Origin of the sequence: Nannocystis pusilla (assembly GCF_020073745.1) — a bacterium.
Classification (GTDB): domain Bacteria; phylum Myxococcota_A; class Polyangia; order Nannocystales; family Nannocystaceae; genus Nannocystis; species Nannocystis radixulma.
On the sequence record NZ_JAIRAU010000015.1, the window covers coordinates 56,691 to 113,160 of the forward strand.

General features: G+C 71.9%; 52 protein-coding genes (1 of these 52 running past the window's edge). 23 read left to right on the forward strand and 29 right to left on the reverse strand.

Annotated elements, in window-relative coordinates; all coding sequences use genetic code 11:
* Positions 1–257 carry the 5' portion of a DciA family protein gene (locus K7C98_RS13565; protein WP_224192055.1) on the reverse strand. The gene continues 229 nt to the left of window position 1, outside the view, so 257 of the gene's 486 nt are visible here — the first part of the coding sequence; its start codon is at positions 255–257; its stop codon lies beyond the left edge, outside the window.
* Between the two features lie 129 nt (positions 258–386).
* On the opposite strand from K7C98_RS13565, the gene K7C98_RS13570 reads away from it, so the two are divergent.
* The gene (locus K7C98_RS13570; protein WP_224192056.1) at positions 387–653 is read left to right on the forward strand and encodes a hypothetical protein; all 267 of its coding nucleotides are present in this window, start codon (positions 387–389) and stop codon (positions 651–653) included.
* Positions 654–1,115: 462 nt separating this feature from the next.
* Here the strand turns inward: K7C98_RS13570 and K7C98_RS13575 are convergent, their stop codons facing one another.
* The 3 genes from K7C98_RS13575 to K7C98_RS13585 all read right to left on the reverse strand — a co-directional run bounded on the left by K7C98_RS13575 (position 1,116) and on the right by K7C98_RS13585 (position 3,949).
* Positions 1,116–1,502: a DUF2493 domain-containing protein gene (locus tag K7C98_RS13575; protein ID WP_224192057.1), complete on the reverse strand. Its 387-nt coding sequence runs from the start codon at positions 1,500–1,502 to the stop codon at positions 1,116–1,118.
* Between the two features lie 777 nt (positions 1,503–2,279).
* The gene (locus tag K7C98_RS13580) at positions 2,280–3,149 is read right to left on the reverse strand and encodes an aminotransferase class IV (RefSeq protein ID WP_224192058.1); all 870 of its coding nucleotides are present in this window, start codon (positions 3,147–3,149) and stop codon (positions 2,280–2,282) included.
* Between the two features lie 62 nt (positions 3,150–3,211).
* The gene (locus tag K7C98_RS13585) at positions 3,212–3,949 is read right to left on the reverse strand and encodes a polyprenol monophosphomannose synthase (protein ID WP_224192059.1); all 738 of its coding nucleotides are present in this window, start codon (positions 3,947–3,949) and stop codon (positions 3,212–3,214) included.
* 95 nt (positions 3,950–4,044) lie between these two features.
* Between K7C98_RS13585 and K7C98_RS44760 the strand changes: the two genes are divergently transcribed.
* Positions 4,045–4,665 carry a PilZ domain-containing protein gene (locus K7C98_RS44760; protein ID WP_224192060.1) on the forward strand — a complete coding sequence of 207 codons (621 nt, stop codon included), beginning with the start codon at positions 4,045–4,047 and terminating at the stop codon, positions 4,663–4,665.
* A 38-nt stretch (positions 4,666–4,703) separates the two neighbouring features.
* Positions 4,704–6,188 (forward strand): hypothetical protein, encoded by a 1,485-nt coding sequence (locus K7C98_RS13595; RefSeq protein WP_224192061.1) that lies wholly within the window; start codon positions 4,704–4,706, stop codon positions 6,186–6,188.
* Between the two features lie 413 nt (positions 6,189–6,601).
* Here the strand turns inward: K7C98_RS13595 and K7C98_RS13600 are convergent, their stop codons facing one another.
* On the reverse strand, positions 6,602–9,052 hold the full coding sequence (locus K7C98_RS13600; protein WP_224192062.1) for a serine/threonine-protein kinase: 2,451 nt from the start codon (positions 9,050–9,052) through the stop codon (positions 6,602–6,604).
* A gap of 162 nt (positions 9,053–9,214) precedes the next feature.
* Positions 9,215–10,822, reverse strand: a complete 1,608-nt coding sequence (locus K7C98_RS44765) for a rhomboid family intramembrane serine protease (protein ID WP_224192063.1) — start codon at positions 10,820–10,822, stop codon at positions 9,215–9,217.
* Between the two features lie 99 nt (positions 10,823–10,921).
* Between K7C98_RS44765 and K7C98_RS13610 the strand changes: the two genes are divergently transcribed.
* Positions 10,922–11,806: a zinc-dependent peptidase gene (locus K7C98_RS13610; protein WP_224192064.1), complete on the forward strand. Its 885-nt coding sequence runs from the start codon at positions 10,922–10,924 to the stop codon at positions 11,804–11,806.
* Between the two features lie 90 nt (positions 11,807–11,896).
* Here K7C98_RS13610 and K7C98_RS13615 read toward each other — a convergent pair whose 3' ends face one another.
* Genes K7C98_RS13615 through K7C98_RS13625 form a run of 3 tightly spaced genes read right to left on the reverse strand, consistent with a single transcriptional unit; the run spans position 11,897 to position 13,847 of the window.
* The gene (locus K7C98_RS13615; RefSeq protein WP_224192065.1) at positions 11,897–12,247 is read right to left on the reverse strand and encodes a hypothetical protein; all 351 of its coding nucleotides are present in this window, start codon (positions 12,245–12,247) and stop codon (positions 11,897–11,899) included.
* Entirely contained in the window at positions 12,244–12,645 is a 402-nt protein-coding gene (locus tag K7C98_RS13620; protein WP_224192066.1) for a sirohydrochlorin chelatase, read from the reverse strand. The genes K7C98_RS13615 and K7C98_RS13620 overlap by 4 nt, the downstream gene beginning before the upstream one ends.
* Positions 12,642–13,847, reverse strand: coding sequence for an NAD(P)-dependent oxidoreductase (locus K7C98_RS13625; RefSeq protein ID WP_224192067.1), 1,206 nt, complete (start codon positions 13,845–13,847; stop codon positions 12,642–12,644). Before K7C98_RS13625 ends, K7C98_RS13620 begins: the two co-directional genes overlap by 4 nt.
* A gap of 251 nt (positions 13,848–14,098) precedes the next feature.
* Between K7C98_RS13625 and K7C98_RS13630 the strand changes: the two genes are divergently transcribed.
* On the forward strand, positions 14,099–16,075 hold the full coding sequence (locus K7C98_RS13630; protein WP_224192068.1) for a hypothetical protein: 1,977 nt from the start codon (positions 14,099–14,101) through the stop codon (positions 16,073–16,075).
* Positions 16,076–16,097: 22 nt separating this feature from the next.
* Here the strand turns inward: K7C98_RS13630 and K7C98_RS13635 are convergent, their stop codons facing one another.
* Positions 16,098–16,541: a universal stress protein gene (locus K7C98_RS13635; RefSeq protein WP_224192069.1), complete on the reverse strand. Its 444-nt coding sequence runs from the start codon at positions 16,539–16,541 to the stop codon at positions 16,098–16,100.
* 76 nt (positions 16,542–16,617) lie between these two features.
* Here K7C98_RS13635 and K7C98_RS13640 point away from each other — a divergent pair, with 76 nt between their 5' ends.
* Genes K7C98_RS13640 through K7C98_RS13650 form a run of 3 tightly spaced genes read left to right on the forward strand, consistent with a single transcriptional unit; the run spans position 16,618 to position 19,518 of the window.
* A complete protein-coding gene (locus K7C98_RS13640) occupies positions 16,618–17,043 on the forward strand; it encodes a CBS domain-containing protein (RefSeq protein WP_224192070.1) in 426 nt (141 codons plus the stop codon).
* A gap of 28 nt (positions 17,044–17,071) precedes the next feature.
* A complete protein-coding gene (locus tag K7C98_RS13645; RefSeq protein ID WP_224192071.1) occupies positions 17,072–17,785 on the forward strand; it encodes a response regulator in 714 nt (237 codons plus the stop codon).
* Complete coding sequence (locus K7C98_RS13650) at positions 17,782–19,518, forward strand: sensor histidine kinase (RefSeq protein ID WP_224192072.1); 1,737 nt, start codon at positions 17,782–17,784, stop codon at positions 19,516–19,518. Before K7C98_RS13645 ends, K7C98_RS13650 begins: the two co-directional genes overlap by 4 nt.
* 82 nt (positions 19,519–19,600) lie before the next feature.
* On the opposite strand, the gene K7C98_RS13655 is transcribed toward K7C98_RS13650, so the two are convergent.
* The 11 genes from K7C98_RS13655 to K7C98_RS13705 form a co-directional block, all read right to left on the reverse strand.
* Positions 19,601–20,929 (reverse strand): glycoside hydrolase family 18 protein, encoded by a 1,329-nt coding sequence (locus K7C98_RS13655; protein WP_224192073.1) that lies wholly within the window; start codon positions 20,927–20,929, stop codon positions 19,601–19,603.
* Positions 20,930–21,123: 194 nt separating this feature from the next.
* Complete coding sequence (locus K7C98_RS13660) at positions 21,124–22,365, reverse strand: vWA domain-containing protein (protein ID WP_224192074.1); 1,242 nt, start codon at positions 22,363–22,365, stop codon at positions 21,124–21,126.
* Positions 22,366–22,474: 109 nt separating this feature from the next.
* On the reverse strand, positions 22,475–23,683 hold the full coding sequence (locus K7C98_RS13665; protein WP_224192075.1) for a vWA domain-containing protein: 1,209 nt from the start codon (positions 23,681–23,683) through the stop codon (positions 22,475–22,477).
* A gap of 72 nt (positions 23,684–23,755) precedes the next feature.
* A complete protein-coding gene (locus K7C98_RS13670) occupies positions 23,756–24,907 on the reverse strand; it encodes a hypothetical protein (RefSeq protein WP_224192076.1) in 1,152 nt (383 codons plus the stop codon).
* Entirely contained in the window at positions 24,907–25,542 is a 636-nt protein-coding gene (locus tag K7C98_RS13675; protein ID WP_224192077.1) for a DUF882 domain-containing protein, read from the reverse strand. Before K7C98_RS13675 ends, K7C98_RS13670 begins: the two co-directional genes overlap by 1 nt.
* Positions 25,543–25,610: 68 nt before the next feature.
* A complete protein-coding gene (locus K7C98_RS13680) occupies positions 25,611–26,090 on the reverse strand; it encodes a Mov34/MPN/PAD-1 family protein (RefSeq protein ID WP_224192078.1) in 480 nt (159 codons plus the stop codon).
* A gap of 5 nt (positions 26,091–26,095) precedes the next feature.
* Positions 26,096–27,076: a PLP-dependent cysteine synthase family protein gene (locus tag K7C98_RS13685; RefSeq protein ID WP_224192079.1), complete on the reverse strand. Its 981-nt coding sequence runs from the start codon at positions 27,074–27,076 to the stop codon at positions 26,096–26,098.
* Between the two features lie 16 nt (positions 27,077–27,092).
* A complete protein-coding gene (locus K7C98_RS13690) occupies positions 27,093–27,365 on the reverse strand; it encodes a ubiquitin-like small modifier protein 1 (protein ID WP_224192080.1) in 273 nt (90 codons plus the stop codon).
* Positions 27,366–27,396: 31 nt separating this feature from the next.
* Positions 27,397–28,140, reverse strand: coding sequence for a HesA/MoeB/ThiF family protein (locus tag K7C98_RS13695; RefSeq protein ID WP_224192081.1), 744 nt, complete (start codon positions 28,138–28,140; stop codon positions 27,397–27,399).
* A gap of 6 nt (positions 28,141–28,146) precedes the next feature.
* On the reverse strand, positions 28,147–29,094 hold the full coding sequence (gene cysK, locus K7C98_RS13700; protein ID WP_224192082.1) for a cysteine synthase A: 948 nt from the start codon (positions 29,092–29,094) through the stop codon (positions 28,147–28,149).
* Positions 29,095–29,104: 10 nt separating this feature from the next.
* A complete protein-coding gene (locus tag K7C98_RS13705) occupies positions 29,105–29,566 on the reverse strand; it encodes an RrF2 family transcriptional regulator (RefSeq protein ID WP_224192083.1) in 462 nt (153 codons plus the stop codon).
* Between the two features lie 323 nt (positions 29,567–29,889).
* Here K7C98_RS13705 and efp point away from each other — a divergent pair, with 323 nt between their 5' ends.
* The 8 genes from efp to K7C98_RS13745 all read left to right on the forward strand — a co-directional run bounded on the left by efp (position 29,890) and on the right by K7C98_RS13745 (position 40,039).
* The gene (gene efp / locus K7C98_RS13710) at positions 29,890–30,450 is read left to right on the forward strand and encodes an elongation factor P (RefSeq protein ID WP_224192084.1); all 561 of its coding nucleotides are present in this window, start codon (positions 29,890–29,892) and stop codon (positions 30,448–30,450) included.
* An 8-nt stretch (positions 30,451–30,458) separates the two neighbouring features.
* A complete protein-coding gene (locus K7C98_RS13715) occupies positions 30,459–31,463 on the forward strand; it encodes an amino acid--tRNA ligase-related protein (RefSeq protein ID WP_224192085.1) in 1,005 nt (334 codons plus the stop codon).
* A 322-nt stretch (positions 31,464–31,785) separates the two neighbouring features.
* Positions 31,786–32,862: a tetratricopeptide repeat protein gene (locus K7C98_RS13720; RefSeq protein WP_224192086.1), complete on the forward strand. Its 1,077-nt coding sequence runs from the start codon at positions 31,786–31,788 to the stop codon at positions 32,860–32,862.
* Between the two features lie 50 nt (positions 32,863–32,912).
* A complete protein-coding gene (locus K7C98_RS13725; protein WP_224192087.1) occupies positions 32,913–33,719 on the forward strand; it encodes an energy transducer TonB in 807 nt (268 codons plus the stop codon).
* A gap of 229 nt (positions 33,720–33,948) precedes the next feature.
* Positions 33,949–34,683: a MotA/TolQ/ExbB proton channel family protein gene (locus K7C98_RS13730; RefSeq protein WP_224192088.1), complete on the forward strand. Its 735-nt coding sequence runs from the start codon at positions 33,949–33,951 to the stop codon at positions 34,681–34,683.
* A gap of 1 nt (position 34,684) precedes the next feature.
* Positions 34,685–35,209 (forward strand): ExbD/TolR family protein, encoded by a 525-nt coding sequence (locus K7C98_RS13735; protein WP_224192089.1) that lies wholly within the window; start codon positions 34,685–34,687, stop codon positions 35,207–35,209.
* 246 nt (positions 35,210–35,455) lie between these two features.
* Complete coding sequence (locus tag K7C98_RS13740; RefSeq protein WP_224192090.1) at positions 35,456–35,902, forward strand: ExbD/TolR family protein; 447 nt, start codon at positions 35,456–35,458, stop codon at positions 35,900–35,902.
* Between the two features lie 60 nt (positions 35,903–35,962).
* Positions 35,963–40,039, forward strand: coding sequence for a thrombospondin type 3 repeat-containing protein (locus K7C98_RS13745; RefSeq protein ID WP_224192091.1), 4,077 nt, complete (start codon positions 35,963–35,965; stop codon positions 40,037–40,039).
* 100 nt (positions 40,040–40,139) lie between these two features.
* Here K7C98_RS13745 and K7C98_RS13750 read toward each other — a convergent pair whose 3' ends face one another.
* Complete coding sequence (locus K7C98_RS13750) at positions 40,140–40,880, reverse strand: hypothetical protein (RefSeq protein WP_224192092.1); 741 nt, start codon at positions 40,878–40,880, stop codon at positions 40,140–40,142.
* 169 nt (positions 40,881–41,049) lie between these two features.
* Between K7C98_RS13750 and K7C98_RS13755 the strand changes: the two genes are divergently transcribed.
* Complete coding sequence (locus K7C98_RS13755) at positions 41,050–41,943, forward strand: hypothetical protein (RefSeq protein WP_224192093.1); 894 nt, start codon at positions 41,050–41,052, stop codon at positions 41,941–41,943.
* A gap of 10 nt (positions 41,944–41,953) precedes the next feature.
* On the opposite strand, the gene K7C98_RS13760 is transcribed toward K7C98_RS13755, so the two are convergent.
* The gene (locus tag K7C98_RS13760) at positions 41,954–43,216 is read right to left on the reverse strand and encodes a GAF domain-containing sensor histidine kinase (protein WP_224192094.1); all 1,263 of its coding nucleotides are present in this window, start codon (positions 43,214–43,216) and stop codon (positions 41,954–41,956) included.
* Between the two features lie 109 nt (positions 43,217–43,325).
* Positions 43,326–44,183, reverse strand: coding sequence for a hypothetical protein (locus tag K7C98_RS13765; protein ID WP_224192095.1), 858 nt, complete (start codon positions 44,181–44,183; stop codon positions 43,326–43,328).
* Between the two features lie 100 nt (positions 44,184–44,283).
* Between K7C98_RS13765 and K7C98_RS13770 the strand changes: the two genes are divergently transcribed.
* Positions 44,284–45,090: a hypothetical protein gene (locus tag K7C98_RS13770; RefSeq protein WP_224192096.1), complete on the forward strand. Its 807-nt coding sequence runs from the start codon at positions 44,284–44,286 to the stop codon at positions 45,088–45,090.
* A gap of 60 nt (positions 45,091–45,150) precedes the next feature.
* Here K7C98_RS13770 and sppA read toward each other — a convergent pair whose 3' ends face one another.
* Positions 45,151–47,094, reverse strand: coding sequence for a signal peptide peptidase SppA (sppA, locus tag K7C98_RS13775; RefSeq protein WP_224192097.1), 1,944 nt, complete (start codon positions 47,092–47,094; stop codon positions 45,151–45,153).
* A 103-nt stretch (positions 47,095–47,197) separates the two neighbouring features.
* On the opposite strand from sppA, the gene K7C98_RS13780 reads away from it, so the two are divergent.
* Complete coding sequence (locus tag K7C98_RS13780) at positions 47,198–48,289, forward strand: ribonuclease H-like domain-containing protein (protein WP_224192098.1); 1,092 nt, start codon at positions 47,198–47,200, stop codon at positions 48,287–48,289.
* Between the two features lie 79 nt (positions 48,290–48,368).
* Here the strand turns inward: K7C98_RS13780 and tyrS are convergent, their stop codons facing one another.
* Genes tyrS through prfA form a run of 3 tightly spaced genes read right to left on the reverse strand, consistent with a single transcriptional unit; the run spans position 48,369 to position 51,069 of the window.
* Positions 48,369–49,643 carry a tyrosine--tRNA ligase gene (tyrS, locus tag K7C98_RS13785; protein ID WP_224192099.1) on the reverse strand — a complete coding sequence of 425 codons (1,275 nt, stop codon included), beginning with the start codon at positions 49,641–49,643 and terminating at the stop codon, positions 48,369–48,371.
* A 2-nt stretch (positions 49,644–49,645) separates the two neighbouring features.
* Positions 49,646–49,993 carry a cell division protein ZapA gene (locus K7C98_RS13790; protein WP_224192100.1) on the reverse strand — a complete coding sequence of 116 codons (348 nt, stop codon included), beginning with the start codon at positions 49,991–49,993 and terminating at the stop codon, positions 49,646–49,648.
* Positions 49,990–51,069 carry a peptide chain release factor 1 gene (gene prfA, locus K7C98_RS13795; RefSeq protein ID WP_224192101.1) on the reverse strand — a complete coding sequence of 360 codons (1,080 nt, stop codon included), beginning with the start codon at positions 51,067–51,069 and terminating at the stop codon, positions 49,990–49,992. Before prfA ends, K7C98_RS13790 begins: the two co-directional genes overlap by 4 nt.
* 151 nt (positions 51,070–51,220) lie before the next feature.
* On the opposite strand from prfA, the gene K7C98_RS13800 reads away from it, so the two are divergent.
* From K7C98_RS13800 to K7C98_RS13815, 4 genes are all read left to right on the forward strand, one after another.
* Positions 51,221–52,504 carry a hypothetical protein gene (locus K7C98_RS13800; protein WP_224192102.1) on the forward strand — a complete coding sequence of 428 codons (1,284 nt, stop codon included), beginning with the start codon at positions 51,221–51,223 and terminating at the stop codon, positions 52,502–52,504.
* A gap of 212 nt (positions 52,505–52,716) precedes the next feature.
* Positions 52,717–53,364, forward strand: coding sequence for a UPF0158 family protein (locus tag K7C98_RS13805; protein WP_224192103.1), 648 nt, complete (start codon positions 52,717–52,719; stop codon positions 53,362–53,364).
* On the forward strand, positions 53,361–54,350 hold the full coding sequence (locus K7C98_RS13810) for a DUF429 domain-containing protein (RefSeq protein WP_224192104.1): 990 nt from the start codon (positions 53,361–53,363) through the stop codon (positions 54,348–54,350). The genes K7C98_RS13805 and K7C98_RS13810 overlap by 4 nt, the downstream gene beginning before the upstream one ends.
* 138 nt (positions 54,351–54,488) lie before the next feature.
* On the forward strand, positions 54,489–55,472 hold the full coding sequence (locus K7C98_RS13815; RefSeq protein ID WP_224192105.1) for a hypothetical protein: 984 nt from the start codon (positions 54,489–54,491) through the stop codon (positions 55,470–55,472).
* 216 nt (positions 55,473–55,688) lie between these two features.
* On the opposite strand, the gene K7C98_RS13820 is transcribed toward K7C98_RS13815, so the two are convergent.
* The gene (locus K7C98_RS13820) at positions 55,689–56,396 is read right to left on the reverse strand and encodes a hypothetical protein (RefSeq protein WP_224192106.1); all 708 of its coding nucleotides are present in this window, start codon (positions 56,394–56,396) and stop codon (positions 55,689–55,691) included.
* Between the last annotated feature and the right edge of the window lie 74 nt (positions 56,397–56,470).

The following is a 56,470-nucleotide window of genomic DNA, read 5'->3' on the forward strand; positions in this document are numbered from 1 at the left end:
TGCAGGAGCTCGTCCCGCGAGTACATCAACTCGTGGTGGTACTGACTGTCCTCGACCACGACGATGACCTCGTCCTTCACGACGGCGAGCGGATAGGCCCGACCCCGCAGCCACGGCATGTTGAGCCGCTCCCAGGCGGCACGCACGTGCACGAGCCGGATCAAGTGGTCGGGGACGATCGACTTGACGAGACCCCAGACGGCGTCAGCGAGCGGCTGGGGGCCGCGAGCGAACGATCGGCGAGGACGACGAGCCATCGCCCCCGAGTGTGCCACAGCGGGCTGGTCTGGGCGGCGGCGCTCCTCACGCTGGGCTGCGCGGCGCGATCCGGCTGGGAACGGACGGACGCGCGGGCCTGCCGCCCGGCGGACCCACCGCGGATCTGCGTGCTCGCCGAACCCGACCGGGCGCTGGTGCTCCGGGCCGGCGGGACAGCCCTGGTGCCGGGCGAGTGCGCGGCGGCGCCCAAACCGCGCGGCGGATCGCTGCGCATGGGCGCGGAAGACGGGCGCACCGGGGCGGCCGCGTCGCGCTGGCTGCGGACGCGCCGCGGGGCGACGACGGTGGTGACGGCGACGCCGGCGGCGAAGCCGAAGGTGGTGGCGAGAGAGCGCTGTACCGGACAGGTCGGATCGGACAGGGCTGAAGAGTAAGGTGTGTTCAGGCATGTCCTCGGGGACATGTTGGGCGGGCGCGGGCATTCCGGGGTTGGCGTGCCCGAGTCGCGTGGCGGGGATTTTCGCGAGTTCGGAGGCGCGGGGGCAGTCGTGGGGCGGGATTTTCGCGAGTTCGGGGGCGCGGGGCGCCGTGCGAGGAAGCGCGCTCGTTGTGCGCGGGGCCCCGCTCGTCGCCGTGCGGGGAAGTGAGCTCGTTGCGCGCGGGGCCCCGCTCGTCGCGGTGCGGGGAAGCGCGCTCGTTGTGCGCGGGGACCTGCTCGTCGCCGTGCCGGGGAAGCGCGCTGGTTGTACGGCGTGGCCGGCCGGACGGGTGAGCTTCGGGCTCGTCGGCGATCGGTGGCCAGCGCGATGGTCGAACTGGTTGTTCGGCGGGTGAGGCGATCGAACTCTTCGATGAGCGGACGGTGCGGGGCGCGGTCGCAGGTGGAGAGGCGCGTGTCAGCCGTCGAGCACGCGGACCGCGATGCCGGCGGCGCGGGCGAGGCCGACGAGGTGCCTGGAGCCGCGGCTGCCGGCGATGGCGGGGTGGAACACGAGGACGAGCTCGGCACCCGCGGCGAGCATGCGCTCGTTGAGGCCTTTCCATGCGCCCCGGCCGAAGCGGCGCCGGTCCTCCTGCGACTTCGCCATCGCCTGAACCGCCAGCCCGAGGGCCGCCGCGACGAAGCCGGCGAGCGCGTCGGCGCCGGGTGAGTCGCCGTGGATCACGGTGCTTCCGGCGGGTAGTTTCGAGAGCTCGCGGGCGATCGCGTCGGTGTCGGTCCAGGCGACGGCCCCACCGACGAGCACGCGCATCGGTCGACGTGAGCCGGCTTCGCGGTTCATCGCGGCATGGTTGATACGCGCTCGTGATCTCGGGGAGATCATCGCGGCGTGGCTGCGGAACCGGGCGAGCGTCGAGCGCCGCGAGATCTCGGGTCGACGATACAGGCTGAAGCAACAGGTTAGCGAGTCGCCGCGCGCCCGGCGTTGCGATTCCCAGTGCCGACGATACGGCGGCGCATGGCGTAACGGACATGTTCATACGGACATGCTCCTGCCGAACGCTGCTCCCTCGACTCTCCATCCGTCACGCATGCGATGGCCGGGGAGCAGGCTCACCCGCGCGGCGACGAGCGGGGCCACCACACTCTCCACAGGGCGGACCGGGGACGGCGCAGCGGGAAGCAGTGGGGGGCTCTGCACCTGGCGCGCAGACGCCGGGCCAATCCACGGACGCGCCCCGCTCGTCTGCGGCGTCGAGCACCTGGTGTGGAAGGACCCGCGTCGCAGGGACCCGCTGCGCCGTCCCCGGGCCGCCAGGCCCCGCGCCCGCGGGCGCGCGACCACCGGCGGCGCCGCGAGACGCGCCCTCGATGACGAGCCGCGGCGCGAGCCGGACACGCGATTGCCTGATCGGCGGCGCGACCGCCGGCACGCCATTCATCCCAAGGAAGGCTGTTCCAGGATCCACTGATCGCCAAGTTATGCAACAGCCTGCAGCGCGCGGAGCCAGCGCGACCCGGGGCACGCGATCACCCGGAGCACCCGCGACGTTCGACGAGCTCGTCGAACGTCGTGGAGGCAGGCCCCTGGTGCTAAGGCCATGTCCCGAGGGACAGGTCAGAAGGTCGCCAGGGTGTCGGCGTAGGCGCGGCGGATCCGGGCGGTCAGCGGGCCCTCGGTGCCGGCGGCGATCGGGTGGCCGTCGACGCTGGTGACGGCGATCGGCCCGCGCACGGAGGAGGTCAGGAAGACCTCGTCGGCGCAGCGGACGTCGAACGGGTGGAGCGCGGACTCCTGGGCTGAAATGCCGAGCTTGCCGGCGAGGTCGAGGACGGCGGCGCGGGTGATGCCCGGGAGGATGCCGGTGTCGACGGGAGGGGTGTAGACGACGCCCTGGAGGACGGCGAAGACGTTGCTGGTGGCGCCCTCGGCGACGACGCCGGCGGGGTTGATGAGGATCGCCTCGTCGTCGCCGGCGGCCAGAGCCTGACGCAGGGCCTGGATGTTGGGCAGGTAGTTGGCGGTCTTGAAGGCGGGGTCGAGGGCGGTGGCGGGGACGCGGGTGACGTCGACGATCCGAGCCCGCAGGCCGCGGACGTAGCCGGCCTCGTCGGGGAGGTCGAGCGGGACGGCGAGGACGGCGAGCGTCGGGGTGACGGCCCGGCGCGGGTCGAGCATCAGCGGGCCGACGCCGCGGGTGACGACGATCCGCACGAGGCTGTCGGCGTTGCCGGTGTCGGCGTGGGTGGCGTCGACGCGCGCGCGCAGCTCGGCGTCGGACCACGGCAGCTCGAGGCCGATGCCGGCGGCGCTCCGGCGCAAGCGCTCGGTGTGCGCGGTCCAGGCGACGGGCCGGCCGCCGGCGGTGCGCAGGGTCTCGAACACGGCGTCGCCGAACAAGAACCCGCGGTCGAGCACGGGTACCGCGGCGTCGGCGGGGTCGAGGGGGCGGCCGATGGTGGACAGGAAGACGCGAGATGCGGGCATGGGCGTTCAGAACATGTCGGAAGGAACAGGTTGAAAGAGACAGGGTGGAAGGGGCATGTCCGTCAGGACCGGCGGAGGCGGAGGCGCAGGCACAGGCCGACGGCCTCGAGCGCGATCTTGGGGGTCATCTTCGAGGCGCCGCGCTCGCGGTCGGGGAAGACGATCGGCAGCTCGCGCGCGCGCTGGCCGGCGCGCACGAGGCGGTACTTCATCTCGATCTGGAAGCCGTAGCCGCTGGCGGCCACGGCGCGGCGATCGAGGGCGGCCAGGGCGCCGCGGCCGTAGCAGACGTAGCCGGCGGTGGGGTCGCGGAGCCCGAAGCCGAGGATCGTGCGGGCGTAGAGGCCGCCGCCGCGCGACAGCAGGCGCCGCCCGAGGCTCCATCCGCGGGTGCCGCCGCCGGAGACGTAGCGCGAGCCGATGGAGAAGTCGGCGCCGCCCTCGCCGCCGTGGACCGCCGCGAGCAGCCCCGGGAGGTACGCGGGATCGTGCGAGAAGTCGGCGTCCATGGTGATGATGTGGGTGAAGCGCGAGGGGTGCTCGAGCGCCCAGTCGATGCCCGCGAGGTACGCGCGGCCGAGGCCCTCCTTGGCGCGGCGATGCAGGACGTGGACGCGGGCGTCGGCTGCGGCGAGGCCGTCGGCGAGCTCCCCGGTGCCGTCAGGGCTGCCGTCGTCGATGATCAGCACGCGCGCGTCGGGCAGCGCGGCGAGGATCGCCGCGGTGATCGGCTCGACGTTGTCCCGCTCGTTGTAGGTGGGCAGGAGGACGAGCGGGCGTGGGGACTCGGCGGCGCTCATGGTCCGGGCAGCCCGCGCAGATTACCTCGCCGCGGCGCAGGGTTGCGAGGCCGCGAGCCGGACTGCTATCTTCCCCGGCGCCCGAGATTTTCACGGTGCGACGGATCCGCTGCCACTACGCGTCCGGAGAGGCCTTCGCGGCGGCGCTACGCGCGGCCGGGGACGAACAGGCGCTCCAGGTGTTCACCACGGAGCGCTTCGAGCCCGGCGAGGAGGTGCTCGCCGAGGTGTTCTTCACCGGGATGAACGGCAAGATGCTGGTCCGCGCGATCGGCAAGAAATGGCACATGGCCCGCCCGCGCCTGCGCGTGCGCGCCGGCGGGGTCCTGCGCTGCGCGGGGAGCGAGTGGCGCAAGCTGCAGTTCCTCCGCGAGGTGGCGCTCGGAAAGGCGACCATGGCGCCTCGCCGCCGGCACCTGCGCCAGCCGGTCCTGGTCGAGATCCGGTGGCGACGCAGTGACGCGGGCGACCTGCTGGCGGCGACGATCTCGGAGATCTCCGAGGCCGGGGCGCTGTTGCTGACCGACGCCGGGCTGGCCCTCGGCGAGGAGATCATCATCGAGATCACGACCCCCGGGGGGGCCCGGCCGCTCGAGCTGACGTCGATCGTACGCAACACGGAGCACCCCGACGGCGTCGGCGTCGAGTTCATGCGCCGCAACTCGGGCGGGCTGACGCGGATCCGCGAGGTCATCCGCCGGCTGGTCGATCAGTGACGCGGGCAGGCTGCGCGATGCGACAGGTTCGAACGGACATGTTCCGCGGGACAGTCAGAGCGATCGCCGGCTGGGCGATCGGACAGGTCCGCAGGGGCATGTGGATCGGTACGGCCGCGCTGGCGCTCGGCTGCGGGCCGCCGGCGGTCGAGGTGCTGCCGGGGGTGAAGGCCGACCTGAGCGCGGGGGCGGCGGGCGCGGAGGGGCCGGTGGCCGCGGCTCCGGCGGGCGACTGCGCGGGGCTCGCGGCGGCCGCGGCGGCCGGATCGGGCGAGGACGCGGTGCTGCTCGTTTGGACATGCCCCGAAGTGCAGGCGAGCACGGCGGCCCTGCGCGCGGCGCTGCTGCAGGCGGCGACTCCGGCCGAGGCGGCCGCGCTGGCGCCGAAGCTGGCGGCCGCGCCCGACCTGGCGGGGCTGGCCCGGCTGGCGGCGATCGACCGCCCGAGCACAGGCTCGCTGAACCCGGCGGAGGCGCCGGATCCGGTGACGGCGCTGGTCAGCCCGATCGACGAGGCGGCGCTCGGCGGGGTGCTGCGGGCGATCGGGGCCCAGACGGCGAGCGGGATCACGCACGAGCAGCGGACCCGCGCGGCGGCGCTGCTGGCCCGGGTCTATCGCGAGGCGCTGGCGCAGCTGGGGCTGCCGCCGGGGCAGCCGCTGCCGCCGTTCGGGCGCCTGCTCGCGGGGCGCTTCCTCCACTTTGGACGCTCGTTCTGTCAGACGTACTGGCAGCGGCGCGTGGCCGGGCTCGAGAACCTGTTCGCGGCCACGGAGGACGAGTTGATGCGGGTGATGTTGGCGCTCGAGCGCACGGCCCACGCCGGCGACGACGCGCTGCTGGCGGTCGAGCGCCAGCGGGCCCGCCGGTACCTGCAGGGCCGCGGGGTGGCGGAGCGGCTGAAGTCGCGCGGGGTGACGCCGACGCCCGAGTCCCTGCTGCCGCTGCCGAACGAGCTCGACCGCCTGGTCGATCACGGGTTCATCGATCTGGCGCTGCAACGGGCGCTGTTCCTGGCTGGCGAACAACCGGCGCCGTTCGGGATGGGGCCGGTGGTCGAGTCGCTGCGGTCGATCCTCACGCAGCGCGATCTCGGCGACTTTCAGGCGCTGCTCGAGCGGCGGATCGCCGAGGCGCGCAAGCTCGAGCCGCCACCGCCCGAGCAGGGGACGCGCGAGTGGCCGGTGCGGGCGCCGTGGAGCTGGAGCGATGCGGGCGCGATCGCGGAGGCTGCCGGGCAGTGGTGCGAGGAGGCGGGGCAGGCGGAGGGGACGGCGCGGCGGCGCGGGCTGTGGCGCGCGGTGCTGGCGTTGCGCGAGCGGCCGGATGCGTGCCGCGAGCTGCTGCGGCGGGCCGATGCGGGCGGGCTGGCGGCGCAGGTGGCCCGCGCGGTGCTCGACCGGCTCGACGACGACAGCCTGGCGACGCTGCGTACCCGCACGGCGGGGGGCGAGGCCGGCGAGGCGCAGGTGCGGCGGACGTTCGCGCTGGCGAGCCGCGACGCCGGGCTGCTGCCGCGCTGAGAGCTCGTGCTCGCGCGCAGAGTCGCGTGTGCGGGGTCGCGGGGCGTGGAGAGCGTGGCGGGGGCGGCCCGGGGACGGCGCAGCGGGTCCCTGCGACGCGGGTCCTTCCTCACCAGGTGCTCGACGCCGCAGGCGGGTGGGGCGTGTGCGAGGATAGGCCCGGCGTCTGCGCGCCAGGTGCAGAGCCCCCCGCTGCTTCCCGCTGCGCCGTCCCCGGGTCGCCCCTGCGGAGAGAGGTCGTGGGCCCCGCTCGTCGCCGTGCGAGGGATGGGCGGGCTCGGCATCACGCTGAGGTGAGGGTGAACCTCGCTTTGAAATGTCTACTCGGGCATGTCTAAAAGGGCATGCTCTGAAGAGCATGTTCTTGAAGACATGCTCGCATGGACATGCGCCGGTGGGGCGGCGCGTCGGCCTTAGGGGGCGCGTCGGGCCAGCCAGGAGCCGATCTCGCGCTGGCGCTTGGCGTTGCGGACGGCGCGGGCGTCGCGCTCGGCCTGGCGCGCGAGGGTGAGGGCGCGCTCTCGCTGGGTCGGCTCGTGGTCCCACAGGGCGCGGGCGAGGGCGAAGTGGGTGACGGCGCGGAGGGCGGGCTGGCCGGAGCGCTCGGCGAGGAGGTAGCCGTGCTCGAGATCGGCGAGGGCGCGCGCGATCTCCTTGCGCCCCAGGTGCAGGGCGCCGGTGGCGGTGAAGTACTCGGCGAAGTCGGGGCGTTCGACGCCGAACACGGCGTACATCTGCGGGAGCGCCGAGTCGAGCAGCTTCGTGGCCTCGCCGAGGTCGCCGAGCTCGAGGTAGGCGAGGCCGAGGTTGGCCTGGGCGGCGCGGGCGAACGGGTGCAGCGGGCCGAGCTGGTTGCCGAGGATCTGCCAGGCCTCGCGCAGCAGCTCGGCGCTCTCCTCGGGGCGTCCGAGGGAGCGCACGGTCTCGGCGAGGCCGACCTTGGTGACGCCGATCGGCAGGAGGTCGTGGGGCGCGGTGCGCTGGCGCAGCTCGATGCCGGCGCGGTACAGCTCCTCGGCCTCGCCGAGGCTGCCGCGGGCGGCCCGGGCGTTGGCGAGGCTGTTGTACAGCTCGGCCTCGACGCCGACCTCGGAGGTGCGGGCGATGAGCGCGCCGGCGATCGCGGCGTTGCGCTCGGCGGTGGCGTAGTCCTGCATGCCGTAGCCGCGCACGTGCACGTCGGTGACAAGGCTGCGCAGCTCGATGGCGTGGTGGCCGGCGCGGATGCTGGTGAGGTAGGCGTCCCACAGCGAGCTGGCGGCCTCGTGGACAAAGCTGGTCTCGCTGAGGATCCGGCCGCGCCAGAACAGGGCCTCGGCGAGGGTCGGCAGGTAGGCGACGGCCTGGGCGGCGTGGATGGTCCGGTCGACGTGGGCGACGGCGCGGTCGAACTGGCCGGCGAGGAACAGCGCCTCGACCTCGGCGAGGTCGCGCTGGAGGGCCTGCACGCGGGTGGCGGCGGCCGGATCGGCGGGCAGGCCGAGGCGGCGCTGCTCGTCGAGGAGGGCGACAGGGTCGTCGCAAGAGGCGACGGGGCGGAGGCCGGCGACGGCCTGGGCGGCGTTCATGGCGGTGCTGCCGTGGCTCTCGGCGAGGACGTCGACGAGGGCGTCGAGCTCGGCGCGGCGGCGCTGGAGGCAGTGCATCTGCGCGTCGAGGGCGACGCTCGAGCGCTCGCCGTCGCGGTGGGCCTCGCAGGTGCGCGTGTGCATGGCGGTCCACTCGGCGGCGTAGGCGTCGATGGCCTGGTGGACGCGCGCGGCGGTGTCGGCGGCGTAGTCGAGGCCCGTGGCCAGGAGGGCGCGCTCGACGGCGGCGCCGCGCGGCTCGTCCCACACGCCGACGAGGTGTTCGGCAGCATTGCGGCAGGTGGCGCCGGGGCGGGTCTGGACGAACGCGAACGAGGCCGCGGCGATGCCGACCATGGTGGCGGCCCAGCGCAGGCGCCGACGACCGCGCTCGGGTGGCGGCTCGAGCTCGGCCAGGAGGGCGCGCATGTCGGGGAAGCGCTGCGCGGGATCGTTGTCGAGGCCGCGGAGGATCGCCCGCTGGATCCGCGGCGGCACCGGCGTGCGCGGGGGGATCGGGACGCGCTCGCCGAGGAGCACGCTGCGGCCGATCTCGTCGATCGTGCGGCCGAGGTGGGGACGCATGCCGAACAGCGCCTCGAACAGCGCGGTGCAGAAGCCGAACTGATCGGTGCGCGCGTCGGTCGGCTCGCGCAGGAACTGCTCCGGCGCCATGTAGGCGGGGGTGCCGATCAGCGAGCCGGCGGCGGTGACCCGCATCAGCTCGCGTCCGGACTGCGACAGCGCCGGGCCGCGGTCGACCTCGTTGCCGAGGCCGACCGGGAGCGCGAGGCCGAAGTCCATGACGCGGACGCGGCCGTCGCTGTCGATCATGAAGTTGTCGGGCTTGACGTCGCGGTGGATGATGCCGGCGCCGTGGGCGGCGGCCAGACCGCGGCCGGCCTGCACGAACACCTCGACGATCTCGGACCACGAGCGCGCCTGTTCTTCGAGCCAGGCGGTCAAGGTGCGGCCGTGGACGAACTCGAGGGCGATGAAGATCTGACTGTGCCACTCGCCGACGTCGTGGACCTGGACGACGTTGGGGTGCGACAGCTGGGCCAAGGCCTGGGCCTCGCGCAGCAGGCGGGCGCGGCCGGGGACGTCGCCGCTGAGCTTCCGGCGCACCAGCTTGACGGCGACGCGGCGGTCGAGGATCTCGTCGTAGGCGCTGTAGACGACGCCCATGGCGCCCTCGCCGATGCGGCTGAGGACGACGTAGCGGCCGAAACGGAGCGCGTTGGCGTCAGGCCCGCTCGAGCCGGTCGCGCTGTCGCTCGGCGGTCCCGTCACCATAAACGGACGCAGCTTATCCCAGGAGCGGGCGGCCGGGGGCCCGGCCAGCTCGTGCGTCCCCCCGAGGCGTCGGTGACACCGCTCAGCTCACGCGGACACTCGTACGCCCCCGGGGCGCGAGGTCGCGCGCGCGGAGGACATGCTCGAACGGACATGTCCGAATCACCCTGTCTGTTCGAGCATGTCCACAAAGGCACGGTCGCGGCGCGGCAGGAACAGCGCGCCGAGGACCACGCCGGCGGCGATCCCGGCGAGGTGGGCGGTGCCGCTGACCTCGGGCGTGAAGCTGTCGAAGAGGATCTGGAGGCCGAACAGGACGGCGAGGGCGACCAGCTCGGCGCGGCCGATCCGGCTGGTCCGGAGGTCGCGGCGCAGCAGCAGGGCGGCGATGACGGCCCCGCCCAGGGCCATGATCGCCCCCGAGGCGCCGACCAGCAGGACGGGGTCGCCCTTGACGACCACGGCGAGGCCGCTGAGCGCGGCGCTGAGCCCGTAGATGGCGGCCATGCGCGCGCGCCCGAACAGGGCCTCGACGAAGGTGCCGAAGCGCCACAGCATCAGGACGTTGAGGAGCAGGTGGAGGCCGCCGAAGTGCAGCAGGGTGAGGGTGCCGAGCCGCCAGGCGTCGCCGATGCCGAAGGACGAGTCGACGAAGAGGGCGCCCCACTCGTAGTGCCGCTCGAGATCGTAGGGGTCGCCGGTGAGGGCGAAGACGCCGTAGACGCCGAGGAGCACGGCCATCCAGGCCCAGGTGAGGCGCGGGCGCGCGGCGTGACGGCCGAGGAAGGTCGAGACGGCGCGCAGGGCCGGGGCGCCGCGCCGCAAAGCCGCGAGGCGGCGGACGAGCTCGGGCGTGTGCGTGGTGGAGGGACGCGGCGGACGACGCACGATCATGGCGTCGAGCGAGGCGAGGGTGGCGCGGGCGATCCGGTGGTCGCCGTGCTGCGCGAGCCCGCGGGCGATGGTGCGCCGCGCGGCGTCGGGCCGGCCGGCGCACCACTCGGCGAGGGCGAGCAGGACCTCGCGATCGCCGCGCGCGAGGTACATGCCGAGGCCCTCGGCGAGGGCGCTGGTGCGGGCGACGTCGCCGGCGAGCGCGTGCGCCTGAATGATGAGCCGGGCGGCCCGCTCGGGCTGGTTGAAGGTGGGGTCGCCGGCGATCGCCCGCGCGAGCGCCTCGGCGAGGACGTCGCCGTCGGGGTCGGTGCAGGCGACGGCCTGGACGTAGATCGCGCCGAGACCCTGGGCGAACAGGCCGGCGCGCTGCTCCGGATCGGCGAAGGCGGCGCGCACGGCGTCGACGTCGCGGCGGTTGTGAAGGAGGATGGTGTCGAAGGCGCGGCGGACCTCGGGCATGCCGCGCGACACGCGATCGAGCTCGGCCGGCGGGACGTCGTCGCCGGCGCGCAGGGCGAGGATGATCGGCAGGGCCTCGAGCTCCTCGCGCACGGCCTGGGTCGGGTGGATCCGCGCGAGCAACCAGCCGAGCCGGCGGGCGCGCTCCTCGTCGCCGGCGCCGATCGCCCGGTGCAGCCGCGTCTGCAGCGAGAGCGGGGCGATGATGAGGAGGAGGTAGAGGCCGAAGGCGACGAAGCCGGCGCCGTGCGGCGCGAACACGGCCGCGAGCGCGGTGGCGAGGACGATGGCGGCGACGATCGCCCAGCCGCCGCGGGCGTCGGGCCAGCCGAGCCGGCGCAGGTAGAGGGCGTAGCCGAACAGACCGATCGCCGTGACGACGAGCAGCGGGAGGGCGAGAGCGTCGATCGGCACGCGGCCCGCAGCGTAGCCGAGGCGGCACAGCCCGGGTAGGCGCGGGGGGCGAGCGGCCCGGGGTAGGCGCGGGCGCGAGGGTCGGGTAGATCGGTCGAGGTGCTCGCGCGCGCGGCAGTTCGTCTGCAGTCGGCGATCGCGCTGGCGATCGCGCTGGCGTCGACGGCGATCGTCCTGGCGGTGGCTCCGTGGTGGCTGGCGGTGGTGGGGCCGCTGATCGGGCTCGGCTATCGGACGGCGGCGCTGCGGCCGATCGCGCGGCGCGAGCGACTGGCGGCGGCGCCGGTGCCGGAGGCGTGGCGCGAGCTGCTGAGCAAGCGGGTGCCGTTCTACGGGCGGCTGACGCCGCCGGCGCGGCGGCGCTTCGAGGGCGACGTGGCGGTGTTCCTGGGCGAGCACCGGATCTACGGGCCGCAGGGCGCGGAGGTGCCGGAGGAGGTGAAGGTGATGATCGGCGCCGGGGCGGCGATGCTGTGCCACGGACGGCCCGACTGGGAGTGGCCGCACGTGCGCGACATCGTCGTCCACCCGACGCAGTGGAACGAGGACGGCGAGCCCGGCGACCACCACGGGATCGCCGGTCAGGTGCACATGCAGGGGCCGGTGCTGTTCTCGCGCAAGCAGATCCGGTTCGGCTTCCGCAAGCCCGACGGCGAGAACGTGGTGCTGCACGAGCTGGCGCACGTGCTCGACATGGCCGACGGCTCGGCCGACGGGTCGCCCGATCGCTTCGCGTGGACGGCCGTGCCGGGGTGGGACGACATGGTGCGCAGCCGCCTGAAGGCGGTGCGCAAGCGCCAGGCCGGACCGCTGCGCGCCTACGCAGGGACGAACTCGGCGGAGCTGTTCGCGGTCGCGGTCGAGGTGTTCTTCGAACAGCCGGGCCGGCTGCGCAAGCAGGACCCGAACCTGTACGAGGCCCTGGCGACGCTGTTCAACCTCGACCCGGACACGGGGGCGCTGCGGCAGCCGCTGCCGGGGTGAGTGTCTGAAAGGACAGGGGCTCAGGGATAGGTACGATCGAACATGTCTCTTCAGACGCTTTTTGAAGGTGTCCGAAGAGACATGTGATGATCACACGGGGGTGACGGACAGGACGCGCACCGTGCAGACGGCGCCGGGGGTGGCGACCTCGACGCCGACGGGGCGAGGCTTGGCGTCGTCCATGGCGGCGACGCGGACGGCGACGGTGGTGTGCAGGACCGTGGCAGGGGCGGAGAAGCCGATCACGTGCTCCTGGCCCTTCTCGGTGCTGTCGATGCCGCGGATGACGACGCGGGCGTCGGGCTGCTGCGGGTCGCGGTTCAGCTCGACCGAGAGGACGACCACGAGGTTCCTCGCCGAGGCGTTGACGAACACGTCGCCCTGGACCGGGTGGTTGGGATCGAGCGAGGGGTTGGAGAACACGACGTCGTACGCGCTCATGCCGGGGAGGATAGCTCCACTCGTCGCAGAGCTGCCGCCGCGAGGGCGTCGAGCACGAGAGGGTCGGTGGCGAGCGCGTCGCCGCCGAGCGCGATCTCGAGGCCCTCGTGTTCGCGCTGGATCCGGGCGACCAGCTCCGGGACGTCGCGCCGCATGTGCCGCCCGCCGCCCGAGAGGAACACCGGCACGACGACGACGCGCCGCACGCCCGCTTCCTCGAGCCGCGCGATCACGTCGGCGAGGGCGGGGCCGTGCTCGAGGGTGGCGATCGCGATCGAGAGCTCCGGCGCGAGGACGCGCAAGCGCCCGGCGATCTGCTCGACCGGCCTCAACCACTCGGGATCGGGGCTGCCGTGGGCGAGGAGCGCGACCGCCTGCCCGGATCGAGGCGCGCTCATGCCCGGGCGGCCCGCAGCTCGACGGCGAGGATGGCCTCGTGATCGCGGAGCCGCTGCAAGCAATCGTCGCTCGGCGCCACCTCGAAGGTGATGGTGGCGCAGGCCGCCTCGCCGCCGGCGAAGATGGTGTTGCTCATGCCCTGGACGTTGACCCGCTCCTCGCGCAAGGCCTGGAGGATGCCGGCCAGCACGCCGACGCGATCGAGGTGGCGGACGACGAGGCTGTAGCGAGCGACGCGCTCGTTGAGGTTGACGGCGTGGTGGACGATGCCGCGGGCGACGAAGCTCTCGATGATCCGCACGACCTCGTCGCTGATCGCCGACTCGGCCTGCTCGGTCGAGGCGCCGATGTGCGGGGTGGCGTAGATGTCGCCGACCTCGCCGCTGACGTTCTTGAAGTCGGCCTGGCCGCCGGCCGGCTCGCCCTCGAAGACGTCGAGCCCGGCGCGCAGCCGACCGGAGCGCACGGCCTCGGCCAGCGCCTTGTCGTCGACGACGCCGCCGCGCGAGGTGTGGATGACGGTGCTGCCCGGCCGCAGGCGCGCGAGCTGCTCGGCGCCGATCAGGTGGTGGTTGGCCTTGGTGTAGGGGACGTGGACGCTGACGATGTCGCTGGCGTCGAGCAGCGCGCCGAGGTCGGGCACCTGGACGGCGCCGTGGGCCTCGAGCACGTCGGGCGCGATCGGGCGGTTGGTGCAGCAGAGGAGCTTGAGGCCGAAGGCGCGCGCGCGCAGGGCGACCTCGCGGGCGATCTGGCCGAAGCCGACGAGGCCGAGGGTCTGACCCTTGAGGCCCCTGGCCTTGCCGTACTTGCTCTTGTTCCACGTGCCGTGGCGCAGCTCGAGCGTGGCGTCGACGATCCGCCGGTCGAGGGCGAGGATCAAACCCATGGTCAGCTCGGCCACGGCGATCGCGTTCTTGCCGGGACAGTTGGCGACGAAGATCCCCCGCCGGCTGGCCGCGGCCGTGTCGATGGTGTTGGTGCCGGCTCCGGCACGCACGACCAGCGACAGCGGCGGCGAGGCGGCGAGCGCGGTCTCGCTGACCACCGTCGAGCGGACGACCAGGATGTCGGCCCGGGTCTCGCCGAGCGCGGCAGGCAGCTGCTCGGCGCTCAGCTCCGGCCGGTACACGACCTCGCCGAGGCGAGCGAGGACATCACGACCACTCGAGGGGAACTTGTCGGCGATCAGCACCAGCATGGCGGCGATCCATACCACGCCCGGCGCGTGGGCCGTCGCGAACTCGCGCGCTCGAGCGGGCGCGGAAGCTGGTGAAATGTTGTGACGTGATAATGATTTTTTTCGATGATTTGGCGCATGAATGTTGAAGTGATGGATGATGACGGTTCGAGACCTTGCGACGGAGTTCGGTGAGGGGGACACGAGCGGCGGGAGGACCGCGACGGCGCAAGAGACTGGCGGTGGTTGCGAGATCTCGCTATGGGTGGCCGATGCCTCGCGCGCCCGTCGAGTGGATCGTGATCGCCCTGGTGGCGGCGTGTGGATCGACGCCGCCGGCCAGCACGGCCGCGGGTCGGCCGGCCCCGGCAAGCCCGGCGACGCCGGCGACCGCGAGCGAGCCGGCAGCGGTCGAGGCGCAGCCGCAGCCGGTCGCGGCAGCGCCGACGCCGACGCCCGCGCCGTTGCCGACGCCGGCCGACGCGGGGAGCTGTCCGGCGGCCGACGACCGCGCGTACGGGATCCTGGTCTCGCCGCACCGACCCGCTGTCGGTCAACCGATGCGGGTGCTGGCGGCGACGCTGGCGGGCGAGGAGGCGCTGGCGCTGCGGGTCGAGGGGGCTGCTGTTTCGGACATGTCCTACTGGACAGGCGTGCCGGCGGCCGCGCTGGCGACGGCGACGCCGGACAGGGCGGGCGAGCTGACGATCGTCGCGGGGCGCGGCGGGGTCGGCAAGGCGTGCCTCAGGGTGAAGGTGCGCGAGAAGGCGGGGCGCGATGCGCCGCCGCCGGCGAGCACGGCGGTGTGGCCGGGCCAGCGGACGTGGGACAGCGGCGAGGAGGCGCTGTACTCGGCGTGGGTGCGGGCGCTGTTCCACGCGGAGCCGGGGGCCGACCTGGCGTACACGGCGCTCGACCAGGTGACGCGGGACCCGGCGCGCAACATCCTGCATGACGCGTACGCGTGGGGCGAGGACGCGGCGCCGCAGCAGGGCGGGCTGCACATGCGGCCCGACTGCGCCGACACGCCGTACTTCCTGCGGGCGTACTACTCGTGGAAGCGGTCGCTGCCGTTCGCGTTCCGCGGCTGCTCGCGCGGCGGGCCGGGCAAGCCGCCGCGCTGCGGCGAGCCGACGAGCAACCTGAACGCGGCCGGCGGTTCGGGGCCGCAGCCGGGGCAGCTCGGGGCAGTGCAACACTTCATGCGCCGCACGCTGGCGTGGGGGGTGCACACGGGCAACGGCCGGGTGGCGCTCGGCGACGAGCGCAGCGATCTGTACCCGGTCCGCCTCGACCGCCGCTCGCTGCGCCCGGGCACGGTGTACGCCGATCCGTACGGGCACATCCTGGTGCTGGTCGAGCTGTTCGCCGGCGAGGGCGGACGCCCGGGGGTGCTGTACGCGGTCGACGGGCAGCCCGACGGGAGCATCACGCGCAAGCGCTTCTGGGAGGGCAACTTCCTGTGGAACCCGGACCCGGGGCTCGGCGGGTCGGGGTTCAAGAACTTCCGCCCGGTCGTGATCCGCGAGGGGGCAGCGGTGCAGCTCGGCGACCGCGAGATCGCGGCCCACGCCGACTACGGTGACCTGTCCCAAGAGCAGGGTACGCTGGCGGCGGAGGCGTTCTACGACCGCATGGAGGCGATCGTCTCGCCGGGCACGCGCGACCCGTTCCTCGCCCAGGAGGAGGCGGTGGCGGCGCTGTTCGAGCAGGCGCGCGTGCGCGTGACGTCGGTCGGCAACGGCGAGGCGTTCTTCAAGCAGAGCCCGAGCGCGACCATCACGATGCCGGATGGCTTCGCGGTGTTCGAGACGACGGGCTCGTGGGAGTCGTACTCGACGCCGGCGCGCGACCTGCGGCTGCTGATCGCGATCGACGTGGTGCGCGGCTTCAGCGACAAGGTGCGGCGGCAGCCGGCGGTGTTCGCGGCGGAGCAGGACCTCGAGGGCATCGTCCGCCGGCTCGAGGAGGCGCGCGACACGCTGCTCGCCGATCCGAAGTTCCGCTTCGAGTACGTGCGCAGCGACGGCTCGAAGTGGTCGCTCGGGCTCGGCGAGCTGGTGGCGCGCGCGGGGGCGCTCGAGGTGGCGTACAACCCGAACGACTGCGCGGAGCACCGCTGGGGCGCGCCCGCCGGCACCGACGAGGCGAAGACGTGCACGCGGCGGGCGCCGAGCGAGCAGCAGGCGAAGATGGAGCGCTATCGCGAGTGGTTCGCGGCGCGCAAGCGGCCGGCCCGCGGGACGTAGTGCGGACGAGTGACCGCGGCGATCAGGCGGCGGCGTCGCGCGGGGGGCGGACGACGAGGACGCTGCAGCCGGCGTGATTGACGACGCGGGCGGCGGTGGTGCCGAGCAGGCGATCGAGGCCGTCGAAGCCGTGGCTGCCGATGACGATGAGGTCGGCGGCGATGGCGTCGGCGACGTCGCAGATCACCTGGGCGGGTCGGCCGAGGCGGACGTGGATCTCGCCGGTGAGCGCGGTCGTGAGGCTCCCACGCGAGCGCTCGAGGTCCTGGTGCGCGAGCTCCACCAGGCGCGCGGTGAGCTCCTCGCCGCTGAGCGACCAGGCCTCGACCGGCATGCCGAGCGGGATGTTGACGGCCCGGCACAGGTGGAGCGCGGCGCCGTGGGTGGCGGCGAGCGCCGCGGCCTGGCGGAGGACGAGGTCGGTCCGCGGGGACCCGTCGAGGGCAGCGAGGATCTTGGTGTACATGCGCGGCGAATTTTAGATCCGCGGCGGGAGGTTGTTCACCTTTTCGATGCGCGCGGGAGAGCGTAGCCTCCCGCCCATGGTCGACCACCGTACCCCGGTCCGCGACGTGATGACGCCGGCCCCGATCACCATCGGCCGCGCCCAGACCCTGTCCGACGCGGCCCGGCGGATGCACGAGCACCACATCCCCCACCTGGCGGTGCTCGAGGGCGGGTACCTGTTCGGGGTCCTCAGCGAGCGTGACATCGACCTCGTCGAGGGGCTGCCGGACGTCGACCCCGACGCGGTCAAGGTGGAAGAGGCGATGACGCAGGACCCGTATCGCGTCGGCCCGGACGTGACGGTGGGCGAGGTGGTGCGGACGATGGCCGCCCACAAGTACGGGTCGGCGGTGGTGATGCACGAGGGGCGCGTGGCCGGGATCTTCACCACCAGCGACGCCCTGAACCTGCTGGCGGCGGTCCTGGCGCCCGCCGCCCCGCCGCAGGCGGAAAGTGTATGATGCGCCCGCGCCGGGGACCGGGGCGAGCATGGCGGGGCTGATCCTCATCGTCGAAGACGAGCGCGACCTGGTCGCAACCCTCGAGTACGCGCTCGAGCGCGAGGGCTTCCGCGCCCGCTCGGCCTACACCGGCGCGCAAGCGCTCGAGATCGCTACGACCGAGCCGGCGCCCGACCTGGTGCTGCTCGATCTGATGCTGCCCGACATGTCCGGCACGCAGGTGTGCCAGCAGCTCCGCGCCGGCGAGCGCACGCGGGCGATGCCGGTGATCATGATGACGGCCAAGGCCGAGGAGGTCGATCGCGTGGTCGGCTTCGAGGTCGGCGCCGACGACTACGTGGTCAAGCCGTTCAGCCTGCGCGAGCTGGTGCTGCGGATCCGCGCGGTGCTGCGGCGCAAGGCGCCGACCGAGACGCCGCTCGCGCCGACGCCCTACGGCCGCCTGCGCGTCGACATGGACGGACACCGCGTGTGGGTCGACGACGCCGAGGTCACGCTCACGGCGCTGGAGTTCCGCCTGCTGACGACGCTGATCGCCCGCCGCGGCCGGGTGCAGACCCGCGACGCGCTGCTCAGCGACGTCTGGGGCGTGCAGCCGGGGCTGACGACGCGCACGGTCGACACGCACGTCCGCCGCCTGCGCAAGAAGCTGGGCGAGATCGCGGACTACGTGCAGACGCTGCGCGGGGTCGGCTACCGCTTCACGACCGACCTGCGCGCGTCGGAGGACGACGAGCCGTGAGGCTGGACGTCCGCGGCAAGCTGTTCCTCGTCTCGGTCTTGTTGGTCCTGTCGGTCGTGCTGGTGGCCGGCGGCTATCTCGAGGGACAGATCCGCGAGTGGGCCCACGGCCGCGCCCAGGCCGAGCTGCTGGCGCAGGCGCGCGTGGGCCGGGTCGCGCTGGCGTACGACACGGCGCCGGCCGACGCGGTGGCGGACGAGCTGGGCGCGGCCAGCGGGACGCGCGTGACGATCATCGACAGGTCGGGCAAGGTGCTCGGCGACTCGGAGCTCGCGGCGAGCGAGCTGGCGACGGTCGAGTCGCACGACGACCGCCCCGAGGTCGTCGACGCGGTGGCGCACGGCGAGGGGCGGGCGGTCCGCTACAGCGCGACGCTCGGCACCGACATGATGTACATCGCGGTGCCGTTCACCGCCGGCGCGGTGAGCGGCACGCTCCGGGTGGCGCGCCCGCTCGAGGAGATGGACGCGGCGGTGCGGCGCCTGCGGATCGCGCTCGGGATCGCGGGCCTGCTCAGCCTCGCCGGGGCGGTGGTGCTGAGCGGGCTGGCCTCGCACTTCCTGGCCCGCACGTTGCGCACGCTGGTCGCGGACGCGCGCCGGGCGGTCGAGGGCGAGGAGCCGCGGCAACCATCCGAGACCCCGGACGAGCCGGGCCTGGCCGGCTCGCTCAACCGCATGGCCGCCGAGCTCGAGTCGACGGTCGGGATGCTGGCGGCCGAGCGCAGCCGCTTCGAGGCGGTGCTCGAGAGCATGGCCGAGGGCGTGGTCGCGGTCGATCAGGCGCAGCAACTGACGCTGATCAACCGCGCGGCGCTCGGGCTCCTTAGTTTGTCGATCGAGCACGGCGGGTCGACGCTGGCCGAGCGGATCCCGATCCCGGCGCTCCTTGAATTGGTGCAGCGCGCGCTCGCGGGGCAGCCGGAGCGCCGCGAGTTCGAGACGCGGACGACGCCGCCGCGGCAGGTGCTGGCCTACGCGAGCCCGCTGCGCAACCAGCAGGGGGCCGTGGTGGTGATGCACGACGTCACCGAGATCCGCCGGCTCGAGCGGGTCCGCCGCGACTTCGTCGCCAACGTGTCGCACGAGCTGCGCACGCCGGTCAGCATCATCCGCGCCAACGCCGAGACGCTGCTGGACGGGGCGATCGAGAAGCCGGAGATCGCCCGCCGCTTCCTCGACGCGCAGCTGCGCAGCGCCGACCGCCTGGCCGCGCTGGTCGCCGACCTGCTCGAGATCTCGCGCATCGAGGCCGGGACCTACGAGATGAGCCCCGACGAGATCGAGCTCGAGCCGATCGTGGCCCACACGATCGACGAGGTCGAGCGCCTGGCCCAGGAGAAGCACATCGAGATCACGTCGTCTGTCGCGGAGGACATGACCGTATGGGCAGACGAGCAGGCGCTCGAGCAGGTGCTGCTCAACCTGATCGACAACGCGGTCAAGTACACGCCGGCCGAGGGGAAGATCAGGGTGCGGGCGGCCCGGCGCGGCGACATGGTCCGCATCGAGGTCGAGGACAACGGGCCGGGCATCGAGCCGCGCCACCGCGCGCGCGTGTTCGAGCGGTTCTACCGGGTCGACAAGGGCCGCTCGCGCGAGGTCGGCGGCACCGGCCTGGGCCTCGCGATCGTGAAGCACCTGGCCGAGGCGATGAAAGGTCAGGTCGGGGTCGAGCCGGCCGAACCGCACGGGTCGATCTTCTGGCTGACGCTGCCGGCCGCGAGCGACTGAGGCGGCCGTCGAGCGTGTCCGCTCGGGCATGTCTGTGCGGCCATGTCCGCTCGGGCATGGGCGAAACGACATGTAATTTCGGTCATGGGAGCAAGGCGTCGGCGAGGACGGTCAGCAGGGCGCTGTCCTGGGTGTCGCCGGCGAGCTCCCAGAACATCGCGCCGCCGAGGCCTCTGGCGGCGATGTAGTCCATCTTGTGCTGCATCGACTCGGGGTCGTCGTAGGTGATGAAGAGGTCGTTGCCGGCGTCGTACAGCCACGGGACCCTGGCCTCGTCGTGCCAGTGGCGGGTGAGCGTCGGCGCGTAGTTGGCGGCGATGTCGTGGTAGTCGACGATGCCGGGCTCCCAGGTGCCGGGGCCGGCGCCGCTGAAGCTCGAGAACAGGCCGTCGCTGCCGGCGCCGGCGCCGGCGAAGCTGCGGCCGTAGAACGGGACGCCGAGCACGAGCTTCCCGGGCGGCACGCCGGCGTCGAGGATCGTGGTGACGGCGGCGTCGTCGCTGAGGCCGGCGTTGTTCGGATCGGGGTCGTCGGCCGGGCTGTAGAGGGCGGCGTTGAAGGTGGTGGTCGCCATCCACGGGCCGGCGAAGTCGTAGGCCATGAGGTTGATCCAGTCGACGCTGGCGGCGATGCCGGGCAGATCGAGGTTGGCGAGGTTGGCCTGGCCGGCGGGCGCGGCGATCGTCAGCAGGTACTCGGCGCCGTCCTCGGCCCCGGCGCCGTCGAGCTCGGCCCGCAGCGCGGCGAGCAGGGCGCTGTAGTCCTGGCCCTCCTGCGGCGAGGCGGGGAACTCCCAGTCGATGTCGACGCCGTCGAACCCGTAGTCGCGCATGAACTGGACGCACGAGCTGGCGATGCTGGCGCGGCCCTGCTCGGTGGCGGCGTTGGGGGCGAAGTTGGTCGACCAGGTGTAGCCGCCGACCGAGATCAGGGTGCGCAGGTGGCCGTGCTGCTGCTTGAGCTGCTTGAGCTGGTTGAAGCTGCCCTTGAACGGGGCGTTCGGATCCTCGTCGCCGTAGACCTTCTCGATGTCGGCGTAGCTGTCCCCGAGCACGCAATTGCCGTCGGCGGTGAGGTTGGCGAAGGCGTAGTTGACGTGGGTGAGCTTGTCGGCCGGGATGTCGTCGACGTGGTACTCGCGGTCGTAGACGGCCCAGGCGGTGAAGTAGGCGACGACCCTGCCGGGGCCGATCGGGCCGCCGGTGGTCTCCTCGCTCGTCGTGGTGCCCGGGTCGGGGCCGGTGGTCGAGGTGGTCGGGTCGCTGGTGCCCGGATCGGTCGGGGTGCTCGTGGCGGTGGCGTCGGCGCCGGTCTCGGTGCCGGTCGGGTCGCTCGTCGGGCTGCCGCTGGTCTCGGTGGCCGCGGTCGCGGCGTCGCTGGTCGGCCCGCCCGAGGCTGTCGAATCGGACATGGTCGAAGCGTCCTGTCCTCCGGGACACGCAGCGACGAGCGCGGCGGACAGCAGGAGCTTCGGGCCGGGGCGGGGTGCGGGCGAGATCATGGACGACATGGCGGGTGCTGCCATCTTGGTGGCACCCGCCGCCGGAGATCGATGAAAAAAAATCGGGCGCGCGGGCGCGCGGGGCCGGGCGCGCTCGACCCGGCTCACTCGGTGAAGCAGCCGTACTCGATCTGGACCACGCCAGTCTCCTTGTAGTACTCGCAGGCGTCGCCGCAGAGGATGATCGCGTCGCGGTCCTCGGTGGTGTACTTCCAGCCGGCCTCGGCGTCGCAGTTGGCGACCTGGGTGTCCTGGCCCTCGTAGACCTGCTGGCCCGCGTCGTCGTCGGCGCCGACCTCGACGCGCTGGATGTAGAAGTTGTCCGGGACCGGCTCGCCGAGCTTGATCTCGCACGAGAGGACCTGCTTGGTGATGGCGTTGAGCGCGTCCTGGAGCTCGGTCTGGTTGGAGGCGTTGTAGAACTTCTCGTCGCCGGGGCGGGCGGTGCCGCCGAGCTCCGCCAGCTCGTTGAGCTTCTCGTAGGTGTTGGTGTTGTCGGGGTTGCCGTCGACGATCACCGGCGAGAAGACATCCTCGATGTCGATGCCGATGACGTAGGTCGGGAAGCCCATCGCCTGCGCCTCGGCGACGACCATCGGCAGGTTGTCGTCGTACTCGTTGAACAGCTCGGGCGTCATCGTGCCTTCCTTGCAGTTGGCGGCGCCGTCGGTGACGAGGATGATGAACTTCGGCTCGCTGTCCTGCAGGCTCGCCAGCTCCTCGAGCGCGACGGCGATGCCGGCGGCCGCCGGGGTGCCGCCGGCGATGCTCGTGGTGTCGGCGGGCGGCAAGGCGGCGAGGATCGCCGCGCCGGTCTGGGTGCCGATCGGCACCAGCGGATCGGGGTCGACGGGGCAGGCGGCCGGGCCGTAGGCGCTGGTGGCAGTGAGCGAAGGGAACAGCACGGCGCCGAAGTTGATCACGGCGTCGAGGTTGTCGAAGATCGACTCGACGACCGAGTGGAGGCTCATCCAGCGGGTGATGTCCGGGGTCATCGGGTCGCTGTCGTGGTCCCAGAAGCCGGACTCGTTGGACACCATCGAGCCCGACTTGTCGAGGACGAGCATGACGCGCGGGATGACCGGCTCGATGGCCATCGGTACGAATTCGTCGCAGACGAGCGGGCCGTCCTCGGTGGTGGTGCCGGTGACGTCGGGCCCGGTGCCGGGGGGCGCGGTGGTGGTCGGCTCGGGCTCGCCGGTGGTGTCCGTGGCGGTCGTGATCGGGGGCAACTCGACGCCGGTCGAACCCGGGGTCGTGTTCGCCCCCGCGGTGTCCTTGTCATCGCCAGGGCACGCGCTCAGGAGCGCGAGGGAAGCTACGGTTACAAACAGAGGGCGCTGCATGCCGGGGCAGTACCCGCCGCGGCGCTTTCAATTGGCCGCAAAAAGGCGACCGCGGCGGGTCCGGGGCTCGCGCGCCCTCGCTCGTCCCCGGACCCGCGCGGCGCCGAACTCAGCCGATGTAACAGCCGTAGTCGATCTCGACGTGGCCGGTCGCCTTGTAGTGCTCGCACGCGGCGCCGCACAGGATGATCGCGTCGCGCGCCTCGCTGGTGTACTGCCAGCCGCCCTCGGCCTCGCAGTCGCTGACCTGATCGTCCTCGCCGATGTACTCGAGCTTGCCGGGATCCTGGTCGCTGCCGACCTGGACCCGCTGGATGTAGAAGTTCTTCGGGACCGGCTCGCCGAGGCTGATCTCGCACGAGAGCACGGTCTCGGTGATCTCCATCAGCGCGGCCTGCAGCTCGATCTGGTTGGTGGCGTTGTAGAACTTCTCGGCGCCCGGCCGCGCGGTGCCGGCGATCTCGGCCAGCTCGTTGAGCTTCTCGTAGGGATTGATGCCGTCGGGGTTGCCGCCGGGCTCGATCGGGGTGAGCTCGTTCAGGATGTCGATGCCGACCACGTGGGTCGGGAAGCCGGCGTCACGCGCGTCGGCCACGGCGGCGGCGAGCCGATCGTCGTAGTCGTCGAACAGCTTGTCCTGGCCGGGGTCGCAGTTGGCGGCGCCGTCGGTGATGAAGATGATGAACTTCGGCTCGTCGCCCGCGAGGCCGCCGAGCTCGTCGACCGCGGCGAGGATGCCCTCGGTCGAGGGGGTGCCGCCGGCGATGGTCATGTTGTCGGCCGGCGGGATGGCGTCGAGGATGGCGGCCGCGGTCATCGGGCCGACGGGGACCAGCGGATCGGGGTTGACGATGCAGGCGGTGATGTTGGGGTTCGAGGTGGCCTGCAGCGCCGGGAACAGCAGCGCGCCGAAGTTCACGGCGCTGTCGAGGCCGGTCAGGATCGACTCGACGACGGCGTGCAGGCTCGACCAGCGGGTGACGCTGTCGGTGGCGGCGTCTCCGTCGTGGTCCCACAAGGTGAGCATCGAGCCCGACTTGTCGAGCACGAGCACGACGCGCGGGATGACCGGCTCGATCGCCGGCGGGATGAACTCGTCGCACTTCAGCAGGTCGCTGGTGGTGCTGGAACTGCTGGTGGTGGGGTCCGGCTCGCCGGTGGTGGTGCTCGTCGTCGGCTCGCCCGACGAGCTGCTGTCGCCCACGGTCGTCGGCGGGAGGATGCTGGTAACGAGGTTCGAGTCGGAGGCGGCGTCGCTGTCGCTGTCGCCGCCTCCGCCGGAGTTGCACGCAGAAAGCAGGAGCGCAAGCCAAGCCATGGATAGGAGTGAGCGCTGCATGACCGGGCAGTACCCGCCGCCCCGGAATCAATTGCGAGGGCCCGACGATCGCTACGGACAGCCGAGGCGGAGCCGGGCGATCGCGCCCGCGTGCAGGCGAGCGCACGCGGCCGGGCACAGCTCGAGCGCGAGGTGGGTGTCGTCGCGCCAGCGCCACGCCTGCTCGTCGGCGCAGTCGGGGTCGGCCCGGTGCAGGCGACCGTCGACGTCGACGGCGACGAGGTCGGGGTAGTCGGGCGCACCCTCGAGGCGGATCCGGCAGGCGTCGACCTCGGCGACCAGGGCGGCGAGGCGCTCGCGCAGGCCGGCGGCCACCGCCGGCAAGGCGACCGAGTCGCGCAGGTGAAGGTACGGCTCGGGACCCGCCTGCGCCGAGCCGCCGGCCAGGGCGAGCTCGCTGAAGTACTCGTGCGGGTTGGTGTCGTCGATCATGCTGTCGGCCGGGGCGATCGGGGCGCGGAAGTCCATCACGCTGATGCCGACGACGATCGTGCGGATCCCACTGTCGAAGCTCTGCTCGACCAGCGGGTAGACCTCGACGTCGAGCTTCTCGGCGAAGTCCAGGCTGACCTTCGGCTTGGCGCCGCAGTTGGGCGGGTTGTCGCTGACGAGGACGATCGCGCGCTCGCGCACCGGGCCGCCGTCGATCGGCTCGAACAGGTTCGCCCAGGCCTCGCGCAGCGGGTTCTCCCCGATCGGCGGCGAGGCGGTGTCCTCGGGGACAGCCGCGAGGATCGCCGCGGCGGCGCCCTCGGTGCCGAACGGGATGCGCGAGTTGTCGTTGAGGTTGCAGATGCCCTGCTCGGAGATCAGCGTGGGGGTGGGGAAGACGACGGCGGCGAAGTCGATGCGATCGGCGAACTCGGGGACGACGGCGTGGACGAGCGCGTGCACGCCGTCCCAGCGCGAGGGCCCGGGCGGGTCTTCGAGCTGGGCGCAGCGGTTGCGCTCCTCGGGGTCGTCGAGGCAGCGTCGCATCGACAGCGAGTGGTCGAGCAGCCAGGCGACCTGCGGGCGCAGCGAGGCGAGGTCGATCGTCATGCCGTTGCAGCGGCGCTCGACGGCGCACACGCCGTCGTCCTGGCACGGCAGGTCGGGGCCGCAGTCCTCGTCGCCGGCGCAGCGCTCGCCCCACAGCGCCTGCCCGTTGAAACATGACCCGAAGACCAGAGCGCCGGCGAGCGCGAGCGCCCGGCGCGGCATCAGTGGCCCTTCCAGGTCCGGCGCTTGCCGGTGTCGAGGTGGACGAACTGGCTGACGGGGTAGTAGCCGACGCCGCCCTTCCACCGCTTGAGCGCGTACTTGTAGAGCTTCTCGGCCGACACGCCGACCAGCGAGAAGTCGATCGCCTGGCTGCGCGCGTGCTGGCTGTCGCGCGCGACCTCGCGGCCCTTCTTGGTCAGCATGAGGTTGAACTTGGGGTGGCGAAAGCCGCTGATGATGTGGATCTGGCCGGCCCCGAAGTGGTCGGCGGCCGCGATCACGCCGGCGATGAGCTCGCTCGGGTGGGAGGCGAGCTCGTCGGTGAAGCGGCAGCGGAAGAACTTCGCCAGCGCGCCCGGCGGGTGCGGCCCGCGCAGCGGCATGACCTCGAGGGTGTGGAGGTGGCGGGCGAACAGCACCGGCTCGGCCTGGTCGCCGGCGCGCGCCGGCCGACGGCATACCGGGTCGATGAGACATGTACCTTCGGACATGTCCTCGGGGCAACACTCGCGCCGGGCCGGCGGCGGCGCGCGCTTGGCCGCGAGGTAGCCGGCTTTCTTGTCGTCCACGTGCTCGCCCGCCGCGACCGCGGGCTCTGGCCGCACGAGCGCGGCGACGAGGAGGACGACCAGCACCCCGACAGTCTAGTCCCGCGACCGGGCCATTTCGAGCCACGCGGGCTGCGTCGCCGACCGCCGCGGCCCTAGCGCGGCTCGCCGGGGAAGCGCGCGACCTCGACGTAGGCCTCGGGGCCGGTGTCGCGCACGCGGCGGAACAGCACGGCGCCGCGGATCTCGTGCTCCTGCGCGTCGACGACCAGGTAGTCGACGGGGTAGCCGGCGGCCAGGGCAGCGGCCTCGTCCTCGGCCGAGAAGTAGGCGCCGACGCGCGGGTGCGAGTGGTAGATGATCGTCGGCGGGTCGTCGCCGTCGAACGCGCGCGTGAAGTCCATCAGCTCGCGGCCGCCGAAGTTGTAGCCGTTGGCCGAGGTGCGCGGGTAGGTCTCGGGGTCCATCGCGTGCAGCTTGTCCATGAAGTTCTTGCACGGATAGAGCCGCATGCCGGCGCCGCGACCCTTGAGGTAGCCGCAGCACTCGCCCGGGAACTCGGCCCGCGACTGGGCGTAGATCTGGGCGAGCAGCGCGGCGGGGATGGTGAATTCGGAGGCTGGCGTTTCGGACATGTCCTTCACCACAGGTAGCGCTTCTCCCAGCGCAGCGGGACGAAGTAACGGTCGCCGCGGTCGCACAGGATGGTGACGACCACGCCCTTGCGACCCTCGGCGGCGAGCGACCGGGCCACGCGCAGGGCGCCGGCGACGTTGCCGCCGGAGGAGTGGCCGACGAACAGGCCCTCCTCGCGGGCGAGCCGCTCGGACATGTCCCAGCCCTCGTCGGTCGGCATCCAGATGGTGTCGTCGAGCACGCCGGCGTCGTAGATCGCGGGCACGATGCTCGACGGCAGGTGCTTCATGCCCTCGAGGCCGTGCATGGCGTCGTCGGGCTGGATGGCGACGCAGCGGATCGCGGGGTCGAACTCGTGCAGCCGGCGCGAGGTGCCGACGACGGTGCCGCTGGTGCCGATGCCGGTGACGAAGTGCGTGACCCGACCGCCGGTCTGCTCCCAGATCTCGGGCGCGGTGGTGTGGTAGTGCGCCAGCGGGTTGTTGGGGTTGCCGTACTGGTCGGCGTAGTGCCAGCGGTCGGGCTCGCGCTCGACGAGCTCGTGCGCCAAATGGATCGCGCCGTCGCTGCCCTCCATCGGGCTGCTGTAGACGATCTCGACGCCGTAGGCGGTGGTGACCTGCTTGCGCGGGGCGCTGACGTTCTCCGGCATCACCAGGGTGACCGGCACGCCGAGCGCGGCGCCGACCATGGCGTAGGCGATGCCGGTGTTGCCGCTGGTGCTGTCGATGAGGCGCACGCCCGGGCGCAACAGCCCGCGCTCGAGCGCGTCGCGGACGATCCGCAGGGCGGCGCGATCCTTGACCGAGCCGGCCGGGTTGCAGAACTCGCACTTGGCCCACAGCTCGACGCCGGGGCAGTCGCGCTCGATGTGGTGGAGCCGCACCAGCGGGGTGTTGCCGACCAGATCGACGATGCTGTCCGTTCGGACAGCTCGCGCCGGACGCAGGTCGCTCAGGAGTTGTTCGCGGCCGGTGGGCAGCATGTGGCGGGTGCGTCGGTCAGCCGCCGGCGATCGCGGGGACGATGCTGATCTCGTCGGAGGTCTTGACGGCGGTGGCGAGGTTGTCGAGGAAGCGGATGTCGTCCTCGCCGACGAACACGTTGACGAACCGGCGCACCTTGCCGGCCTCGTCGCAGATCCGCTCCTTGATGCCCGGGTAGCTCTGCTCGAGGCCGTCGAGGACGCTGCCGACGGTGTCGCCCGCGACGGTGACCTCTTCGCGGCCTTGGGTGTACTTGCGCAGGGGAGTGGGGATCCGGACGTTGGGCATGACGGTGTGTTCAGTATAGTGAACAGAGGACTCAACGACTGCAAGCGGGGCCCGCGGACGTCGAGCAGGCCGGCCCGAGCGGGCGCTGCGGCGCAGGGACTGCGGAGGGGTCGCACCCCGCACAGCCGGATCTCTGCCGCGGGCGGATCTGCTGCGGGCGAAGATCACGGAGGTCGAGGGCGACGAGGGTGCCGGCCACGTCGTCGCCCTCCGCGAGCGCGACGGCCAGGTGGGCCATCATGAAGCCGAGCGCGCCGGCGGCCGCGCCGAGGACGCCGACGGCGGCGCACGACGGCGCGAGCTCGGCCGGCGGCGCCTCCTCGAACACGCAGCGGAAGCACGCGCCCGCGCCGTGACGCACCGCCATCGCTTGCCCGCCCCAGCGCTGCACGCCGGCGATCACGAGCGGCAAGCCGTGCGCGCGGCAGCCGTCGTGGACCAGGAACTTGAGGTCAGGCTGGTCGCTGCACTCGAGGACGACGGTGCCCGCCGGCTGGGCCGCGAGCAGCGACGAGAGCGTGCGCTCGTCGAGGCGCACCGAGATCGGCTCGACCCGCAGCTGCGGGACCCGCTCACGCAGGCGACGGGCCGCGGCCTCGACCTTGGGCGCACCGACGTCGCCGAGGTCGTAGAGGACCTGGCGATGGAGGTTGGTGGCGTCGACGACGTCGCAGTCGACGACGGCGAGCTCGCGCGCGCCGGCGGCGGTGAGGCCGAGCAGGGCAGGGCAGCCGAGGCCGCCGGCGCCGAGCACGAGGAAGCGACCGCCGGTCATGCGCCCTCAGGCGCCCGCGCTGCAGGCGAAGTGCTCGTCGAGCGAGAAGTAGCGCTCGCCGGTGTCGCACAGGATGGTGACGACGTCCTTGCCGGGCCCGAGCTCGGCCGCGAGCGCGAGCGCGGCGACCATGGCGGCGCCGGCCGAGATGCCGACGAGCAGGCCCTCCTCGCGGGCGAGCCGCTGCTTCATGCGGTAGGCCTCGTCGTCGCCGATCCGCGCCACGCGATCGAAGATGCCGGTGTTGAGGACCGGCGGGACGAAGCCGGCGCCGATGCCCTGGATCTTGTGCGGGCCGGGGACGTCGCCGCTGAGCACCGCGCTGCGATCGGGCTCGACGGCGACGACGACCACGTCGGGCCAGTGCGCGCGCAGGACCTCACCGACGCCGGTGAGCGTGCCGCCGGTGCCGACGGCGGCGACGAAGCCGTCGACCCGGCGATCGCCGAGCTGGGCCAGCAGCTCGAGCGCGGTGGTCCGACGGTGCATCTCCGGGTTGGCCGGGTTCTCGAACTGGTGGAGCATGACGTGACCTGGCCTTTGGCACAGGTCACGCGCGCGCGCCACGGCGCCCTCCATCCACTCGCTCTCGGGCGTCAGCACGATCTCGGCGCCGTAGGCCTTGAGCAGGTTGCGCCGCTCGAGGCTCATGCTCTCGGGCATGGTGAGGATCAGGCGGTAGCCCTTGACCGCGGCGACCAGCGCGAGGCCGATGCCGGTGTTGCCGCTGGTCGGCTCGACCAGCACGCTCTCGCCGGGGCGGATCTCGCCGCGCGCCTCCGCGGCCTCGATCATCGCCAGGGCAATGCGATCCTTGACCGAACCGCCGGGGTTCATCATCTCGCACTTGCCCCACACCGTCGCGCGCGCGTCGTCGGCGTGGAGCTTGCGGATCCGGACCAGCGGCGTGTTGCCGATCAGGCCGAGGATGTCGTCGACACGGACCGCCGGCATGGCCTTCGGGTCAGATGATGAAGTCGGTCGAGCGGCGGCGGAAGCTGTCGCGCGCCTCGCCGAGCAGCTGCTCGAGGCTGAGCTGGCCGACCGCGGCCTCGAAGCGGGCGTCGACCGAGCGCTCGACGATCCGCGTGATCTCATCCTGGGGATCGCCGGTGACCGGCCCGCTGCTGGTCGGAGTCGACAGCGCTTGCAGGACCTCGGCGATCGAGATGTCGGCCGCCGGACGGGCCAACTTGTAGCCACCGCGCGGGCCGCGCTTGCCCACCACGAAGCCCGCCTTGCGCAGCTCGCCGATAATTTCCTCCAAATACCGCGAGGGAATCGCCTGTTGCTCTGCGATGACGTGGGCCGAGGCGTATCCCCGGTGAGCGACATGGCAAAGGGCGCGCAGGCCGTATCGAGCTTTGGTCGTAAGCTGCATTTTCCGGTGGGCCTCGATGAAAAATCTGGACCCGGACTTTGCCACAACTTCCTCGCGTCCGTTACCGAATTCTCGCGGGAAAACAGTGGTGCAGGGACCCCGGTCGCACACCCTTTCACCGTTTAAAATTCGGAGAATTTGCGGGCGTCCGCGCGCAGAATGGGTCTGCGCTGGCCTCATGGGCAAATGAGCGGAGTCGCGCGGCAAAATCGGGGGATCTCCGTGGGGATCGTCCGGGATCCGCCCGGCGCAGCCCCCGCGAACTTGCGCATGCCGCGCGGGTACACCGGCGAGACTTCTCTCGAGCGGGCTCGGCGGCGATCGCCGTTGACAGGAAGGCCGGGGAGGTACTACCCACCCGCACGCCCATGGACGTCTCCGAACTCCGCAAGAACGCAAAGGTGCAGCTCGACGGCCACCCCTACGTCGTCGTCGAATTCTTGTTCGTCAAGCCGGGCAAGGGGCAGGGGCTCTACAAGTGTAAGCTCAAGAACATGATCACCGGCGCGGTCCTCGACCGGACCTGGCGCTCCGGCGAGAAGTTCGACCCGGCCAACGTCGAGTCGCGCAAGATGCAGTACCTGTTCAAGGACCAGAACGGGTTCACCTTCATGGACAACGAGAGCTACGAGCAGGTCGCCCTCGCCGACGAGATCGTCGGCGACGACTCGGCCTTCTTGCTCGACCAGATCTCGGTCGACGTCCTCTTCTACAACGACCGCCCCGTCGGCGTGACGCTGCCCAGCCACATCGTCATGACGATCACCGAGTGCGAGCCGGGCGTGAAGGGCGACACCGCGACCAACGCGACCAAGAGCGCGACCGTCGAGACCGGACACAAGATCCAGGTCCCGCTCTTCATCCGCGAGGGCGACAAGGTCAAGATCGACACGCGCACCGGCGCCTACGTCGAGCGCATCAACACCTAAGGACCCGGGTGACCCAGACGGAGCTCGGCGGGCTGGCGTGGCCGGCCCGCGTGCAGATCTGGGACGCCGCGCTAGCCGCCGTGCGCGGCTATTTTCGCGACCAGGGGCTGCGCGAGGTCAGCACGCCGGTGCGCCTGCGCGCGGTCGCGGTCGAGCCGTTCATCGATCCGATCGCGGCGCCGCCGGGCCTCCTGGCGACCAGCCCGGAGCTGGCGATGAAGCGGCTGCTCACGCGCGGCAGCGGGCCGATCTTTCAGGTCGCGCACGTGTTTCGCCGCGCCGAGGTCGGGGCGCGCCACAGCGAGGAGTTCCACCTCGTCGAGTGGTACCGCCTCGGGGCCGACCTCGATCCGCTGCTTGCCGACGTCGAGGCGATCGTCGAGCGCGTGTTCGATGCGACAGGTACCAAGGGACATGCCCCGAAGACCTGGCAGCGGGTGCGCTTCCGCGACGTCGTGGCCTCGACCTGCGGCGCGCGGCTGCGCGGCGACGAGGACGCCGAGGCGCTGACGGCCGCGCTGCCGCCGGCGCTGGCCGCAGAGGTGGTCGCCGCGCTCGCGCCGGCGCATGACGCCGACCCGGCCGCGCGGACGTTGCTGGCGTGGACCGCCTTCTTCTCTGCCTGGTCGGACATGTTCTTCGAGACATGGCTGAAGGGTCATGAAGGAACGCACCTGGTCGAGTTCCCGCGGCCCCTGGCGGCGCTGGCGGTGGTCGACGCGGCGGATCGGGGGCTGGCGCGGCGGGCCGAGTGCCACGTCGGCGGGCTGGAGATCGCCAACGGCTACGTCGAGCTGCGCGACCCGGCCGAGCAGCGGCGCCGCTTCGCCGCGGTCAACCAGCTGCGGCGGGTCCACGGCGAGGCGGCCTTGCCGATCGACGACGACTTCCTGGGCGAACTGCCGGGGCTGCCGCCGTGCGCCGGGATCGCTCTCGGCCTCGATCGTCTGATCACGCTGGCCGCCGGACGCACCCGCCTCGCCGACGTCTCGCTGGCCCTCGGCGGCGCGTGAGTAGACCCGATGCAGAGGGGGCTCGGGCGATCCACGGGCCCGGGCCGCGACCGCGTGGCATCAGGCGCAAACAGCGGTGCACGTGCTGCTGCGCTGCGGCGAGGCCATGACGGCGAGGAGGGGTTCGCGCTGGACGGATGACTAGGGCGCCGGGGATCGACGGATCGGACCGAGTTCGGACCGCCGGGCTGCGCAAACCGGGTTGCAGGGGCGCCGTGGGCTTGCGGCCCCGCCGCCCCGGTCGGGGCTGCCGCCGTGAGGTCGGTTCGGGTCCGAGGGGCGTCTTGAACTCGCCTCACATCTCTGTACACTGGCGCTCTCCATGCGTCCGATTCTCGCCGCAGTTGCCGCGTGTGCCCTGTTCCTGGCGCCCGGCTGCACCAAGATCGCCGCGCGCGACTTCATCCGCGAGGGAAACACCCTCTACGCCAACGGTCAGTATCGCGAGGCGATCGAGAAGTACAACGAGGCCGAGAAGCTGGAGCCCGACCTGGTCACGTTGTTCTGGAACCGCGCGTGCGCGGCCGAGAGCATCGTCCTCAAGATCAAGGATCCGAACCAGCTCGTCGACCGCAAGGTCTTCACCGATCTCGCGCTGTCCGACTTCAAGACCTGGCTCGATCGCGCGGGCAACGACGTCACCGAGGCCGACCGCGAGGCCTACCTCAACCACCGGCTCGCGCTGCTCGACGCCGACGAGCGCTGCGACGACCTGCTGTCGTACTTCCTCGAGAAGCACAACCAGGAGCCGAAGGAAGAGGGCTGGTACACGCGCATCTCGAAGCAGTACGACAGCTGCGGGCGCAGCAAGGACGCCGAGCAGTGGTTGGTCAAGCGAACGGTCGACTTCCCGACCAACCCGCGCGCGTACCTCTCGCTGGCGATCCGCAAGCTCGAGCAGCTGTACCCCGAGCCCGACAGCGGCCTGCAGTACAACGGCAACCTGTCGGAAGACGAGCGCCTGGCTCTCGCCAACGAGGCGATCGCTCTCCTCGACAAGGCGACGATGATCGACCACAAGTTCGTCGAGGCGTACATCTACCGGTCGATCGCGTACACCCAGCGCCAGCTGGCGCGGCGCTACGGCGACGACCCGACGCAGAACACCGCTTACGAGAACCTCAACATGATCCTCGCGCGCGAGGACGGCATGTCGGCGTGGCGGCAGCAGAAGGCGATCTGCGACATCAAGGTCGAGCCCGAGTGCCCGACCGACAAGGCCCCCGAAGGTCCGTGCTGCATGCTGGCACCGCGCCCGATCTCCCCCGAAGAAGAGGCGGCCGACGCCGAGCGCAAGAAGGCGATCGAGGAGGAGATCCGGCTGCTCGAGAGCGACAGCTCCGAGGTGGAGTCGGTCAAGGGCAAGGGCAAGAAGGGCAAGGGGCAGGGCAGCAAGTAGCCGGAGCGCCCGCCTCCTGCGCGGGCGTTCGAGGCCAGTGAGACCGCACCATGTTTGAACACTATCTCACGTACCAAAAGGCCGACCCCAAGCGACAGCGACGGATCGCGATCGCGTCGGTCGTGTCGGGCACGCTCACCTTCTCCGGCATCATCTTCGTCTGGGCCGCGAACAAGATGAACATCACCAAGGTGGACCCGCCGACGGTCCAGTTCTTGATGGTGCAGATGAGCGCCGAGGAGGCCGCGCCGCCGCCTCCGCCTCCGCCTCCGCCGGCCGCGGCCGACACCCAGGAGGAAGTCGAGGAGAAGGAGGAGATCCCCGAGGAAGATGTCCCCGAGGAGATCGTCCAGCCGAAGGAGACGCCCGACAAGGTGCCCGACGTGAAGAAGTCGGCGGGCGGCGCCAAGACCAATGCGGTGCCCGGCGGCGTGCCCGGCGGCGTGCCCGGTGGTGTCCCGGGCGGCGTGCTCGGCGGCGTGCTCGGCGGTCAGCTCGGCGGCCAACTCGGCGGCGTGGCCACCAAGCGCGACGCGACCCAGGCGACGGCGCCGAAGCCGATCGCGGTCGTCATGGGCAACGCCATCTACAAGCCCGATCCCGAGGCCAACAAGCTCGCCGCCACCAAGGCCGGCATGTTCGACAAGCGGCCCGGCACCGTCACGATCTTCTTCTGCGTCGACGTCGACGGCAAGACCGCCGACGTGAAGACCAAGAAGAAGTTCCCCCACAACGACCCCAAGGTCGACGAAATCTGCCGCGACACGGTCAAGAAGTGGCGCTTCAAGCCCTTCATGGTCGGCGGCAAGGCCACCAAGATCTGCTCCGAGGTCGACTTCAACATCAAGTTCAACTGACTTCACGGCCCCTCCGGGGCCTGGGGCGGCCCTTCGGGCCGTCTCCGTGAACTCGAACGACTCCCGGCGATACAAAACTTCCGGCCTCGCGGCGTCCTCTCCGCCTCGCGGCCTCAGCAGACCACCCGCACGGCCCTTCGGGCCTGATCCACTGCACGGCCTTCGGGCCTGATCCACCGCACGGCCTTCAGGCCCTCAGCCGACCCCAACGAGAAGACAGGCATCCGACATGGAGCTCATGGACATCACCACGCTACTCGCCAACACCGGCGGAACGGACTTCTCCCTCGCAGGCATGTGGGAGCAGATGGGCATCTTCGCCAAGGTCATCTTGGTGTTGCTCCTGCTCATGTTCCTGCTGTCTCTGGCGATCGTGCTCGAGCGCCTGCGGGCCTACTCGCGGTCGCGGCGGCACTCGATCCAGTACATCATGCTGCTGCGCAACTTCCTGCAGGAGCGCAAGCTGCAGGAGGCGGTCGCGGCGGCGCAGACCCACGGGGACAGCCCGCTGGCCAAGGTCGTCGGCGCCGGCCTCAACGAGTACATCAAGGGCATGGAGGCCCTCAACGAGGAGGGTCCCGAGGACGTCGGCGACTTCGACCTCGTCGACGCGGTCAACCGCCAGCTGGAGCGCGCCAAGGAGCGTGAGACTGCCAACCTCAAGCGCGGCCTGACCTCGCTGGCGACCGTCGGCACCACCGCGCCGTTCGTCGGCCTCCTCGGCACCGTGGTCGGCATCATCAACTCGTTCCAGGGCATCTCGTCGGACGGCGGCGGCGGTCTCTCGTCGGTCGCGGGCGGCATCTCCGAGGCGCTCGTCGCCACGGCGGTCGGCCTCCTCGTCGCCATCCCGGCGGTCGTGATGTTCAACTCCTTCAACGCGCGGGTCGAGGGCTTCCAGATCGACATGAACGACGTCGCGTCGGAGCTGATCGACTTCGTCCTCAAGGAAGGGCGCTACTAGGATGTCGTCCTCCACCAGCCCGCGCCGCGGTGGCAAGGGCGGCAAGCACCGCCGGCACGTCGCTTACAAGAGCGACCACGGCATTCAGCCGGCGCAGGCCAACAGTGACATCAACGTCACGCCGCTGGTCGACGTCTGCCTGGTGCTGCTCATCATCTTCATGGTGGTCACGCCGATGCTCGGCCGCGGCGTCGCGGTCCAGCTGCCGACGTTGACCACCGCGACGATGCACAAGGAGGGCGACCAGGTGTTCGTCTCGGTCAACGACGACGGCGCCTGGGTCGAGACGGACATGTACACCGAGAAGGAGCCCTTCCTGGCCCGCCTCGAGGAGGACCTCAAGATCGCCTCCGGCAAGGCGCTGGCCAATGATTACAAGGGCCCGATCCTGTTCGTCAAAGGCGACAAGGGCACCGAGTGGGGCCGGGTGAAGACGGTCATGGAGTGGATCACGACCTCGAACGCCCAGATGCAGGACGTGGCGCTCGTGGTCGAGGTGGCCAACCAGTCGGGACCCCCGACGTGACAGTCGGCGGTCGCGCTGTCCGGGCGGGCGGCCGGGCCGCGCGGCGGTCCTGAGCCGTTCGTCACGTCACCAACCTTCTCGTTGCGCCGGGTCCCGCGTCCGAACTCAGTCCGAACCAAACCCGGCCCAAACCCCGCGGCGCGCCCCTCCCCGAGGCGCGCCGCTTGCGTTTTTCCTATACCTCCAAGCCAAACGGCGGTAGGCTAACAACAGCGCGCGCCCCCGGCGGCGGCGAAGGAACACCTCATGGGCATGTCAGCAGGCGGCTCCAAAAAGGGAGCCCAGAGCGATATCAACGTCACCCCCCTCGTCGACGTGTGCCTCGTGCTGCTCATCATCTTCATGGTGATGCTGCCGAAGAACGTGCCCGAGCTCTCGGTCAAGGTGCCGCCCGAGAGCAAGACGCGGCAGAAGCCGCAGCCCGAGAGTGAGAACCTGGTCCTCGGTCTGACGAAGGACGGGGCGATCACGATCAACCGCACGCCGGTCGACAAGTCGAGCCTCAAGGACACGCTGGAGAACCAGCTCAAGTTCCGCGACAAGAAGGTCATCTTCGTCAACTTCGACGACGATGCCGTCTACGGCGTCGCGGTCGAGGTGCTGGACATCGCCAAGCACTCCGGGGCCGACGTGCTCGGCATCATGAAGAACAAGGACAAGCCGACCCCGGACACCCTGCGGCAGAAAACCTAACCGACCTCGATAAGCAGGACCGACGCCATGCGCAACCACCTCCTCCGTAGCAATCCCCGCTTGTCGCGCCCGATCCACCGTGGCGACGCCGGCTCCGGCGCCTGGGGCCTCGCCGTGCTCGCGTTGTTCGGCGCCTCGGCCGCGCTGAGCGGCTGCGTGTCCGACCCCGACTGCGGCGTCTGTGACCCCGAGAACCTCATCCTCGAGACAGTCGCGGGCGTCAACTACGCCGGCAAGGTCGTGAAGCTGCTCGGCCCCGAGTGCGAGGGCAGCGACTGTCCGGGCGAGATCAAGAACGGCAACTACTTCGTCGAGAAGGTCATCCCCTGTCGCGAGACCGAGGACGCGATGGAGGCCGCCCGCGGCTCCGAGGAGTGGTGCAAGGTCTCGCCGCTGATCGTCAACGACGGCCTGCAGTTCATCTTCAACAACTTGCTCGACCCGCAGTCGGTCGAGCTCGTGCGCAAGTCGCCGATCAACCCGCAGCTGTTCGAGGTCTACGACTGGAAGACGCGCATCGTCCACCTCGAGGGTCCGATCGCCCGCTACAACGGCGACTACCGCCCGGGCACGCAGACCCAGCCCGACCAGTTGACGCGGCTCGTCAGCCTGTCCTGCATCGACAACCTCAACGAGAAGGGCCAGAGCTTCAACAACGAGAGCATCGCCGACGGCACCTGCGACGGGCTGTTCCAGGACACGAAGTCGAAGAAGACCATCCCGCTGAAGATGCGGATGGGCCAGGAGATCAAGACCTGGGCGGGCGAGAACGACGGGCGCTCCGCCGTGCAGTCGTGCGGGGCCCCGCAGGACGGCGTCGACACCTGTTGCGACGCGTGTGACTACGAGCTGTCGGTCAACGTCGCCAAGTACGGCGTCAACGCCAAGCTCAGCGAGACCGCCACGGCCAAGTTCGAGGAACTGCTGAGCCCGAACGCCGGGACCGCGCTCACGTGCGACGTGATGGGCGACAAGTTCAGGGATTGTCGCGGCTTCGTCACGCACGTCGACCGCTCGCAGGAGGTGCGCAAGTTCTCGTACGACTGGAACGGCGACGGCAAGGTCGACCCGGGTAGCGAGACCTTCCGCGTGCCGCTGCAGGACAAGCTGCGCGAGACCCACCCCGACGATCGCCCCGAGGGCGTCGAGCAGAAGACCGTGCCGTGCGAGACCGACGAGGACTGCACGGCCAAGCCGAGCCCGAACCTGCCCGGCACGAACTGCGTCGGCACCAAGGACGGCGCGGCTTGCAGCGGCAGCGACCCGGAGTGCACCGACAAGCGCTGCGTCGCCGAGTGGTTCGTCGAGTGTCGCGCCGAGACGAACACCACGGGCGAGACGGGCTTCTGCGTCGACAAGCGCTGGAACGGCACCGGCGTCGCGGCCTGCTACCAGACCGACGTGCCGTACCCGATCTGCCTCGACGAGACGTGCTCCGCGACCGACATGGAGTCGCCCGGCAAGGCCAAGGGTCGTCGCTTCGCGTTCGCCGACTCCGACGTCAGCCAGACGATCTCGCGGCTCGAGGGCTGCCGCTCGGAGCTCAACAACAACAACGGCGTGCCCGAGTTCTGCGACCCGTTCTTCCAGCCCGGTGTCACCTCGACGGACCGCTACGACCGCAAGGAGACGCTGCCCAGCACCTCCCGCAGCTGCATCTGCGAGGAAGATCCGGCGCCGGGTTGCGACGACATCGTCGCCAAGCTGTGCCACAAGGACGGCGACCCCGCCAAGCCGCTCATCGAGGAGAAGATCGGCCAGTACGCGCAGAAGTTCGTGCGGCGGCAGGGCGGCGTGATCTACGACCCGGCGATCAAGGGCGTGCTGTTCCTGCCGGCCGACCTCGGCGGGATGCCGCGGAGCTTCGCCGAGGCCTGCTCGGCGGGCAAGCAGAAGGGCGCCGGTGCGCTCAACATCAAGGACGGCTGGCGCGCCAACGACAGCGTGTTCGTCGAGAACTTCGAGAACTTCGACCGCGCGATGTGCTCGAGCTCGGAGTACAAGATCGTGTTCAGCGAGCCCGAGCCGGGCAACGCGCTGCAGTACATCCGTGACAAGGTCGGCAACACGCTGGCCGGCAAGTCGTCCTACGTCATCCACACGCCCGACTTCCACGTCATCCCGGGCAGCGGCTTCCCGACCAACAACCTCCGCATCGGCGCGTGCGACGAGTTCGAGCTGCGCTTCTCGAACAAGTACGACATGAGCCCCTCCAACGTGGAGAAGCTCCAGATCATCGAGCTGGGCGGGACCGAGGAGGAGCCGGTCGAGGGCAAGGTCATCGCCGGCGGCCCCGGTTGTGCCAAGACCCAGGAGGACCTCGACGCCGGCAACGGCAGCGTGCCGTGCCTGGCGGTCAACGTGCGCGACCAGGAGATCGGGGCGATCCGCGTCGAGATCGACGCCAAGGAGTTCGGCGCGATCCTCCAGCCGAGCACCAGCAGCAACCCCGTCCGCTATCGCCTGAAGGTCCCCGGGCTGACGCTCGCCGAGGGCGAGGACGTGTACGAGGCGATGAAGAACCGCCCCGCCGACTATGCGACCGCGTTCTGGGACGCGTGCGGCATGCCGCTCGTGCTCAGCATGCCGAAGCTCGACGGCGAGGGGAACTTGTCCGGCAAGGGCAAGGCCGCCAAGCCCGACTTCTGGTACGACTTCGAGATCGACTCGCCGAAGTGCAAGGAGGACACGGACCTCGACGGCTTCCCGTTCTCCTGCGACAACGCGCCCAATGATTTCAACCCTGACCAGATCAACACCGACGGCGACGAGGCCGGCGACGCGGTCGACCTGTGCCCGACCATCGCGACCGCGAACACCACCGCCGACACCGACAGGGACGGTCTCGGCAACGAGTGCGACCTCTGCACCCGCCCGCTCTCCACGTACAACAAGAACGCGGGCGCCGCGCTGGAGAAGATGAAGGTCCGCAACATCCCCGACCAGTCGGACTTCGACCGCGACGGTATCGGTGACGTGTGCGACAACTGCATCACCATCCCCAACTGCGGCGACTTCGGCGAGGGCGGCAACCTCAAGCCGGCCAAGATCGGTGACCCGGTCCCGTTCAACAACGACAACCAGTGCCAGACCGACATCAAGGAGCCGCTGTTCATCGGTGACGCGTGCGAGGACCTGCTGATGAACCCCGGGCCGGGGGCGGCCGGTCCGGTCGGCCTCGGGCTGACCGACGACTTCGACCAGGACGGCCTCGACAACGACACCGACCGCTGCCCGCGCCAGCGCGTTCCGGCCTGCACCGAAGACGCCGAGTGCGGCGGGGCCGAGACCTGCGTCGACGGCTTCTGCAGCAACCACGTCGACAGCGACGGCGACGGCATCGGCGACATCTGCGACACCTGCCCGTACGACAAGAACCCGGCGCAGATCCAGATGGGCCAGTCGGAGGAGGACGACGCCGACGGCGACTTCGTCGGCGCGATCTGCGAGACCAACAACGCGTGCGCCGACACCCCGGACGCGCGGCCGATCGCCTTCTACGACAAGGTCGCGCCCTCGGGTGCGTGCTGCACCACGGTGTTCCCGGTCGACTCGCTCGACGCTCCGCGCCTCATGCCCGACGGCGAGCCGCTGCCGCGCGAAGAGGTCGAGCGCCTGATGGAGGAGTACCTGGCCGCGCGCGAGGCGTGGGCGATGGCGATGGACGGCTCCGAGCCGCCGAAGCCGCCGCTGTTCGTCCCGCTCAAGGCCGACTGCGGCGGCGAGGGGCCCGACAAGTGCCGCCAGCTGACGGAGAAGGTTGTGAAGCGCCCGGGCATCGTCGAGCTGCCGCAAGGTTGTGCCGAGGCCGGCCAGCCGCTGACCCTCGACAGCCCGAGCATCAACGGCAGCGCCGACGAGCTGTACAAGCACATGTGCACGCTGCCGCAGCGCGACCAGGACTTCGACGGCATCGGCGACAAGTGCGACCTCTGCCCGTACGCGTTCGACCCGAACAACAGCCTGTACAAGGACCTCAACAACAAGGTGTGGCCGAGCTTCGGCCAGTACTGCAGCGGCGTGTGGGCCGCCGACGTCGCGCCGCGCCTGCTCTCGCAGTGCGGTGACCAGACCGAGGACGCGGGCATGACCGGCACCGACACGATGATGTCGACCGGCACCGGCACCGGCGGCTGAGCCGAGTCCGGGAACGACGACCAGAGGCCGCGCGATGCGGCCTCTGGCCGTTTAAGCGGCCGTCGAAGGCGCTGAGAGCCGGCCGGCGAGGGCGCGACTGTCAGATCGAGACGGCAGGCTCGAAGCGCCAGGCCGCGCGCAGGTCGCCGGCAGCGTGACGTTCGGCGATCTCGGCCGCGACCGCCTCGAGGTCGGCGGCCGGGCGAGGGGCCCCCTCGTAGAACAATCGGCCCTGTCCTTCGGGACCTGGCTCGAACCAGCAGTCGAGGTCGTCGAGGCTCAGGATGTGGCCGCGGCGGAGCCGAAACACGATGTTCTCCGGCTGGAGGCCGTCGTCGAATTCCTCGCGCAGCTTGCCGATCCGGCGCGCCTCGTCCGACAGGCCGGCGAGCTCGCCGGCGACGACCGCGTGCAGTTCACCGAGCGCGTGGAGCCCGTCGATCTCGCCCTCGCCGCCCCAGAAGCGCCCGCGGACGTACACGTACGGCGGCGCCATCACACCGGTGACGCCGGCGATCTGGCGCGCCGCCTGCGGCTGGTCGTGCAGGTTCATGCGGCGGAACGCGATGCCCTCGGCGGTGAACAGCGCGGCCACGCGATCGGTGGCGGCGTCGCCGGGGTAGCCGAATACGACGACGACGATCGGATCGGACCTGTCCAATGGTTCATCTGGTGGCGCAGGCCCGTCACCGGCCGCCGCGGGGCGGAGCTCGGGCCGACCGCCGAGCGCCGCGGCGCGCTCCTGCACCTGCTCGATGAGCTTGCGGCCGGATTCGCGGACACCCTCGGGCAAGTGCTTCTCGGCGATGGATTGCGCCTTGCGCAGCAGATCTCGCAACACCCGAGAACAGTAACGTGAACGGCCGAGCCCGACCAGAGCGCGTCGGCACGGGCGGACCGCAGGCCCGGACGGTGCGGCGCGCACCGCATTTCGCCCGATCCAGGCCGCCCGGGGAGTGTGAGTCGCGCCGTCGCTCGCAGATCCGTGGTATGGGTCTGCCTCGCGTTCGATGTTGCGGCTCACGTTCCACTTCGTGCTCGCGGCCAACTTCGCCGTGAGCCCCGTCTCCGGATCCAAGGACAAGCCCGCGTCCAACTGCCGCAACCCGAGCGCCCTCTACGAAGAGGGCCTCAAGGACTACGAGCAGAAGTTCACGAAGGCCGCGATCGAGAAGTTCGAGGCGGCCCACAGGTGCTCGAAGAACCCGCTCATCCTCTACAACATCGGGCTCTCGTACAAGCGCCTCTACGACGCCGAGCTGCAGCCCGATCTGCTGCACGAGGCCAAGAAGGCGCTGGTCGAGTACGTCGACGCGATCGAGAAGGACCCGACGCTCGGCGCCGATCCGGAGGAGGTCAAGCCGGTGTTGGCCGAGATCGACGCCGAGCTCGAGCGGATCCGTCCGCCGGAGGTCGAGCCCGAGCCCGAGCCGCCGCCGCCGGCCCCCGATCCGGTCGATCCGGGCAAGCCGCGGCGCATGCTGGGCATCGGGCTGATGAGCGGCGGCGGGGCGTTGACGGTCGTGGGCGTGGCCGTGGGCGCGGCGTTCGCCAGCAAGGGCGCCAACTTGCACGACCAGCTCAACGGCGACGGCGGGGTCTATGACGCGCTCGAGGCGGGCGGCTGCGGCCTGTCGGTCGACGCGGACGCGGCGGGGGCCGACACGGCGGCATGCGACAGCCTCCGCAGCCAGCGCGAGGGCCTCGTCGGCGACGGTACCCGCGCCAACGGCGTGGCCTTCGGCATGATGGCCGTGGGCGTGGTCGGGCTCGGCCTGCTCATCGGCGGCGCGGTGGCGTTCGCCCAGGGCAAGCGCGCGACCTCCGAGTGGGAGTCGAGCCAGCGCGCCCACGTCCGCCTGCTGCCGACGATGGGCGGGCTCCTGCTGCAGGGCCGCTTTTAGCGCCGCGGGCTCAGCTGCGCGGCAGCAGGAGGGTGAAGCGCGAGCCGCGGCCGAGTTCGCTGTCGACGACGATGTCGCCGCCGAGCAGGCGGGCGAAGCGGCGGCTGATCGCCAGGCCGAGGCCGGTGCCGCCGAAGTTGTGGCGGCGGTCGTGGACCTGCGAGAAGTCGCGGAACAGCAGCGACAGCTTGTCGGCGGCGATGCCGATGCCGGTGTCGGCGACGCGGAAGGCGACGAACTCGCGGTCGGCCTCGCGGACGAGGCGGACCGCCAGCTCGACCTCGCCCCCGGCGGTGAACTTGATCGCGTTGCTGAGCAGGTTCAGCAAGATCTGGCGCAGCTTGGTGGCGTCGGTCGAGATGTCCCCGAGGCCAGGTTCGAGCGCGAGCCGCCAGCGCAGCGGCTTGCCGCGCAGCTGCGGGCGGACGGCGGCCTCCATCTCCTCGGCCAGCGGCGCGACGGCGACCGGCTCGCGGCGCAGCTGCGGGACGCCGGCCTCGAGGCGGGCGAGGTCGAGGATGTCTTCGATGACGGCGACGAGGTGGCGGCCCGAGCGGTCGACGGTCTGGATGTCGGGCAGCAGCTGGCCGAGGCCGGCGGCGGTGGCCTCCTCGCGCAGGAGCTCGGCGCAGCCGAGGATCGCGTTCAGCGGGGTGCGCAGCTCGTGGCCCATGTTGGCGAGGAACACGTCCTTGGCCCGCGCGGAGGTCTGGGCCTCGGCGCGCGCGCGGGCGAGGGCGGCCCGCTGCTCGACGAGCTCGCGCTCGCGGCGGTCGAGCTCGAGCCGCTGCGCGGCCTGTCGCGCCAGCGCGAGGAGGCCGCGCCGCTGCTCGTCGCCGAGGCGGCGCGGGACGTCGTCGAGGACGCAGAGGACGCCGAGCGTGCGGCCGTCGCGGTCGCACAGCGGCGCGGCGGCGAGGCTGCGCACGCGCGAGCCGTCGCCCAGCGGCGAGCCGAAGGCGACGAGCGGGTGGTCGGCGAGCTGCGGCTCGACGTCGAGATCGGCGAGCTCGCACGCCTCGCCGCGCTGGATGGCAAAGGTACAAAAGGACAGGTAGGCCGAGGGGTCGTCGCGGTCGAGGCCGGCGCTGGCGCACAGCAGCGGCGGGCCGTCGTCGACGAGCGCGATGAGGGCGATCGGGGCGCCGAGCGCTGCGGTGGCGAGGCGCGCCAGATCGGCGAACGCCTGCTCGCGCTCCGACGCGGCCGCGGCGGGACGCTCCGGGGCGACCAGTCGCTGAGCCACGAGATCGGGCGAGGGAGCCAACTCCACATCGCTACGATACTCGCGGTCCAGGGCGCAGCAAGCCCCTCTTCATCGCCATCTTCGCGTACGCCTGTCCGCGGCCACGTGTTCACCGACGTGGCTCCACTGGCAGATGTCAGAACTTGCCGAGGCGCAACGCGAGCGTGCCGGTGAGGCCGCCGAGGATCCGGTCGCTGGGGCCGCTCCACGGCTGGGCCACGGCGAAGCGGTAGCCGCCCGAGAGCACCAGTCGCAGCACGCGAGTCAGCGCGAACGACATCCCGAGCTCGGGCTCGGCGACGAACATCGCGGCTCGATTGACGCAGCGGTCGAGCCGCTCGTCGTTGAGGCAGACACGGCCGCCGCCGATCAGGGCGCCGACTTGGAGCGAAAAGAAACGGACCTGCAGCAACGCGACCGCGAGCGTGACGCCGGCGTACTGGGTCCGCATGTTGAAGGTGCGGCCGTCCGACCGCTGCGCCGGCAACGGAGTGGCGAGCGCGCTGCCGGCGGCGCCGAACATGAAGCGCTCGTTGACGATGACGGCGAAGTCGGCGCCGAGCATCAGTCCGGGCGACCGTCCGAAGCCGGTGAGCTTGAAGGTGGGGGCGATGTAGGCGCCCACCTTCGAATCGCGGCCGATCAGCGGCTTGCCCTCGGTCCACAGCGGCCCGCGTTTGGGGCCGGATTGGGCGGCTGGCTTTGAGGACATGGTCGCAGGAGCAGGTCCCGAAGGACCGGTGACGGCCGGCCCGGCCGGGCCGGCGACGCTGGTCGGGGCCGGCGGCTGCCAGGCCGGGACGCTGGCCGGCTGCGTCAGATCGGGCGGAGTGGCCTGGATCGGCGCGGGCTGGGGCATCGGCGCCAGCTCGGCGCTGCCGCTGCTGCTCGTGTGCGGGTTCGGCGGCGCCTGGGCGCTCCGGGCCGCGGACGCGCTCGCCGGGGCGGACAGGAGCGCGAGCGCGGCGAGCAGGGCGAGGACGCGTGGAGCCATGGCCGGGCTACTGTTGCAGGGCCGGCCGGGCGAGGCAATCGGCGCGCGCACGCCCGCCGGTGAACTTGCCGGGACGCGCCGCCGCGGGCAAGATCGGGCGGTGCGCCTCCGCGTCGCGCTCGCTCTGTCCGCCTCGGCCGCGCCGCTCGCGTGCACGCCCGAGCCGGCGAGCACGGTGGAGATGCGCCAGACGGTGGTCGAGGTGGTCGACCAGGGCCGCGCGATGGCGATCGAGGACGCGATCGTCGCGCTGGTCGGCACGGTCGATCCGGACGAGAGCCTGACGGCGATCGCCGACGCGGTCGTGGCGGGCGCGGCGACCTCGGTGCCGTGCGCGGTGGTCGAGCGCCCGGGCGCGGTGGCCCTGCGGATCTGGTTCGGCAACAAGGACACGCCGTGCCCGTTCGCCGGGATCGGCTTCAGCGGGACGATGCGGGTCGTCTACACCCGGCCGGACGGGCAGGGGCTGCTCGCCTCGGTGTACTACGAGCCGCTGCGCGGCGACTCGACGCTGCTCGACGGCTTCTCGCAGCTGACGTGGGCGGCCGACGGCAGCCAGCGGCTGGTGACGGAGATCCGCGTCGACACGGTCACCGAGCGCCAGGTCGAGGTCCAGTCCGACCGCCTGCTGTCGCCCGTCGACGACGCGCGCAAGGTCGAGGGCTGGCGCCGCTGGCAGACGCTGATGGGCAGCTGGGAGGCCGACCTCGCCGGGCTGATGCTCGCGCCGGCGGAGTTCATGCCGCACGCCGGGCTGGCCGCCGTCGACACGCCGTTCAACCACACGATCGTGCTCGACTTCATCCACGAGGCCGGCGCGGCGCGCGTGCGCGCGAACGGCGGCCGCCGCGACCGCCTGTTCGACATCTCCGGCGAGGGCGAGGTCATCGACGCCGGTGACGGCTGACCGAGTGGGCATGCTCCCGCGGACATGTCCGATCGGACATGCCCGCACGGACATGTCCGATCAGCGCGTGAGGACCGGCCAGATCAGCGCGGTCTGGATCGGCTGCTCGCGCAGGCCGTCGAGCTGGGCGAGCACGCGGTGGACGGCCGCGAGGCCGGCGGGCCCGAGCGCGGCGCCGAGGCCGGGCACGAGCTGCTGCTCGGCGGCGGCGCGGATCAGGCTGGGGCCGGTGTCGAAGCCCTCGATGATGTCCTTGATCGTGGGCTCGGGCGGGTAGACCTCGAGCGGGACCTCGGCGGACACGCCGGTGAGCTTGCGGGCCTCGGCGAGCGCCTCGGTGAGGCCGCCGAGCTCGTCGACGAGGCCGCGCTCCTTGGCGGCCGCGCCGGTCCACACGCGACCCTGGGCGATCGTGTGGATCTCCTCCGGCGACTTGCCGCGGCCGCTGGCGACGCGGCCGAGGAACACCTGGTAGATCTCCTCCATGGTCGCCAGCACGGTGGCCCGCTCGCTCTCGGTCCACGGGGTCATGCCGGACCACATCGCGGCCCGCTTGCCCTTGCCGATCGGGAAGGTCCGGATCCCGACCTTCTCGAGCATGCCCTCGACGGCGATCTTGCCGCCGACCACGCCGATCGAGCCGGTGAGGGTGTTGGCGAGGGCGAAGATCTTGGTCGCGCCGCACGAGATGTAGTAGCCGCCCGAGGCGGCCACGCCGCCCATCGAGACGATGATCGGCTTCTTCTCCTTGGCCCGCTGGAGCGCGCGCCAGATCTGCTCCGAGGCCATCGCGCTGCCGCCGCCCGAGTCGACGCGCAGGAGGATCGCGGCGACGTTGGCGTCGTCGGTGAGGTTGTCGATCGCGGCGGCGAGGGTGCGGCCGGCGATCTGCTGGCGCGCGCCGAGGGTGCCCTGGCCGCGGCCGTCGATGATGGTGCCGAGCGCGTAGACGAGGGCGATGTGCGGCTCCGTCGGCCGCTTGGGCGGGACGAGGCCGAGGAAGGCCTGCAGCTTCTCCATGTCGAAGCCGCCGCCGCGCGGGCTGTCCTTGAGCTTGACCTGCTTCCACGGGACGCCGCCGGTGTGCTGGGCGCGGAAGTCTTCGTAGGTGGCGACGCTGTCGACGAGGCCGGCCGCGAGCGCGCCCTCGCTGGTGAACAGGGCCTCGTCGATGCGCTGGGCGGCTGTCTCCGGGGTCATGTTGCGACCGGCGGCGATACCTGTCTGCAGGGTCAGGTAGGCCTGGTCGACCACGGCGGTCAGCGTCTCGCGCATCTCCTTGGACGGCTCGGTGCGCGTGAGCGGCTCGGCGGCGCCCTTGAACGCGCCGACGTGGACGAAGTCGGGGACGACGCCGAGCTTGTCGAGGAGGCCGCGCAGGTGCAGCGGCATGGCCATGGGGCCGGGGATCATGACCTCGCCGACCGGCTGGACGCCGACGCTGTCGCAGGCGGTCATGAGGTAGTAGACGGCGTTGGTCGGGGTGTCGGCGTGGCAGACGAGCTTGCGCCGGCCGCCGTCCTTGAACTTGTGGAAGGCGCCGCGGACCTCCTCGGCGGTGGCCATGTCGAGGCCGACGTCGGTGAAGCGGACGAGCAGGCCCTGGACGTTGGCGTCGGCGGCCAGGCGATCGAGGCGCTGGAGCAGGGCGTGCAGCTCGATCAGGGCGCCGCCGCCGAACAGCGACATGGGCGCGAGCTCGCCGATCTCGCCGCCGAGGTCGAGGGTGAGCCAGTGCGGCTTGCCGGCGTCGAAGTCCTTCGACTGCCGCGGCGGGTCGTAGGGGCCGGGGGCGTCGAGCTTGTCGGCGAGCATGCTGCCCAGCGGGCCGAGGTTGCCGAGCGCGCCGGCGGCGGCAGGCGGGGTCGGAGCCGGCGCGGACGCGACGTCGGGCTTGGCTGCGGTCTCGGGCGGGGGTGGGGTGTGATCGCGGTCGCCGCGACAGGCGGTGGCGCACAGGGTGGCGAGGCTGAGCAGGGCGGTGGTGGCTCGCGTGACGCGCAAGGGGTTCCTCCGGGCGATGTGGACCCACTGCGGACGCGCGGGGTGTCGCGAACGGACGGCTGGGCGGGTCGCTTCCGCGCAAGTATCCTCCCGGCACTCGTCCATGCAAAGCCCCGCGTCCGAGCTCGCTCCGCGGCCCTCCGGGCCCGAACTCCTGGCCGACCTGGCGGGGCTGGTGCCCGATCCGAACCGGCTGTGTGTGGCCTATGCGAGCCTCATGCGGGTGCAGGAGGGCCGCACGCGCCAGGGCCGGCCGTACTTCGATCTGGTGGTGAGCGACGCCGCGCGCACGATCGCGGCCAAGGTCTGGGACGACGCGCCCGACGCGATGGAGGCGGTCAAGGCGGCGCGGCGCGGGCAGGCGGTCAAGCTGCTGTTCCGCGTCGAGCAGTACCAGGGGGCGCTCCAGCTCAACGTCCGCAAGCTCCGCTGCGCGCTCGACGACGACGACGGCTACGCGCCGGCGCGGGTGTTCGGCGAGGGCTTCGAGCGGGTCGCGGGCAAGCTGTGCCGCACGCTGGTGTTCGACCTCGAGACCGCGCCGGCGCACGACCCGGCGACGATGCCGGGCAGCGTGGTCGAGGCGATCCGCCGCCACGCGACGCGCGAGGGCTGCGAGCCGGAGCTGGTGATGAGCCTGTCGCCGCTGTTCGGGCAGGTGGTGTCGCTGGCGTTCATGGAGGGCGACGACCTCGACAGCGAGTGCTGGGCGCTGGGGGTGCCGCCGGGCGGCGACCCGCGGCGGGTGGTCGGCGAGGTGCCGCCGTGGCTGCAGCTGGTCAGCGAGCGCGAGCTGCTGCAGGCGTTCTGGCTGCTGGCGGCCCAGGCCGAGGTGGTCGTCAGCTACAACGGGCGCAACTTCGACGTGCCGTTCCTGCTCGGGCGCAGCCTCGTGCACGAGGTGCCGGCGCGGGTCGACCTGCTCGGCAGCCCGTACAACGTGCGGCCGCACCTCGACCTCTACCGCATGGTCGCGACCGGGCGCTCGGTCGGCCCGGCCTCGCTCGACGCGGTCTGCTGGGCGCTCGGGGTCGAGAGCCCGAAGGACGCGATGAGCGGGGCCGACGTCGCCCCGGCCTACGCGCGCGGCGAGCTCGGGGCGATCGCCACGTACAACCGCGGCGACGTGCGCGCGACCGCCAGCGTGTACCAGCGCGTGCGCGACACGGTGCTGCGCTTCCGCGAGGACTGGTAGCGGCGCATGTCCTGCCGGGCAGGTCCATGCAGACATGTCCGTCCACGCATGCCCGATCGGGCATGCCCCCGGGGACAGCTCACCCGAGGGCGATGCGGAAGCGGCACTTCTTGCCCGACTGCAGGCGCAGGCCCTGCTCGCCGATCTCCGCCGCGGTGACGAGGTGGGCGGGGTCGGTGACGGGCTCGCCGTTGAGCTTGACGGCGCCGGCGGCGATCCGCTCGCGGGCCTCGCGCTTGGACTTGAAGGCCTCGATCTCGGGGTGGGTGACGAGGTCGACGAGGCGGATCTCGGGGCCCGGGACGGTCACGAGCGGCACGGCGCTCCAGTCGTCGCTGCTGCCGAAGGCCTGCTCGCTGGCCCGCTTCGACCGCTCGGCCTCCTCGGGGCCGTGCAGCAGGGCGGTGGCCTCGTAGGCGAGGCGGGCCTTGGCGGCGTTGAGGGCCGCGCCGCCCTCGGCGGTGAGGGCCTCGATCTCGGCGGCGGGCACGTCGGTGAAGGTCCGGAGCAGCTTGGCGACGTCGCGGTCGTCGCAGCCGATCCAGAACTGGTAGTACTCGAACGGGCTGAGCCGCTGCGGGTCGAGCCACACCGCGCCGCGCTCGGTCTTGCCCATCTTCCGGCCGTCGTTGGTGAGCAGCAGCGGCAAGGTCAGGCAGTAGGCGGCGTTGGGCTGGCCCTCGGGGGTCATGCGCCGGATCAGCTCGACGCCCGCGACCATGTTGCCCCACTGGTCGGAGCCGCCGAACTGCAGGGTGCAGCCGTGGTGGCGGAACAGGTGCAGGAAGTCGTAGGACTGCAGCAGCTGGTAGTTGAACTCGAGGAAGCTGAGCGGGATCTCGGCGTCGAGGCGGTCGCGGTAGGTCTTGACCGCGATCATGCGGTTGACGGTGAAGTGGCGGCCGACGTCGCGCAAGAACTCGATGTACTTGAGCTCGAGCAGCCAGTCGGCGTTGTCGAGCATGACGGCGTCGTTGGGCTCGCCGGCGTCGAAGTGGAGGAAGCGGCCGAGCTGCTCGCGGATCGCGGCGGCGTTGGCGGCGACGTCCTCGCTCGTCAGCAGCTTGCGCGCCTCCATCTTGCCCGAGGGGTCGCCGATCATGCCGGTGCCGCCGCCGACGATGATGATCGGCTTGTGACCGGCGCGCTGCAGCGTGCGCATGCCCATGATCTGGACCAGGTGGCCGACGTGCAGCGAGGCGGCGGTCGGATCGTAGCCGACGTAGAAGGTGACCATGCCGCCGTCGAGCGCGGCGTCGATGGCCGCGAAGTCGCTGGCCTGTTCGAAGTAGCCGCGCTCGAGCATGCGCTGGAGGGCGGCGGAGCGGGGCGGCTGCGGCGGGGTGGCGTTCATGGTCAGGCGCTCGGTGGTTCGTCGAGGTTGTCGGCGGCGGCCTCGCTGGCGGCCAGCCGCTGCTCGTGCTGATCGAGGGCGAGCCGCAGGCCGAGCAGGCGCTCGTGGACCTTGCGGCGGAACCGCTGGTGCAGGTCCTTCTCGCGGAACAGCTCGTCGGCGATCTGCATGGCGACGAGCAGGGCGATCCGCTGGGCGTTGGCGGCGCTGTTGATCCGCTTGTTGTTGCCGCCGAGCAGCTGCAGGTGACCGTCGACGAACTCGGCCAGCTGCTGGACGTAGTCGGGCCCCTCGTCGCTGCGGATCGTGAGCGTCTGCCCGGCGATCTCGACCTGGACGGAGCGCTTCATGGCTGACCCTGAGCCTCGGCCAGGCGGTCGGCCTCGTCGCTGGCGCGCAGGGCGGCGATCACGTCGTCGATGCCGCCGTCCATGAAGTCGCCGATGGCGTGGCGCGTGAGGCCGATCCGGTGATCGCTGACGCGGTCCTGCGGGAAGTTGTAGGTGCGGATCTTCTCGCTGCGATCGCCGGTGCCGACCTGGCTGCGGCGATGGGCGGCCCGCTCGGCCTGGACGCGCTGGATCTCGCGGTCGAGCAGGCGCGCGCGCAGGAGCTTCATCGCCAGCTCGCGGTTCTTGGTCTGCGACTTCTCCTGCATGCAGTGGACCGCGAGGCCGGTCGGGATGTGCGTGATCCGGACGGCGGAGTCGGTGGTGTTGACGCTCTGGCCGCCGGCCCCGGAGGCGCGCATGAACTGCACCTCGAGGTCCTTGGGGTTGATCTGGATGTCGACGTCCTCGGCCTCCGGCATGATGGCGACGGTGGCGGTGGAGGTGTGGATCCGGCCCTGGGCCTCGGTGGCCGGGACGCGCTGGACCCGGTGCACGCCGCTCTCGAACTTGAGGAGGGCGTAGACGTCGCGGCCGTGGATCATGGCCGAGATCTCGCGGAAGCCGCCGGCGCCGGCCTCGCTGATGTTGAGCGGCTCGACGGTCCACCGCTGCCGCTCGGCGAAGCGGGTGTACATGCGCCACAGGTCGGCGGCGAACAGCGCGGCCTCCTCGCCGCCGGTGCCGGCCCGGATCTCGAGCACGACGTCGCGACTGTCGTTGGGATCCTTGGGGAGGAGCAGCTTCTGCAGCTCGGCCTCGAGCTCGCCGCGCTGCTGCTTGAGTTCGCGCAGGTCGCTTTCGGCCATGTCCCGGAGGTCAGGATCGGCGAGCAGCTCCTCGGCGTCGCGGGTGCGGACCTCGAGGTCGCGGTAGCGGGCGACGGCGGCGGCGATGGGGGCGATCTCGGCGTGTTCGCGCGAGAGGGCCAGCAGCCGGGTCTTGTCCTGCGCGATCTCGGGGGCGCAGAGCATGACGCCCAGCTCTTCGTGACGCTCGGCGATGCTCTCGAGCTTGGCGCGCAGCACAGGGTCCATGGCGAGCGCGCGACGCTAGCACCAGGGCCGGGGGCGCTCAAGGGCCGCGGCGCCGCGGCGGGCGCCAAAACGAGGTCGCGGGCCGGACCGCACGCGCCGCCCCGAGGAGCCTTGCCTCCCGCCCGGGGCGCGCGCTATCCGTGGGCGCGCCATGCTCCACGCCGACCGCTGGGCCGCCCGCTACGGCTTTCTCCGCGAGCTGTGGGCGGGTCGCAGCCGCGTGCTCGCCGACCCCGCGCTCGAGGCGGCGCTGCGCGGGGCGAAGACGCTGCCGGCCCCGTTCGCGGCGCTGCTCGCCGAACTGCTCCCGGGCGGCGGCAATCAGGCGTGGCTGCTGGCGCACGAGGCCCGGCCAGGCACCGGACGCGGGCGCACCGGGCCGCGCGTGGCCGAGTTCGACGTGTTCGAGGAGCTGCTGGCGGAGGCGCCGTGGCAGGTGGCGATCGTCGATCTGGCGCGCCACTTCGTCGACGCCAGCCACCTGTCGCGGTTCGCGGCGCGGGCCCAGAGCCGCCTCGAGAACCGGCTCGAGACGCGGGCGTTCCGCCTGCTGACGGCCCTCGCGGAGGGCGCCGAGGCCGGCCGCGTGGTGGTGGTGAGCGCCCCGGGCGAGGCCGCCGGCGGCCTCGAGCTCGAGCTGTTCCAGGACCTGGTGACGCAGCACTTCCCGCGGGCGCGGATCTACGCGCTGGCGCTGACCCGCGCGGCCAGCGTGGTCGACTGCGGCGAGGTGACGAGCGACGAGACCGAGGACGACGAGGCCGAGGAGCGCGGGCCGGTGCCGCTGGCCTTCGACAACAGCCTCGGCGAGGACATGGGCTTCGAGTGCCTGATCGCGGTGGTCGGCGCGCGCGACGTGCCGCGCGGGGTGACGCTGCTCGAGCTGCCGCCGGCGCCGCCCGCGGAGGCGCCGGCGAGCCCGGCGCGACCCGAGCGGCCGCGGCCGGAGCGGGCCCGCGAAGAGGAGGGCGAGGCGCTGCGCGGGCAGGTGGCGCAGGCGCGGCGCCAGCTCGAGCTGGCGAGCATCGCCCGGCAATCGCTGGTGGAGCAGCTCGACGCGGCCCAGGCGCGCATCGACGCGCTCGAGGACCAGCTGGCGGGGCGAGCGCCGAGCGCGGCGGCGAAGCCCAGCGAGGTCGACGAGGAGGGGCCGCGGCGGATCGACGCGGCGGCGGCGGCGCTGCAGAGCACGCGCTGGGAGCTCGAGCAGCTGCAGGGGGAGCTGCGGCGGGTCACGGCGCGGCCGGTGGACGAGCTGGAGCGCTCGCTGGCGGCGGCGCAGGCCCGTCTGGCGGCCCTCCACGCCTGCGCGGCGACGGTCCAGGAGCTGGCGCAGCGGGCCGGCGAGGACCTGGGGGGCGAGTTGCAGACCCTCCGCGAGCGTCTGCTCGAGCTCGCCGGGCCGCGCGTGGCCGGGGCGAGCGAGGCGGAGTAGGCCGCCGGGCGCCCGGCCGCGGGCGCCGCCGCGACATGGTTGCCGGGGCCGGGCGCGCCGGACTATCCTGGCCGAGGCGCGCTGGTGACCCAGACCGGCGCCCCTCGCCGTGCGGCTGCAATTACGTCTGCGCTTGACCACCGCGGACTTCGGGCCGGTCACGGGAATGCGCACCGAACCATCACCCCCCCTAGAGCGGAAGCGACTTAGCCATGCGAGTTTCCCCCGACGCGCCGATCCCCGACTGGTCGGCCCTTGAGACCTCCTTTGAGCACAACGCCCCCGACCACCACGCCTACCTCGATCTGCAGAACGGGCAGGTGGTCACGATCAACGACACCCGGCCCGAGGACGAGGAGAAGCGGCAGCAGATCGCGCGCACGACCGGGCGCTTCATCCACCTCGACCCGGCGTCGTCGCGCGAACAGTACCGCTGGATGGAGCGCTTCGTCGCCTCGGTGGAAGATCCCGCGCTGCGCGAGCGGCTGACGCTGGCGATAGACGGCAAGGGGGCGTTCCGCCGCTTCAAGGACGTGCTGCTGTCCTATCCGGTCGAGCGCGACCGGTGGTTCTCGTACCGCGCGAACCTGCTGCACATCTACATCGACGGCTGGCTGGCCAATCAGGACATCGTGCTCGGCGCGTATCCGCCGTGGGGCAAGCCCGAGGATCCGCCGGAGCCGAACATCCCGCTCGAGAAGCCGGCCAACGAGCGCGCCCCGGGGCCCTCGGAGACGCTGCGCCGGACCGCCCGCGACCTCATCGATCGCCTGCCCGCGATCGAGCTGCCGGCTGCGATCGCGTACTTGCAGTACCTGCTCGACAAGCAGCCTTCGGTCCACCACGAGCCGACCACGTGATCCGTCCGATCGAGCTGTCCCTTGCGACATCTCCGACGCGACGCTTCACCCGCTTCGTCGGCGTGGCCCTCGGCGGCGGCCGCGGCAAGACCACCGCGGTCGCCCGGCTCGAGCGCGTCGACGACGGGGGCGAGAGGCCGAGGGTGCGGCTGGCGGAGGCGCGGCTGCGCCACGGGCACCGCGGCAGCGGCGAGGAGGGCGGCGAGGGCGGCGGCGATCCGCTGTTCCGCGACGAGGTGCTGGTCGCGTACCTGCAGCGCTGGACGTCCGACGAGACCGTCGTGGCGATCGACGCGCCGCTGACGTTGCCGCCGTGCATCCGCTGTCCGCTGGCCTGTCCCGGAGTACAGGCGTGCACGGTGCCGGTGGTGGCGTGGATGCGCCGGCACGCGCCGGCCCTGCACGCGGCGCGGCGCTCGGACCCGGGCAAGCCGGCGGTCACGCCGTACACGCAGCGGGCGGTCGACGTCCTGCTGACGCACGTGGGCCTGTCGCCGCGCGAGTCGCTGGGGCAGGGCATGGGACCGCTGGCCGCGCGGGCGGCGTACTTGCGGCGGGTGTTGTCGCCGCTGCTGCGGCTGCACGAGAACCTGATCGAGGTCCATCCGCCGGCGACGGTGACGCGCCTGTTCGGGGCCGAGGTCGAGCGCCGCCACCGGCGCAGCGACAGCGAGCAGGCGTGGGAGCTGCGCAAGCGGATGCTGACGGCGCTCGATTCGTGCCTCGCGTTCGACTTCGTCTGGCCCGAGGTTGTGGTCCGCAGCCCGCATGTGTTCGACGCGGTCATCGCCGCCCTCACGGCGTTCTTGTGGGCGCATCAGGGCTGGCAGGGGCCGCTCGATCTACAGCCGGCGGCGCCCTCGGCGGCGTCGGCAGAGCCGGTGACCGCCGATCCCCTCAGGGCCGCGATCGAGGGGCTCGAGGATCGCTGGCTCGAAGATGGTTGGATCTGGGTCCCGCCGGCTCCTGGAGGCGGACGCGTGTGATTCTGCACGATTCGGCGCAGACCTGGGCGAGCCGCGGGCCGTTGCTTCCCGTGCTTGCCTGCGATGCGCCGCCAGGTGCACATTAGTCAGACAGGCTCGATCGACTTCACGGCCCCCCCGGCTGATTGATCCCGACGCATGCGAGACCCGGCCCACGGCAGCGACTTCACCCCCGACGAGCTCGATCTCCTGGAGGACGCGCTCGAGTGGGTGGGTGACCCCGGGCACGCCGTCGATCTCGCTGCGATGCCCGCGCCGCTGCGCCAGCGCGCCGACGAGTACGCGGCGATCCTGGCGATGACGCGCGAGGCGATGCCGGAGGAGGACGTCGCGCCGGGTCTGCTCGACGGCATCCTCGCCGAGGCGCGACGCGCGGCGCCGCCGCCCGTGCCGGCGGTCGAGGGCCCGAGCTTGTGGGAGCGGTTGCGTCGCTCGTTCCTGCTGCCGGGCGTGGCCCTGGCGGGCACGGCCGCGCTGCTGTTGTGGGTCGCGCGGCCGGTCGACGAGGGCGCGCCGTCGATCCGCGACGAGGCCGCCCGCGCACCGGCACCGGCGCCGGCGCCCGCAGCCCCCGAGCCGCCGAGGCCGAGCGAAGAGGCGGCTGAACTCGAGGACATGTCCCCGCCGACAGATCGCGGCGGTGCGCCGGACGACAGCGAGGCCGCGATGGCGCCGGCGGCCGACGCGGTCGTGCCGGGCGCGATGGAGCCGGGGCCCGCGCCCAAGGCGGCGCGCCCGTCGATGAAGGCCAAGAAGGCCGAGGTCGAGGAGGCGCCGCTGCCGGGCCTGCATGTGCCCGATCAGAAGCGCGTCGACGCCGACAAGGACTCCGTGCGCGACCAACTGGAGAGCGGCGACCGGGCGCGCCAGAAGGGCCGCTGTGACCTCGCGGAGGCCGAATACGCGGCCGTGGCGAGCAGCAACGGCCCGGCCGCCGAGCGCGCGCGGGCCCTCGCCGGCCTCGGTCTGTGTCGCGAGGCCGCCGGCAAAGACGCCGACGCCGAGCGCTACTTCGACGAGGCCCGCGCGCTCGACTCCAGCGTCAACAGCTGGCTGCGCGGCGAGAGCGAAGGGGCGAAGAAGCGGAGCAAGAGCGTCAAGCCCAAGGTCGAGGGGCTCTAGCGCCGCGGCCATTTCGCGCGGCCCTCGCCAGTTCTCCGCCACGCCGGCTGCGTTGCTCGTCGGTCCCATGTTCGCCCGATATGCTCGTCTCGGAGCACCAGGCGCGTTCAGGGGGCCTGTCCGCGGGGGCAGGTCGTTTTGGGCATGTCGCAGGGGGCATGGCTCGACGGGCATGTCGATGAGGACAGGCGTCGATCGAGCGAGGTGTCCCGGCGGTCAGTCGACGTCGACGGCGAAGTCGACGCCGACGCTCGGGCCGTCGTAGCCGGGGAAGCGGTGGTCGTAGACGGCCTTGCGGGCGCACGGGACGATGCCCCACACCGCCAGGCTCGCGGGCGCCTTGACCGACACGCTCTCGACCTTGCCGGACGGAAGGAGGCGCAGCTGGATGGCCAGGCGGCCGCTGCCGACGTCGCCGTAGCGGCTGGCCGTGACCACGCAGTCGGTGATCTTCGGGGTGATCCGGGCGAAGTGCTGGTCGAGGACCCGCTCGCTCGGTCGCTCGCTGCCGGCCTCGAGGTCGAGGGTCTGGGTCCTGTCCTTCGAGAACTGCGGGATCTTGCGGTCGTCGACGGGGACGAACGGCGGCAGCTTCTCGGCGGGGACCTCGGCCTCCTCGACCTCGTCGCCGCCGGCCGCGACCGGCTCGGCGCCGCCGCCCGCGGGCGCGGCGGCCTTGCTGGTGTGGCGCGCGCGCTTTTTCTTGCGCTTCTTTTTCTTCTTCTTGTCGGCCTCGGGCGGCGGGGCGACCGGGGCGTCGGCGACGCACTGGCCCTCGAGGCACGTGCTGCCGGGGCCGCAGGGGGCCGGGCAATCGGGCTTCGGCGCGGGTTCGCACGCCAGGGCCGCAGCCCCGGCCAGCGCGGCGGCCCCGACCAGCCGGGCGAGGGGCGCGAGGCGGGCGCCGGGCGGATGCTCACCCATGGGTCCCGCATGATGCCGGCCACGGCGGCGCGGTTCAAGCTCACGGCCCGAGATCTGGCCCGCGGGCGGGCGAC

Bases quoted from the DNA above. Each gene is read 5' to 3' on its own strand.
- K7C98_RS13665 (WP_224192075.1), bottom strand. From the start codon at position 23,683: ATGGCTTGGCTTGCGCTCCTGCTTTCTGCGTGCAACTCCGGCGGAGGC.
- K7C98_RS13735 (WP_224192089.1), top strand. From the start codon at position 34,685: ATGTCGTCCTCCACCAGCCCGCGCCGCGGTGGCAAGGGCGGCAAGCAC.
- K7C98_RS13625 (WP_224192067.1), bottom strand. From the start codon at position 13,847: ATGCTGGTGCTGATCGCCGACAAGTTCCCCTCGAGTGGTCGTGATGTC.
- K7C98_RS13720 (WP_224192086.1), top strand. From the start codon at position 31,786: ATGCGTCCGATTCTCGCCGCAGTTGCCGCGTGTGCCCTGTTCCTGGCG.
- K7C98_RS13595 (WP_224192061.1), top strand. From the start codon at position 4,704: ATGTTCCGCGGGACAGTCAGAGCGATCGCCGGCTGGGCGATCGGACAG.
- K7C98_RS13645 (WP_224192071.1), top strand. From the start codon at position 17,072: ATGGCGGGGCTGATCCTCATCGTCGAAGACGAGCGCGACCTGGTCGCA.
- K7C98_RS13755 (WP_224192093.1), top strand. From the start codon at position 41,050: ATGTTGCGGCTCACGTTCCACTTCGTGCTCGCGGCCAACTTCGCCGTG.
- K7C98_RS13820 (WP_224192106.1), bottom strand. From the start codon at position 56,396: ATGGGTGAGCATCCGCCCGGCGCCCGCCTCGCGCCCCTCGCCCGGCTG.
- K7C98_RS13580 (WP_224192058.1), bottom strand. From the start codon at position 3,149: ATGCCCGCATCTCGCGTCTTCCTGTCCACCATCGGCCGCCCCCTCGAC.
- K7C98_RS13690 (WP_224192080.1), bottom strand. From the start codon at position 27,365: ATGCCCAACGTCCGGATCCCCACTCCCCTGCGCAAGTACACCCAAGGC.
- K7C98_RS13585 (WP_224192059.1), bottom strand. From the start codon at position 3,949: ATGAGCGCCGCCGAGTCCCCACGCCCGCTCGTCCTCCTGCCCACCTAC.
- K7C98_RS13815 (WP_224192105.1), top strand. From the start codon at position 54,489: ATGCGAGACCCGGCCCACGGCAGCGACTTCACCCCCGACGAGCTCGAT.
- K7C98_RS13780 (WP_224192098.1), top strand. From the start codon at position 47,198: ATGCAAAGCCCCGCGTCCGAGCTCGCTCCGCGGCCCTCCGGGCCCGAA.
- K7C98_RS13640 (WP_224192070.1), top strand. From the start codon at position 16,618: ATGGTCGACCACCGTACCCCGGTCCGCGACGTGATGACGCCGGCCCCG.
- K7C98_RS13655 (WP_224192073.1), bottom strand. From the start codon at position 20,929: ATGTCCGATTCGACAGCCTCGGGCGGGCCGACCAGCGACGCCGCGACC.
- K7C98_RS13635 (WP_224192069.1), bottom strand. From the start codon at position 16,541: ATGTACACCAAGATCCTCGCTGCCCTCGACGGGTCCCCGCGGACCGAC.
- K7C98_RS13790 (WP_224192100.1), bottom strand. From the start codon at position 49,993: ATGAAGCGCTCCGTCCAGGTCGAGATCGCCGGGCAGACGCTCACGATC.
- K7C98_RS13630 (WP_224192068.1), top strand. From the start codon at position 14,099: ATGCCTCGCGCGCCCGTCGAGTGGATCGTGATCGCCCTGGTGGCGGCG.
- K7C98_RS13765 (WP_224192095.1), bottom strand. From the start codon at position 44,183: ATGGCTCCACGCGTCCTCGCCCTGCTCGCCGCGCTCGCGCTCCTGTCC.
- K7C98_RS13620 (WP_224192066.1), bottom strand. From the start codon at position 12,645: ATGAGCGCGCCTCGATCCGGGCAGGCGGTCGCGCTCCTCGCCCACGGC.
- prfA (WP_224192101.1), bottom strand. From the start codon at position 51,069: ATGGACCCTGTGCTGCGCGCCAAGCTCGAGAGCATCGCCGAGCGTCAC.
- K7C98_RS13575 (WP_224192057.1), bottom strand. From the start codon at position 1,502: ATGAACCGCGAAGCCGGCTCACGTCGACCGATGCGCGTGCTCGTCGGT.
- K7C98_RS13725 (WP_224192087.1), top strand. From the start codon at position 32,913: ATGTTTGAACACTATCTCACGTACCAAAAGGCCGACCCCAAGCGACAG.
- K7C98_RS13660 (WP_224192074.1), bottom strand. From the start codon at position 22,365: ATGCAGCGCCCTCTGTTTGTAACCGTAGCTTCCCTCGCGCTCCTGAGC.
- K7C98_RS13805 (WP_224192103.1), top strand. From the start codon at position 52,717: ATGCGAGTTTCCCCCGACGCGCCGATCCCCGACTGGTCGGCCCTTGAG.
- efp (WP_224192084.1), top strand. From the start codon at position 29,890: ATGGACGTCTCCGAACTCCGCAAGAACGCAAAGGTGCAGCTCGACGGC.
- cysK (WP_224192082.1), bottom strand. From the start codon at position 29,094: ATGCCGGCGGTCCGTGTCGACGACATCCTCGGCCTGATCGGCAACACG.
- K7C98_RS13685 (WP_224192079.1), bottom strand. From the start codon at position 27,076: ATGCTGCCCACCGGCCGCGAACAACTCCTGAGCGACCTGCGTCCGGCG.
- K7C98_RS13680 (WP_224192078.1), bottom strand. From the start codon at position 26,090: ATGTCCGAAACGCCAGCCTCCGAATTCACCATCCCCGCCGCGCTGCTC.
- tyrS (WP_224192099.1), bottom strand. From the start codon at position 49,643: ATGAACGCCACCCCGCCGCAGCCGCCCCGCTCCGCCGCCCTCCAGCGC.
- K7C98_RS13800 (WP_224192102.1), top strand. From the start codon at position 51,221: ATGCTCCACGCCGACCGCTGGGCCGCCCGCTACGGCTTTCTCCGCGAG.
- K7C98_RS13740 (WP_224192090.1), top strand. From the start codon at position 35,456: ATGGGCATGTCAGCAGGCGGCTCCAAAAAGGGAGCCCAGAGCGATATC.
- K7C98_RS13615 (WP_224192065.1), bottom strand. From the start codon at position 12,247: ATGAGCGCGTACGACGTCGTGTTCTCCAACCCCTCGCTCGATCCCAAC.
- K7C98_RS13730 (WP_224192088.1), top strand. From the start codon at position 33,949: ATGGAGCTCATGGACATCACCACGCTACTCGCCAACACCGGCGGAACG.
- K7C98_RS13600 (WP_224192062.1), bottom strand. From the start codon at position 9,052: ATGGTGACGGGACCGCCGAGCGACAGCGCGACCGGCTCGAGCGGGCCT.
- K7C98_RS13670 (WP_224192076.1), bottom strand. From the start codon at position 24,907: ATGCCGCGCCGGGCGCTCGCGCTCGCCGGCGCTCTGGTCTTCGGGTCA.
- K7C98_RS13695 (WP_224192081.1), bottom strand. From the start codon at position 28,140: ATGACCGGCGGTCGCTTCCTCGTGCTCGGCGCCGGCGGCCTCGGCTGC.